The organism is Streptomyces wedmorensis (assembly GCF_000716445.1).
GTDB classification, from domain to species: Bacteria; Actinomycetota; Actinomycetes; order Streptomycetales; family Streptomycetaceae; genus Streptomyces; species Streptomyces wedmorensis.
The window spans coordinates 1-53,943 of sequence record NZ_JNWK01000044.1 but is presented as its reverse complement, the minus strand read 5'-3'; the positions used below and the strand labels follow the sequence as shown (position 1 = coordinate 53,943).

Below are 53,943 nucleotides of genomic sequence, written 5' to 3'. Positions count from 1 at the left end.
CACGTGGCGATCGCCACCGCCGCCCTCGAGGCCGGCATCCCGGTCGTCGTCGACAAGCCGCTCGCCGGCACGGCCGCCGAGGCGCGCGGGCTCGCCGCCCTCGCCGAGGCGCGGGGCCTGCTCCTCTCCGTCTTCCAGAACCGCCGCTGGGACAACGACTTCCTGACCCTCCGCCGCCTCCTCGACGAGGACGCGCTCGGCGAGGTCCAGCGCTTCGAGTCCCGCTTCGAGCGGTGGCGTCCGCAACTCAAGGGCGGCTGGCGCGAGTCCGGCGCCCCCGAGGAGATCGGCGGCCTGCTCTACGACCTGGGCAGCCACCTCGTCGACCAGGCGCTCGTCCTGTTCGGCCCGGTGGTCTCGGTGTACGCCGAGTCGGACGTGCGCCGGCCGGGCGCCGAGGCCGACGACGACACCTTCCTCGCCCTCACCCACGCGAACGGGGTCCGCTCCCACCTGTACGTGAGCGCCACCACCGCCCAGCTCGGCCCCCGGTTCCGGGTCCTCGGGCAGCGCGCCGGCTTCGTGAAGTACGGCCTCGACCCCCAGGAGGCCGCCCTGCGCGACGGCCTCCGCCCGGTCCCCGGCACGGTCTGGGGCGTGGAGCCGCCGGAGCTGTGGGGCCGGCTCGGCGCCGGCGAGTCCCCGCTCACCGGCGGCGGCACCCCGGTCGAGTCCCTGCCCGGCGACTACCCGGCGTACTACGCGGCCGTCGCCGCCGCCCTGCGCGGCACCGGCCCCGTCCCGGTCACCGCCCACGAGGCGGCCGCCGCCCTCGACGTCCTGGAGGCGGCCGGGCGTTCGGCCCGCGACGGCGTCACGGTGGCCCTGTGAGCAGCCCGGAGGTCCTGGAGATCGAGGCCCAGGAGGCCCGCCTGACCCTCCCCCGGTTCACGCACGAGGACGCCTGGACGCTCGGCACCCTCCTCGTCGGCATGGCGCGGGAGCGCCGGGCGCCCGTCGCGATCGACATCCGGCGGGGCGCGCAGCAGCTGTTCCACTGCGCACTGCCGGGGTCCAGCGCGGACAACGACGCCTGGATCGACCGGAAGCGGCGGGTCGTCGAACGGTACGGCGTCAGCTCGTTCCTGGTCGGAGCCCGTTTCCGCGCCAAGGGGACGACGTTCGAGGCGTCCTCGCGCCTCGACCCCGACCGGTACGCCGCGCACGGCGGTTCGTTCCCGGTCGCGGTCGAGGGCGCGGGCGTGATCGGCTCGGTCACCGTCTCGGGGCTGCCGCAGGCCGAGGACCACGCCATGGTCGTCGAAGCGCTGGAACGCCTGCTCGGCTCGTACGCCGACGGCGGCGGCTGACGAACACCAGGGCGCCGCCGCCGAGGGCGAGGCCGACCGCGGTGGCGCCCATGACGATCTTCCCGGCGCCGGCTCCGGTGCCGGGCAGGCGCCGGTGCCAGGCAGGCGCCAGTGCCGACGCCGACGCCGGTGCCGGGCAGGCGCCAGTGCCGACGCCGGTGTCGGGCAGGCGGCCGTCCGGTCCGTGGTGGCCGCCGGCGCCCCCGTAACCGTCGGTGTCGCCGTAGTCGGCGGCGCGACCTGCGCCGCCGCCTCGGGCGCGTCAGGCGCGTCAGGCGCGTCAGGCGCTCTTGAGCTCCTGGCGCTGCCTGCCGAGGCCGTCGACCTCCAGCTCCACGACGTCGCCGGGGCGCAGGTACGGCTTGGGCTCCGGCTGCCCCATGGCGACACCGCCGGGCGTGCCGGTGTTGATGATGTCGCCGGGGTAGAGGGTCATGAACCGGCTGACGTACCGGACGACCTCCGCGACCGGGAAGATCTGGTCGGAGGTGTGGCCGTCCTGCTTGAGCTCGCCGTTGACCCAGAGCCGCAGACCCAGCGCCTGCGGGTCCGGCACCTCGTCGGCGGTGACGAGCCAGGGCCCGAGCGGGTTGAAGGTCTCGCAGTTCTTGCCCTTGTCCCAGGTGCCGCCGCGCTCGATCTGGAACTCGCGCTCGGAGACGTCGTGGGCGACCGCGTAGCCGGCGACGTGCGCGAGGGCCTCCTCGTCGGTCTCCAGGTAGCGGGCGGTGCGGCCGATGACGATGGCGAGCTCCACCTCCCAGTCGGTCTTCACGGAGCCGCGCGGTACGAGCACGGTGTCGTCCGGGCCGACGACCGTGTCGGCGGCTTTGAGGAAGACGACGGGCTCGGCGGGGGTGGCCTGGCCGGTCTCGGCCGCGTGACCGTGGTAGTTCAGCCCGATGCACACGACCTTGCCGATGCGGCCGACCGGCGGGCCGACGCGCAGCCCGGTGGCGTCCAGCGCGGGCAGCACGCCGGCGCCGGCCGCCGCCCGGACGCGGTCGAGGGCGGAGGCGTCGGCGAGCAGACTGCCGTCGATGTCGTCGACGAGGGCGGACAGGTCGCGGAGGGTTCCGTCCTGGTCGAGCAGGGCGGGACGCTCGGCTCCCGGCGGCCCGACACGCAGCAGCTTCATGGTCTTCTCCCTGTGGTCGAGGTGGGCCCTGGACGGGCCCGCGGTGCCCCGGCCGATGGAGTGCGGCCATCGGAGGATTGGTCGATCCTCCAAGAGAACGGGTCACTCTGCAAGACCCCGTTCACACACTGGACCCTTACGCGCGAGTAGCAACCGCCTCGGGAGCCCCCTCCGGGCCCTCCGTGCGGAACAGCAGGGCCCGCTCGACGGCGGTCCACGTCGTGCTCGTGACGACGTAGAGGGCGGCGGCGAGCGGCACCACGGCAACCGTGATCAGCGTGGCGAAGGCAAGCAGCGGCATCACCTTCGCGATCGCACCCGCCCCCGGCGTGGGCTGCCCCAGGTCGAGGGGCTGGGCGGCGAGCTGCGCCTTCGTACGCCGGTACGTGAACGTGGCCACGGCGGCGACGAGCGCGAAGAGGACGAGGTAGACCCGGCCGGCCTGCCCGAAGACCCCGCCGTCCGCGAGGGCGTCGGCCCAGTGGTCCCCGAGCGGCGCGGCGAACAGGCTGTGCCCGGCCATCCGGTCGCCCGAGAACAGGTGGTACATCAGCAGGAACGCGGGCGCCTGGAGCAGGCTCGGCAGGATCCCCGCGAACGGCGACACCTTCTCCCGCGCGTGCAGTTCCGTGACCGCCTTCCTGAGGCGCTCCGGATTCTTCGCGTGCTTCTTCCGGAGCGCCGCGAGCTCCGGCGCGAGCCGGGTACGGGCCTTCTGACCGCGCGCCGACGCCCGGGACAGCGGGTGGATCGCGAGCCGTACCGCCATCGTGAAGAGCACGATCGCGGCGGCCATCGCAGTGGTGGCGAAGATCGGCTGGAGCAGGTCGGCGAGCCGCTCGACCAGGGAAGCGAAGACGGACATGGGGAGCCCTCCGTGGGGTCTCGTCGTGCCGGTGAGATGTCGTTCCTCGGCATGACGGATCCGCGTGCGGGCCTGTCCGGTGTGATGTGCGGTGGCTCCCTACGCGGCCGTCGGAAGGCGACGGCCAGGAGCCCGCGGTCTTCTCCGCCCGGCGGCGTCCGGGTCCCGCTGCGGCAGGAAGGCGGTGCGCCGCTCCCGGTCGCGGATCGCGGTACGGACCGCGGTGGGCGGCACGGCCGGGGCCGTACGGGCCCCGATCAGGGCACACACGACGGTGGTCGCGGCCAGGGCCACGGCCGCGGAGACGCTCGCCCCGTCGGAGAGGAGCAGGTCGGCGAGCGCGAGCAGGAAGAACAGCGGCGCGAGGACACGCAGGACCAGGCCCTTGGCCGTCATCACCACCACCCCCTTCTCGCCGAGCTCGTCGCGATCGGCGCGCCACCGCGCCGCGTCTCACCGTGAGGACGCGCGGCGACCCTCGGGAGTTCCCACCCTCGCCGAGACGGGCCCCGACACGGCCCTCCTCGCCCCGGCGACCCCCGCCCTCACGGGCGCGACCCACCTCCGGTCACCCGGCCGACACCAGCTTCGCCCACACCACCAACCGGTAGGCGCTGCTGAACTCCGGCGTGCACGTCGTCAACGTGAGGTACGCGCCCGGCGCCCCGTACCCGTACGACGGCTTCACGATCGACCGCGGCACGGGCCGGATGACCCCGACGTCACGCGGCGAGGTCGACCGCAGAACCTGATCGACCCGGTAGACGTACGTACGCGCCCGCGTACGCACGGATATCTCGTCGCCGACCGCGAGCCGATTGATGTACCGGAACGGCTCCCCGTGCGTGTTCCGGTGCCCCGCGAGCGCGAAGTTCCCCACCGCCCCCGGCCCCGCGGTCCCCCGGTACTGCCCGACGTACCCCTTGTCGAGCACGGACCGCTTCGACACGCCGTACGCCACGGGTGCGGTCAGACCGATCCGGGGGATACGCAGCACGGCGAAGGCCTCGGAGGCCCCGCGCCCGGAACCGCCGCCCCCAAGGGCCTCACCGGGCTCGAAGGACCGCCCCGTCTCCCCGGACTCGACGGGATCCGGGGGAACAACGGGATCGACAGGGCCGGCGGGGTCCACGGATTCGGCAGGCCACCCACCGGAGTCGCCACGAGGAGACATCTCCCACTCCCGCTCCAGCGCACTCACCTGCCCACGGGCCTCGGCACGGGCCTCCTGATTCGTCCACCACAACTGGTGGACGACGAGAAGCAGGACGACGACCCCGCAGGTGACGACCGCCTCGGCGCACACCCACAACACGCGCGCGCCCGTACGACGACGCCCCCGCCCCTGGACGACGACCGGCACCCGCTCCCGCACCCTGGCCCGCACGCGGGGCACGATAAGCGCTGAGGCGCCAACTCTCCAGGCACGTACAGCAGTACGGTGGAGAACATGCGCCCCGACACTCCTGCCGCCCACACCACCGAAGCCGAGCGCCTGCTGCGCACGGCCGCGCAGTACCCGGGAGACCGGGAACCCCTGTACCTCCAGGCCGCGGCCCACCTGGAACTGGCGGACGACCGCCCGGGTGCGACCGCCCTCTACGACGCCCTGCTGACCGGGGAGCCGGCGAACCCGCACCTGATCAGGGCTTTGAAGGCGGCGAACCTGTGGGAGTACGGCCACGAGGCCGAGGCCCGCGCGATCATCGAGGGCGTGCGCCGCGCGAAGCCCGCGGACGCGGCGGCATGGGAGACCACGGCGGAGACGCTGGAGGCGCACGACGAACTGGAAGCGGCGGAGTCGACCCTCACGGAGGCGGCGGCCCTGCTCGTCAGCTCCCCGGAAGACCTCCCGCACGCGACCCGGTCACTCCTCACCACCCGCCACCGCATCCGCCGCATGCTGGCCCTCCCCCACGACACCTGGGACGACCTCGCGGACCGCCTCCACACGGCGGCCGTCCCCCTGGACGAACTCCACGACCCCAAGCGCCTCTGGTCCCTCGGCTCCTCCGACCCCGCGGAACTCCAGGCCGAGATCACCCGCCTCCGCTCGGAACTCGGCACCTACCGCACCGCCCTCTCCCGCCCCTTCCCGGTCGCCGTCCTCCACTGGCCGGAACGAGAACTCGACGAACTCCTCGCGGCGTACCCCGAGCTGGAAGCCGAGTACCCCACCTACCGCGCCCACCTCACCGACCTCGAAGCCTCCCTCCGCGAACTCGCCCAGGCCGGCACCCCCAACCTCGGCATCGTCCGCGCCACCGTCCCCTCCTACGAAGCCTTCGCCGCCTCCGAATCCACCCACCCCTCAAACCCGGACCTCCTCCCCCAATACGCGACGACCCTGGCGGCGAGGGGCCGCGCCACGGGGTGGCCACCGGCACGCTCGTCTTCCTGCTGGTGCGGCTCGGGGCGGACGTATGGGGAGTGCCACGCGGCGCAGTAACCAGCTCACCGGGATAGCGCATCGTCGAGACTCTGTCAGCTGCACCTGATACCAATGGGGCGGTTGATCAGGGAGGGGAAAACGATGAGCGAGCTGTCGGACTCCAGCGGGCCGGTTTCCGGCCTTTACGAGCAGCTGATGACCCTGCGGCTCGAAGCTCAGCTCAAGGCGCTTGCGGATCGTGGTTGGCATGCGATCGACGATGTTGTCGGCCCTGAGTCTTCCCCCCGCGTACTCGCGAAGCACGTAGCTGACACGGTGCGTCGCACGCTGGAGGGGCTGCCCGCAGAAGAGCATGTGCATGCGGCCAACCACATCCTCGAATCGATGAACACCATCGAGGGCGCCCGAGAGTGGGTGGAGCTCGTTGCCGATGGTCCCCGGCAGCTCCTTGCGATCGCGGAGCAGGAAGCCCAGGGCGTGTACCGGATCCGCCCTGCGACCCCACTGGCGGAGGCTGCCCTCCTCACCAATGCACCGGAAGACCCCAGCCTGGGCTTCGAGCTGCGGGCAGAACTAGCCACAGCTGACCGTGTTGACCTTCTCTGCGCGTTCGTAAAATGGCACGGTCTACGGGTCATAGAACAGTCACTGGAAGCAGCACATGCGCGGGGTGTCCCCATCCGCGTCATCACCACGACGTACATCGGAGCCACGGAGCGGCAAGCGCTCGACCGTCTCGTCCAGCGATTCAACGCCCAGGTCAAGGTCAACTACGAGCTCCGCTCCACCCGCCTGCACGCCAAGGCCTGGCTCTTCAGGCGACACAGCGGGTACGACACCGCGTATGTCGGTAGCTCCAACCTGTCGAAGGCAGCTCTCCTCGACGGCCTGGAATGGAACGTCCGCCTATCGTCCGTGGCGACCCCGGACGTCATCCGCAAGTTCGAGGCAACCTTCGACGCCTATTGGAATGACCCTTCCTTCGAGGCGTACGACCCCGATAGCGATGGTGTGCGACTCAGCGAAGCGCTTCAGGTGGCAGGCCGGGGCAAGGGCTCATCAGACCAGCGGATCACTCTCTCCGGTCTGGAGGTGCGGCCGTACCCCCACCAGCGGGACATGCTGGAGCGCCTCCAGGTGGAACGCGAAGTGCACGACCGGCACCGCAACCTCCTCGTAGCCGCGACCGGTACGGGAAAAACCGTCATGGCCGCGCTGGACTACAAGCGCCTTCGGCAGGAGCACGGCCGCGACCTGCGCTTGCTCTTCGTGGCTCACCGGCAGGAAATTCTGCGTCAGTCGCTCCGCACGTACCAAGACGTGCTCGTGGACGCCAACTTCGGAGAGGAGCTACACAGTGGGCTCTCACCCGAAGGGTGGCAGCACGTCTTCGCAAGCGTTCAGTCTCTGAAGACGCAGAGGCTGGAGGAATTGGACCCCGAGCACTTCGACGTCATCGTCATCGACGAGTTCCACCACGGGGTCTCCTCGACGTACCGGAAGATCATCGAGCACTTCCGCCCTCTGGAGTTCCTGGGGCTCACGGCGACTCCCGAGCGTATGGACGGCCGGAACGTCCAGGATGAGTTCTTCGACGGTCGCATCGCGGCGGAGATGCGGCTGTGGGAGGCGCTGGAGAACGATCTCCTCAGCCCGTTCCACTACTTCGGGATCAGCGACAACACCGACATGAGCGCCGTCGCGTGGAAGCGAGGGTCCTACGATTCGTCAGCGCTCAGCAAGCTGTTCACCGGTCATGAGGCTAGGGCGAGGCTCGTCGTTCAGGCGGTCCAAGACAAGGTGGCTAACCCGGGAGCCATGCGTGCTCTCGGCTTCTGCGTCTCCGTTGCTCATGCCAGTTTCATGGCCGAGTTCTTCCGCCGCGCAGGCCTCAAGGCGGTGGCCCTGTCCGGTGAGACTCCCCAGGAAGATCGTAAGGCCGCGCTGGCTGCCCTTCGCGCCGGCGAGATCCAGGTGATCTTCTCCGTTGACCTGTTCAACGAAGGCTTGGACATCCCGGATGTCGACACCCTCCTCCTGCTGCGCCCAACCTCCAGTTCCACGGTGTTCCTTCAGCAATTGGGCCGCGGACTCCGCCGTACGGATGGCAAAGCGGTTCTCACCGTGCTGGACTTCATCGGTCAGCACCGCAAGGAGTTCCGCTTCGAGGAACAGTTCCGCGCCTTGACCAACCTCACACGCAATCGCCTTCTCGACTCCATCGAGCACGACTTCCCACAGCTGCCGTCCGGCTGCCAGATCATCCTTGAGTCGAAGGCCAAGGAACTGATCATCGACAACATCCGCAGCCAGATCAGCGTCAACGTCACCCAGCTTGCGCGCGAGGTAGCCCGGTACGGCGAGTCCCGACTCTCCGAGTACCTCGTCGAGAGCGGACGCGAGCTCAAGGAAATTTATCGCGGCGGAAACTCCTGGACCGGTCTGCTCCGCCGTTCAGGCTTGCTCGCAACCGTCGTCCCCGAAGGCGAAGCAGCTCTTCTGAAGCGCGTGTCCGCGTTCCTTCATGTCGACGACCCTCGACGGGTCGCGGTGTACACGAAGCTCCTTGCGGACGACGCCCCTTCCTACAACGAGCTCAACGAGATCGAGCAGGCCTACGCCCGCATGCTCTACTTCTCGCTGTGGCCTCTGGGAGGCGGCTTCACTCAGTACCAGGAGGCGCTGGGCTCGCTACGTTCGCAGCATGCCTTCCGTGACGAACTTCGCCAGGTACTGGCCTACGCCCTTGACCGAACCGATCACGTTCCGGTCCCGCTCCTCGGCGTCCTCGCTGACCTTCCGCTGACGGTCCACGCCTCCTACAGCCGGGAAGAAATCCTCCCTGCGCTGGGAGAGTCGTTCATAGGCGGCTTCATGCCGGGCCATTTCCGCGAAGGGGTCAAGTGGTGCGAGGGCATCCAGACGGACGCGCTGCTCGTCACGCTAGAGAAGGACGAGAAGGACTTCTCTCCGCAGACCCGCTATCGGGACTACGCGGTGAACGACAGCCTCTTCCACTGGGAGTCCCAGAACCAAACGTCGGAGACGTCTCCCACGGGCATCCGCTACCGAACCCACAAGGACATCGGCTCTCACGTGCTCCTCTTCGTCCGCCGATACAAGAAGACGGACATCGGCGGGCCACAGCCTTGGATGCTTCTCGGCCCGGCTGACTATGTCGATCACAAGGGCAGCAAGCCCATGGGGATCACCTGGAAGCTGAAGCACGAGATCCCGGCCGAAGTGTGGACTTACTCGGCCATCGCCACCGGATAGTCGACAGATCCACTTCCCTCACCAGCAACTCGCTGCTCTTCGCCCAGCAGACCAAGGGCGGGAAGGAGCGGGGCCATCCGTCCTTCACGCGTCCTCTTCGTGCAGCTCGGCCCAGACTTGTTTGCCCCACCGGTACAGCTCCGTGCCCCAGCTGTTCGTGAGTGTGTCGACCAGGGTGAGGCCTCGGCCTCGGAGTTGGTCGGCTTCGGGGTCCGTTCGCAAGGTTGGGACGGTTCGGGAGCGGTCGACCACGCCCAGGCGAATTCCGTTCGGGGTCGGGCGGGACACGGTCACTCGGATCGAGGGGAGTCGACTGTGGTCGACCGCGTTGGCGACCAGCTCGGTGATCACGAGCGTCGCGTCCTCAGTCAAGGAATCCAGACCCCATAGCGTCAATGCCGTTCGGACCAACCGGCGAGCAACCGCTGCGCTTCGCGCCTCGCGCGGGAGGGTCTGCGAGTAGGCCGGGTGACCCGTGGGACACGACGTAGCAGCCGCGACCGCGAGAGGTCTGAGGGCCGGGGGTTCCGGCCACTCGCGTACGCGGAGGGCCTTCCCACCACGACGCTCTGCGCCAGCCGGCTCTGGACGCGAAGGGGGCGAGGCCGGTGTCGTCGGTGACGAGATCGCGGGCGCTCGGCCCACCTCATCACCCACGTGGCTGAAACTCACGCGTTGCCCTCCCGCCGCTGTCGGTTGGTGGTTTTGTGTCCTCTCAGCGAACCGTGATTCGCGAGGGGCGGGTATCCCCGCGCGGGCCCCGACGCCGTCAAACCCGTCAAAGATTGTTCTCTTGTGAACAGGGGCGCAGCATGGCGCGCAGAAACGATGAACTCGCCGCGGTAATCGCCGAAACGGGCTGGTCGCAGCCCGTAGTAGCCGCCGCGGTGGTACGCGTCGCAGCTGAGGCCGGCGTCGACGAACTCCTCAGCGTGAAGCGCTCACACATCGCCATGTGGATCGCTGGCACGCGTCCCAGAGGCCGAGCCGCTGACATCTTGCGCGAAACTCTGTCGCGGCGTTTGGGGCGCCCTCTCACACTCGGGGAGATCGGCCTCGCGGGAACCGCCTCGGATACGGTCACCGGGTCCGAGTGGGACACCGACACGCTGACGGCTCTGGTCGACCTGGGGAGAAACAGCATGGACCGCGAACGCCGCCGACTTCTCACCGGCGCCGCCGTCTACTCCCTCGGCGGACTCGTCCTGCCCCGAGATCCCTGGTGGGACGAAGCTCCGCAGCGGGCCCGCTCACGCGCGACCGGTCCGAACCGGCGAGTCGGGGAGACCGAAGTGCGGGCCGTTCGCGAGATGACCGAGTTCTTCGCCCGGCGCGATCAACGGCACGGTGGCGTCGACGGTCGCACTGCCCTCTACCAGTACATCGTCGACGACGTCGCCCGGTACGTCAGCGGAGTCTTCAGCAGTGAAAACTCCCGTCGGGCGCTCTATTCGGCAGCGGCCGAAGCGGTGTACGTGGCCGGCTGGATGAGTTTTGACGCCTCCCAGCACGAGCCCGCACGCCGCTACTTCACCCTCGCGCTCAAGCTCGCAGCCGAAGCCGACGACGCTCCCCTCGCCGGACACATCCTGCGTGCCATGGCCCATCAGGCCATAGACCTGGGACACGCCAGGGCGGCCTTGGATCTCGCTTCCGCCTCCGTCGAGCGCAACAGGTATGCCCACGCCAGCCCTCGCGAGCGCGCCTTGATCGGCATCGTCCACGCGAGAGCGTTGGCCGGGGACGGCCAGCGGCGCAACGCCATCGCCGCGATCCACCGCGCCGAAACCGACCTCAACCAGGCCACCGCAGGCGACGACGAACCTCAGCGCATCTGGTTCTTCCAGGACGCGTCGCTCGCTCATGAAACCGCCCGCACGCTGTGGGCCCTGGGCGACCTCGACGGTTCCTTGCGTCACTTCCGAGCCAGTGTTCGACACCGCAAAACGGATTCCTTCAGCCGAACCCACGCCGTCACGCTCGGCTATATGGGCACCGTCCAGGCTGGGCAAGGCAACATCGATGCAGCGTGCCAAACCTGGTCCCGGGCCTTGGACGCCATGGACGGTGTCCAGTCCGGCAGGGCACGGGAAGCCGTCGTCACCATGCGGACGGTCCTGTCCCCGCTCCGCTACCGCGGAATCCCCTCTGCCGCCGATGTGGACGAGCGAGCCCGGCTCGCACTGCGCCGAGTAACCTGACGGCGCCGAGGCCGCCAGGCCTCTCAAGTGGCTTGGCAGAGAAGGAAGAAGGGCGTCCCGTGGCTGCGCAGATCATTGAGGTGCCGGTCATTGCCGATGTAGTCGGGGGGCATGTCGGGCGACTCGACGATTTCAAGGGGGGCGTGGAGTCGATCATCCGGCTGCGGCCGGAATTCCCTGTGGAGACCCTGCAGGGCATCGAGGATTTCTCGCACCTCCAGGTGACGTGGTTCTTCAACCTCGGCTCCCCGGACGATGTCGCGCTGCATGCGCGTAGTCCCCGCGACAACCCCGCGTGGCCGGCGACCGGCACCTTCGTTCACCACAACCATCGGCGCCCGGCCAGGCTGGCTACGTCCTTCCCGAAACTCGTCAAGGTCGACGGACGCGACCTGCACGTCACTGACCTCGACGCGGATGACGGCACTCAGATCGTCGACCTGGTGGCGGTGTTCCGCGAGATGCTCCCTCAGGGGCCCGTCACTCAGCCGACCTGGCCCGGCGAGATGCTCGCGGACTACTGGCGCGACGCCTCCGAACGCTGAGGTCGGCGAGGACGCCGCCGTACGGGGCGGCTAGCTTCGCCGGAAGGTTCTTCGGGCGGCCGGGTTCGGGGGCCTCTGGTGGGACCACTCTCCGAGTGCGAAAAGGCGGGCTCCGCCGCCGAGTCAAGGGTGGAGCGCAACGGAATCGGCGGAGCCGACGCGACGGAGGAGCACCCTTGAGGCGGTGATGGAGGCCGCCACACTTGGGAAGAGGGCGGCCACGCCAGAAGCCCGCCTGCTCCCCCGCCCGTTGGGCCCGCCCGTCACTCACACGGGCGATCTTCACCTCATGTGGCTATTTGGACGCACGTAGTGACGTACGGTCGCGCAAAACGGCCCCCGTCGACGGTTGCACCCATCGGCGAGGGCCTGAACCACCTGTGGAAGTGGAGTCCACCGTGATCTACCGGCACTTTAACGCGCCCTCCCGTGCCTTCAGCCAGTTCTCGCACGAGATCATTCGGCATCCTCGGCTCAGCTCCGACGCCGTCCGGATTCTGACCTGGCAGCTCTCCCTCCCCCAAGGGGCCCACGAGTCACTTTCCCGAACTGCCGAACGTGCCCGGATCGGGGCATGCGCATTCACCCGAGCCAAGCGGCAGCTCAAGGAGGAAGGCTTCGTCCACGAGCGGCGGGTGCAAGGTCCCGGAGGCCGCTGGATGACCCAACAGCTCGTCTCCAGCTCCCCGTTGACCGCCGACGAGGCCGTCAAGCTCCTCGCCCGCACGCCCCTCCTCACCTGTGCCAACCGGGTATCCCCGCAGGTCGTACCGAGTCCCCGGAAACCGGCCGCCGGTGAGCCGACGACCCCGCCGGCCGACGGTCATCCAAAGAAAGACCCGAAGGGAGACACCTCCTACCTTCCCGCCCGGACGGACACCGCCGAGAGCCCCCACCTCGACGACGCCCGCGCCCTCGTCGGCGCCCTCCCTCTCCTCTCCCCTGCCCTTCGTCACATTCCGCCCGCCATGCGCGACGAACTCATCCGCCTCGCCGTCCGTTGGCTCGACGCCGGACACACCCCCACCGACGTCCACCAACACGTCCTCCGCGGCCTCCCCGGCGCCGGGACGTCCGTCCACCGACCCGGCGGCCTCGTCCGCTACCTGCTCCGCGACGTACCGCCGCTCCAGCCCTCGCCCTCGCCTCGGCCCTTGCTCTCCGCACGGCTCCACGGCACCCGCGAGTGCTCCGGAGAACACATCCAGCCCATGCTCTTCCGGCCCGTCGCCGACGAGACCCTCTGCTCGGCCTGTGTCCCGCCCGTTCCGGCACCCTCGTAGGCTCGGGGGACGACAACCCGTTCGACAGAAAGGCCCCCGCCATGCCCCGTATCCCCTCCCCCGCCGTCGCCGCCGTCGGGCTCGTCGGTGGGTATGCCGTCGCCCGGTGGACCAAGAAGCGGCCCCTCGGTGGGGTCGTGCTCGCCGGGGCCGGGGCCGTCGCCGTGCGGGAGTGGCAGCAGGTGGGCGGGGCGAAGGTGGCCGCCGGGCTCGGTGCCGCCTACGTCGCCGCGTTCGCCGGGTCCCATCCACTCGCCAAGAAGATCGGCGCCTGGCCCGCCGTGTTCTCCGTGGCCGGGACCGTCGCCGCCGCCTCCTGGGCCGTCACCCGCCAGAAGTAGCGAGAAGTCCCCGCCCCCTCAGCCGCCCGCCGCGTGGCTCACCGTGTAGATCAGGAGGCCGGCGAGGGCGCCGACGACGGTGCCGTTGATGCGGATGAACTGGAGGTCGCGGCCGATGTTGGCCTCGATCTTGCGGGAGGTCTGGGTGGCGTCCCAGCCGGCGACGGTGTCGGTGATGAGGGACGTGATCTCGTGGCGGTACGTGGTGACCACGTAGGCCGCCGCGTCCTCCGCCCAGCCCTCGACCTTCTCCTGGAGGCGGGTGTCCGTGGACAGGCGGGCGCCGAGGGAGATGAGGGAGGCGCGGGCGCGGAGGCGGAGCTGGCTGCGGTCGTCCTCAGCCGCCGCGATGATCAGCGCGCGGACCGAGGACCACGCCGAGGCGATGATGTCCTGGATCTCCGGGCGGGCGAGGAGGTCCGACTTGAGCCGTTCCACCCGCGCGCGGGTGTCCGTGTCGGCCTGGAGGTCGGACGCGAAGTCGGCGAGGAAGCGGTCGATGGCGCCGCGCGCGGGGTGGCCCGGCATGTCCCGCATCTCGGTCACGAAGCGGAGGAGCTCCTTGTAGACGCGCTCGCCGATGCGGCGGTCGACGAAGCGGGGTGTCCAGCCGGGTGCTCCGCCCTGCACCGCGTCCATCACCGATTCCCCGTGCGTCACCAGCCAGTCGTGGGCCCGGGTGCACACCAGGTCGACGGCGCGGCGGTGGGCGCCGTCGGTGACGATCTTCTCCAGGGTCTTGCCGAGGCCCGGTCCGATCTCGACCGCCTCGGCCCGCCGGGTGATCGCCTCCCCGACGACCGCCTGGACGTCCGCGTCGCGCAGGACCGTCAGCGCGCCCCGGAGGGCCGTCGCCGCCTCCGCCGTGACGCGGTCGGCGTGCGCCGGGTCCGAGAGCCAGGCGCCGAGGCGGCCGCCGATGCCGAAGGCGTGCAGTCTGCCCCGTACGACGTCGGCGGAGAGGAAGTTCTCGCCGACGAACAAGCCCAGCGAGGCCCCCAGCTGGTCCTTCTTCTTGGGGATGATCGCCGTGTGCGGGATCGGTACGCCCAGCGGGTGCCGGAAGAGGGCGGTGACCGCGAACCAGTCCGCGAGCGCGCCGACCATGCCGGCCTCGGCCGCGGCGGCGACGTAGCCCGTCCAGGCGCCCCAGCCCGCGTTCTCCGCCCAGGTGGCCAGGGCGTAGATCACGGCGACCGCCGCCAGCAGGGCCGTCGCCAGCGTTTTCATCCGCCGGACGCCTCTGCTCTTCTCCTCGTCCGCCGCCGTGTACGAGAAACTCACCAATGCACTCGACCTCCTACATCAGGGACTCCCGGCGCTCCTCCCGAGTTCCCCCGTACATCTTCGCGATCACCGCCTCGATGTCCGGCTCCCGCACCGAGAGGTCGAGCAGGGGATGGCGCGCGGCGACCGCGGCGACCAGTGGGGCCGCCGAGGCGGTGGCCGGGAAGGCGAGCCACTGCCGGGGGCCCTCCGATCGTACGAAGCGGGCGCCGGGGACGTCGGTGATCGGCGGGAGCTCGCGTTCCAGGTCGACGACGAGGAGGCGTTCGCTCTCGCCGACGGCGTGCAGGCCGGCGAGTTCGCCGTCGTACATCAGGCGTCCGTGGTCGATGACCATGACCCGGGAGCAGAGCTGCTCGATGTCGGTGAGGTCGTGGGTGGTGAGGAGGACCGTGGTGCCGTGGGTGGTGTTCAGGTCGCGGAGGAATTCCCTCACCCGCGCCTTGGAGACGACGTCGAGGCCGATGGTCGGCTCGTCGAGGTAGAGCACGTCCGGGTCGTGGAGGAGCGCCGCGGCGATGTCGCCGCGCATCCGCTGGCCGAGGGAGAGCTGGCGGACCGGGACGTCGAGCAGCTCCTCCAGGTCCAGGAGGTCGACGCAGCGGTCGAGGTTCTCGCGGTAGCGGGCGTCGGGGATGCGGTACATGCGGTGCATCAGCCGGTACGAGTCCTTCAGCGGCAGGTCCCACCAGAGGGTGGTGCGCTGGCCGAAGACCACTCCTATCCGCTGGGCGAGCCGGGTGCGCTCGCGCGCCGGGTCGATGCCGGCGACCCGCAGCCGGCCGCCGGTGGGGGTGAGGATGCCGGTCAGCATCTTGATCGTGGTCGACTTGCCCGCGCCGTTCGGGCCGATGTAGCCGACCATCTCTCCCCGGTCGACGCCGAAGGAGATGCCGTCGACCGCCCTGACCTCCCGCTTCTCGCGTCGGATCAGACCGGTCTTGCGGCGGACGGTGAAGATCTTCTCGACCGTGTCCAGTTCGATGAAGGGCACGAGCGTCTCAGCTTCCTGTCGATCGGTACGAGCGGATTCCGGCGCGCCACGCGAGGCCCGCGACCGCGCAGCAGACGGCGGCCACCAGGGGCGACGCGAACGCCGCCGCGTCCGGCATGCCCGCCGGGGCGGGCCTGCCGAGGATGTGGAGGGCGGGCAGCCAGTTCACGAACGCCAGCGGTACGACGTACACGACGCCCCGCACCAGCTCCTGCGCGAAGATCGTCGGCGGGTACTGGAGGAGGGTGTTCCCGCCGTACGTGAACGAGTTCGTCACCTCCGCCGCGTCCTGCATCCAGAACAGCGTCGACGCCCCGAGGACCATCACCGCGGCGAAGATCACCGCCCCGCACACCACGGTCATCGGCAGCAGCAGCACCTTCACCGGGGTCCACGCCACGTCGAGCAGCACCAAGGCCCACACGAGCACCATCAGCCCCTGCGCGACCCGGCCGAACCGCCGCAGCGCGAACTTGTCCGCCGCCACCTGGGCGAGCAGCGGCGCCGGACGCATCAGGAACGTGTCGAGCGAGCCGTCCCTGACCCGCTTGCCCATCCGCTGGAGCGAGCCCATCGTCAGGTCCGCGATCCCGAAGGACGTGCCCGTCAGCCCGTACAGGAGGGCGACCTCCGCGAACGAGAACCCGCCGAGGCCCCTCACCTGACCGAACATCAGCAGGATGACGACGAAGTCGAAGAAGGTGACGCAGAAGCTGGTGAAGACCGTCAGCGCGAAGGACGCCCGGTACGTCATCGTGGAGCGGATCCACATGCCCGCCACCATGCGGTACGTACGGAGGGAGTCGGCCACCGGCCGGTAGGCGTGACCCGGGTCCGCCGTCGGCCGGGCCCCACGACCCGCGTCCGCCGTCGGCCGGGCCCCACGACCCGCGTCCGCCGTCGGCCGGGCCCCACGACCCGCGTCCGTCGCCGGCCGGGCCCCACGACCCGCTTCCGTCGCCGGCCGGGCCCCACGATCGGACTCCGCCGTCGGCCGGGCCCCACGACCCGCGTCCGCCGTCGGCCGGTGACCCGCTGTCGTCCGCGTGTCCTCCGTCGCCGGTCCGTACGCCCGGAGGGAGTCACCGCCGCCCTCAGCCACCCTGCACCACCACCTTCCGTGTCGCCGCCGCCTGGGCCATCCGTCCCGCGCCGAGCAGCACCAGGGCCCAGCAGGCCTGGAAGGCGTACGCCCCCGCCAGCGCCCGGCCCTGGTACCTGCCCAGGTAGACGTCGGCGGGCACCTGGAGGAGGGACGCCCAGGGGAGGAGGCGGGCGACCTCGCCGAGGGTGCCGGGGAAGACGTTGAGGGGGAGCAGCATCCCTGAGAAGAACAGGCCGCCGAGCCAGGCGACCTGGACGACGCCCTGGCCGTCGAGCAGCCAGAAGGCGCTCATCGCGACCGCGTACCAGATCGCGAAGCCGACCACCGAGCCGAGCGCCACGGCGACGAGGAACGCCAGCCAGGCGCCGGGGCCCGAGGGCAGGGTGAAGCGGAAGACGAGGGCGCCGATCGCCATGGGGGCGACGCCGCGGCCGAGGAGCTGGTAGGCGGACCGGCCGGCGTTGGCCGAGAACCACCAGGCCTGGAGGTCGGCCGGGCGGTACAGGTCGACGGCGATGTCCCCGGTCCTGATCCGCTCGATCAGCTCGTCCTCGAAGCCGCCGCCCATCAGCCCGCAGACGGTGATCAGGGCCTGCCCGATCCACACGTAGGCGAGGGCGTCGTCCATGGAGTAGCCGCCGAGCATGGGGCGTTCGTCCCACAGGGCGATGTACGTGTACGACAGGATGAAGCCGAACACGCTGTTGGTGAACACCCCCGCCACCGTCGCCACCCGGTAGGTGGCGTGGCGCCGGAAACCGCCCGCGGCCACCGTCGCGTACAGCCGCAGCATGGTGCTCCCCCTCCGTACGACCTATCGGTATGAATCACAGCGAAGCGCACGACCCTAGCGGGGTGCGCCGTGCCGCCGCGAGCGGATTTCCCGTCAGGATCGGGTCGCGTTCGGGAGTTTCGTCCTATTCGGTGCAGTATGTGATGCCATGTCCCCTTCCTCAGGTACGAGCGACACTCCCCGGCCATCCCGCCCGGGCTGGGAACCGAGGGACCCCACCCTCCCCTCCCCGCGACCGGACGAGCGGCCCAGGCGACGGCCGCACCGCGTACGCCGCGCCCTGCGGACCCTCTTCGGGCTCCTGCTGCTGGGCACGCTGCTGCTGGCCGGCGCGTTCGCCGCCGGCTACCTCCTGGTGGAGATCCCGCCCGCCAACGCCGCCGCCCTCGCCCAGTCCAACGTCTACCTCTACCGCGACGGCAGCCCCCTCGCCCGCGACGGCGAGGTCAACCGCGAGAACGTCCGCCTCGACCAGGTGCCGCTCACCGTCCGGCAGGCCGTACTCGCCGCCGAGGACCGCGACTTCCACGCCTCGCGCGCCGTCGACCCCAAGGCCATGGTCCGCGCCGCCTGGAACACCGTCACGGGCAAGGGCCGCCAGTCCGGCTCGACGATCACCCAGCAGTACGTGAAGAACTACTACCTCGGCCAGGAACAGACCCTGACCCGCAAGGCGAAGGAGTTCTTCATCGCGATCAAGCTGGGCCGCGAGAAAAGCAAGGACGAGATCCTGGAGGGCTACCTCAACACCAGCTACTTCGGCCGGAACGCGTACGGCGTCCAGGCCGCCGCCCGCGCCTACTACGGCAAGGACGTCGAACGCCTCGACACCGCCGAAGGCGCCTACCTCGCCTCGCTCCTCAAAGCCCCCAGCGCCTACGACGTCACCACCCACCCCGAGAACCGGGCCAAGGCCGTCGCCCGCTGGAACTACGTCCTGGACGGCATGGTCACCGAAGGCTGGCTCGGCCGCGCCGACCGCGCCGCGGCCCGCTTCCCGGCCCCCCAGACCGCCCGCCCCGCCACCGCCCTCTCGGGTCAGCGCGGCTATCTCGTCCAGGCCGTCGAGGAGTACCTGACCGACCACGGGATCGTCGACGAGAAGACCCTCGCGGGCGGCGGCTTCCGCATCACCACCACCCTGGAGCCCGCCAAGCAGGACGCCCTCGTCCAGGCCGTCGAGGACCAGGTCATCTCCCGGCTCGACCCGGCCCGCGCGCCCGCCGACCGCAACGTCCGCGTCGGGGCCGCCGCCGTCGAACCGGCGACCGGCAGGGTCCTCGCCCTGTACGGCGGCATCGACTACACCCAGCAGTACGTCAACAACGCCACCCGCCGCGACTACCAGGTCGGCTCCACCTTCAAGCCGTTCGTCTTCACCGCGGCCGTGCAGAGCGGCGCCCAGACCCAGCAAGGCCTGCCCATCACCCCGTACACGCTCTACGACGGCACCAACCGGCGCCCGGTGGAAGGATGGAACGGCGCCCTGTACGACCCCGCCAACGAGGACGACGCCAGCTACGGGGAGATCGCCGTCGGCGCCGCCACCGACCTGTCCGTGAACGCCGTGTACGCCCAGATGGCCGTGGACGTCGGCCCCGCGGACGTCCGGCGGACCGCGATCGCCCTCGGCGTGCCGCACTCCACACCCGACCTCACCGCCTCCCCGTCCATCGCCCTCGGCACCGCCACCGCCAGCGTCCTCGACATGACGGCGGCGTACGCGACGCTGGCCGCACACGGCCGGCACGGCACGTACACCCTCGTCTCCTCCGTCACCAAGGGCGGCCGGGAGATCGCCCTGCCCGGCGGCACGGCCCGGCAGGCCGTCAGCCGAGAGGCCGCCGACACCACCACGGCCATCCTGCGCAGCGTCGTCGAGACCGGCACCGGCACGGCCGCACAGGCCGCCGGCCGCCCGGCCGCCGGCAAGACCGGCACCGCCGAGGACGACAAGGCCGCCTGGTTCGCCGGCTACACGCCCGAACTCGCCACCGTCGTCGCTCTCATGGGCCAGGACCCCGAATCGGGCCGCCAGGAACCCCTCTACGGAGCCCTCGGGCTCCCCCGCGTCAACGGAGGCGGACCGCCCGCCGCGATCTGGGGGCAGTTCACCCGGAACGCACTCGCCGGCACCGCCCCCAAGGACTTCGACCTCCGGCTGATGCCCGGAGCCGAGAAGATGCCCGAAACCGAGAAGATGCCCGAGGTACCGCCGGTGCCGGACGGCACGGATGAGGAGGAGAAGGAGGAGGAGTACGTGACGGGCGAGGCGGGACCGGGAGCCGCCTCACGCAGCCCGAGGCCCCGCGCGCCGGCCCCCGTCAGTGACCCGAGGTCGCCTTGAGACCCACCACGGCGACCAGCAGCAGACAGACGAAGAAGATCCGGGCGGCGGTCGCCGGCTCACCGAGCACCACCATGCCGAGCACCGCCGCACCGGCCGCGCCGATACCCACCCACACGCCGTACGCCGTACCGATCGGCAGCGTCTTCGCCGCCTGCGACAGCAGCAGCATGGAGACGACGATCCCCGCACCGGTGAACACACTGGGCCACAGCCGGGTGAAGCCCTCGGTGTACTTCATGCCGATGGACCAGCCGACCTCGAGCAGACCCGCGACGACGAGAAGAACCCAGGCCATGACGACGACACCTCCGCGAGACGGACAACAGGAGTGCGTCGTCTTTTCGTCATCCCGGTACGGCGCGTCTCGTCGGGTGTCTCCAGGCTAGCAAAGAAAACGCAAAAGCCCTGGTGACGGCGGTCACCAGGGCCTTCGGAAAGTCCCTACAGATAGAGCCCGGTCGAATCGGTGGCGCCCTGGAACCGGTCCGCCGCCACCGCGTGCAGGTCCCGCTCCCGCATCAGGACGTACGCCACGCCCCGCACCTCCACCTCGGCGCGGTCCTCGGGGTCGTACAGCACCCGGTCGCCGATCTCGACGGTACGGACGTTCTGGCCGACCGCGACCACCTCGGCCCAGGACAGCCGACGGCCCACAGCGGCCGTCGCCGGAATCAGGATGCCGCCACCGGAACGCCGCTCGCCCTCCGGAGAGTCGGTGCGGACCAGGACCCGGTCGTGCAGCATCCGGATGGGCAGCTTGTCGTGCGTGTTGTCGCTCACGGACCGAACCTACCTGCCCGGGCGCGCCGTCCGTAGCCGGGAGGAGTCATCCCCGGCGCTTCCGCGAGGACGCCACGAGCAGCCCGACGACCGCGACGGCCGCGACCGCCACCGGGACGACCCGCTCCAGACGGGGCGCGCCGTCCTCATGGGTGAAACGTGCCTTCACATCCGACACGACACGGTTGACCGCGACGAAGGCACGGCCGACGGTCTGGTCGACCGTCGAGGCGACCTTGGCCTTCGCGTCCCCGATGATCGTCTGCGGGTGCACCCGAATACCGATCTCGTCGAGAGTGACGGCGAGCTGCTCGCGCCGGCGGACGATGTCCGCCTCGATCTGCGCAGGGGTCCTGACGTCCGACACCGCGCTGCCTCCGTAGTCGTGATCCGGTCGTTTGCGGTCAGTCTGTCAGTTCTACCGCCACCGGGGCGCGCCAGACCCCCATTAGGCTCTGAACGCGTACCGCGAACATTCCGAGGAGAGCAAGCCATGAGCGAGCGACTGCAGCCCGGCGACACCGCCCCCGCCTTCACCCTTCCCGACGCGGACGGCAACGAGGTCTCCCTCGCGGACCACAAGGGCCGGAAGGTCATCGTCTACTTCTACCCCGCCGCCCTCACCCCCGGGTGCACCAAGCAGGCCTGCGACTTCACGGACAACCTCGACGTCCTCGCCGCCGCGGGCTACGACGTCATCGGCGTCTCCCCCGACAAGCCCGAGAAGCTCGCCAAGTTCCGCGAGAAGGAGAACCTCAAGGTCACCCTCGTCGGCGACCCCGACAAGGCCACCCTCGAGGCCTACGGCGCCTTCGGCGAGAAGAAGCTCTACGGCAAGACCGTCACCGGCGTCATCCGCTCCACCGTCGTCGTCGACGAAGACGGCAAGATCGAACACGCCTTCTACAACGTCAAGGCCACCGGCCACGTCGCCAAGATCATCCGCGACCTGGGCATCTGACACCCACCCCTCCACCGAAACGGCCCGCACCCCCGAAAGGGCGGCGCGGGCCGTTCCGCATTCCGGACGCGATAGAGGTACGCGATATGGCGTAACTGTCCGATATTCGACTCGTTAGCCCGTACGAGGCTGCGAACGGGCGGCCGGGGCGGAGGGGGCCCGATGGGGACGAGCACGTACACGAAGGAACGGCTGGAAGCGGCGACGCTGGGAGCGCGGACGCTGACCGAGGCGCTGGAGCGGCTGGGGGTGGATCCGCGAAGCGGGTCCCGGCGCTATCTGCACGACCGCATGCGGAAACTGGGGGTGGATACGTCGCACTTCGAGCGGGAGGGCACGCGGTGGACGAGGGCGGCTTTGGCGGAGGCGGCGGCCGCCTCTACGAACATGTGCGAGGTGCTGCGTCGACTGGGGGTGGATGTCGTCGGCGGGCAGCACACGCACATCAGTCGGCGCATCAAGGCCTACGGGATCGACACCTCTCACTTCCGGCCGCCGTCCCGGCGTGGTGAGACCAGGCGGCCGCGTACGCCCGCCGCGCTGTTGGTCGAGCAGACCGGCCCGCGGACTCGGCGCGTGCCACGCGATCGGATCGCGTGGGCGATGGCGGAATCCGGCGTTCGCCGGCAGTGCGCTCTGTGCGGCAACAAGGCTGTCTGGTTCGGCCGGCCGCTCCCTCTGGAGGTCGACCACATCGACGGGGACTGGCGGAACAACCGGATCGAGAACTTGCGGTTCCTCTGCCCGAACTGCCACTCGACGACGGACGGCTACCGGGGGCGCGGAAAGAGGCGTGCGGGATGACAGCCGGTGTGCGGTACACCCGTGAGCTGCTGGCCGAGGCGGTGGCGCGATCCGCGGACATCAACGAGGTCATCGCGTTTCTGGGCACGCAGCCGTACGGCAATCTGGGTCGCCACCTGCTACGACGCATCGCCCACTACGACATCGACATCTCTCATTTCCCGCACCGACGGCGGGGTGGGCGACCACCTCGCCCAGCAGCGGAAGACCTTCGCCTCGCGGTCGAAGGGGCGACCTCCGTGGCGGGCGCCCTGCGCGCTCTGGGCAAGCCGCCCAGTGGCCGGATGCGCACGCTCTTTCGCCAATGGGTCGCGGAGGACGGGCTCAGCACGTCCCACTTCCTGGGTCAGGCGCACCAGCGGGGAAAACCGGGACCTACTCCGGTCCGGCGGCCCGACGAGATCCTCGTACGGCACTGCGGAAAGCGGCGGACGAGAACCCACCTGCTGCGTCGCGCACTGAACGAGGTGGGCGTACCCGAGGAGTGCGCCGGGTGCGGCGTCGGCCCTGCGTGGCTCGGCAAGCCGATGACGCTGGAGGTCGACCACATCAACGGGGACTGGAGCGACGACCGGCGCGAGAACCTGCGGCTGCTCTGCCCCAACTGCCATGCGACGACCGACACCTGGTGTCGGGGAGGACGCCGGGTAAAGTAAGGGAACGTGTACGCGCCCGTACGCCAAGGGCTGAGCGGCGATCTTTAGGTGGTCGTGTCTGTCGGTTCGAATCCGACCGGGCGTACCGATGACGGCCCAGCGCGCAGATTGCCGCTGGGCCGTTCGCATGCCGGGGCTCAGCCCAGCAGTTCCTTCACCACCGGCACCAGGGCGCGGAAGGCCTTGCCGCGGTGGCTGATCGCGTTCTTCTCGGCCGGGGAGAGCTGGGCGCAGGTGACGTCGTGGCCGTCGGGCTGGAGGATCGGGTCGTAGCCGAAGCCGTTGGTGCCGACGGGAGCGTGGCGGAGGACGCCCCGCATCTGGCCTTCGACGACGCGTTCGGTGCCGTCGGGGAGGGCGAGGGCGGCGGCGCAGGCGAAGTGGGCGCCGCGGTGTTCGTCGGCGATGTCGGAGAGCTGGGCGAGCAGCAGGTCGAGGTTGGCGCGGTCGTCGCCGTGGGTGCCGGCCCAGCGGGCGGAGAAGATGCCGGGGGCGCCGTTGAGGACGTCGACGCAGAGGCCGGAGTCGTCGGCGACGGCCGGGAGGCCGGTGGCGCGGGCGAGGGCGTGGGCCTTGAGGAGGGCGTTCTCGGCGAAGGTGACGCCGGTCTCCTTGACGTCGGGGACGTCGGGGTACGCGTCCGCGCCGACGAGTTCGAGGTCGAGGTCTGCGTCGGCGAGGATCGCGTGGAGTTCCTTGATCTTGCCCGCGTTGCGGGTGGCGAGGATCAGTCGCTGTCGGGTCATGCCCTGATTATCCCGGGGTGCAGACCTTGGCCACTTCGCCGGCGGCGTCGGTGATCGGCGTGATGTCGGGGGTGGTGTCGCCGTTCTTGACGGCGGTGCGGACGGTTTCCACGCCCTTGGTGAGGTCGTCGACGGCCTTGGAGAGGTCGGCGTTGTCGGTGGTGTTCTTGAGGTTGCCGAGCTCGGTGGATATCGAGTTGAGGGACTCCTCGATCTGCGTGACGTCGTTGGAGGCGTTGGAGACGGCCTGCTGGAGGTTCTGCACGGACGTGGCTATCGCGTCGGCGGTCTTGACGCAGTCCATGGCGGTGTCGAGGGCTCCGCAGCCGCTCAGGACGGTGGTGAGTGTGGCGGCCGTGGCCATGGCGAGTGCGAGTCGGCGCTTCAAGTCGGGTCCTCCCCGGAGACGTACGAGTTGGCGTACAAGCGGACGGGCGGGCGCCCGGATCGTACCCGGGTGCCCGCCCGACAGGACGCAGCGAGGTGTCAGAGGGTTCCTTCGAGGGCCTTGCGCTGGATCTCGGCGAGTTCGGCGCAGCCGCCGGAGGCGAGGTCGAGGAGGGCGTTGAGTTCCTTGCGGTCGAAGGGCTCGGCTTCGGCGGTGCCCTGGACCTCGACGAAGCGGCCGTCGCCGGTGCAGACGACGTTCATGTCGGTGTCGGCGCGGACGTCCTCCTCGTAGCAGAGGTCGAGGAGGGGGACGCCGTCGACGATGCCGACGGAGACGGCGGCGACGGTGCCGGTGAGGGGCTTGCGGCCGGCCTTGACGAGCTTCTTGCCCTGGGCCCAGGCGATGGCGTCGGCGAGGGCGACGTAGGCGCCGGTGATGGCGGCGGTGCGGGTGCCGCCGTCGGCCTGGAGGACGTCGCAGTCGAGGACGATCGTGTTCTCGCCGAGGGCCTTGTAGTCGATGACGGCGCGCAGGGAGCGGCCGATGAGGCGGGAGATCTCGTGGGTGCGGCCGCCGATCTTGCCGCGGACGGATTCGCGGTCGCCGCGGGTGTTGGTGGCTCGGGGGAGCATGGAGTACTCGCCGGTGACCCAGCCTTCGCCGCTGCCCTTGCGCCAGCGGGGTACGCCTTCGGTGACGGAGGCGGTGCAGAACACCTTGGTGTCGCCGAAGGAGATGAGGACGGAGCCCTCGGCGTGCTTGCTCCATCCGCGGTCGATGGTGACGGGGCGGAGCTGTTCGGGGGTACGGCCGTCGATGCGAGACATGGGACGAGCGTAGCGGGACATGACGGAGGGCCCGTTCCCCTGCCGGATCGGGCCCTCGTCAGGAAGTGAGCGGACGGCTCACGCTCACATGAGGTCTTCGATCTCCGCGGCGATCGGGTCGGCGTCGGTGCCGATGACGACCTGGATGGCGGTGCCCATCTTCACGACGCCGTGGGCGCCGGCGGCCTTCAGGGCGGCTTCGTCGACGAGGGCGGCGTCGACGACTTCGGTGCGCAGGCGGGTGATGCAGCCTTCGACCTCTTCGATGTTGTCGATGCCGCCGAGCCCGGCGATGATCTTCTCAGCCTTGGTGGCCATGTGTTTCTCCCTGTCCGTTCCGTTCGCGCGTATGCGCGTCTCGGCGCACCGGTGGTCCGCTTTGTCACGGTAACCCACGGTTGGCCCAACTTCGCGAGCGCGTGCCGCCGTTCTGCCGAATGATGACGATCACCGGCGGCCTGTCCTCAGCGGGCTCCCGGAGCCTACCGCAACTGGTCTACACCAGTGTGCAACGAGATGCGGACCCGGGTCGTTCCGGGCAGGGAGGACGCCGATGAGTACCGACAGCGCCGCGGCCGCACCGAAACCGAAGAGGTCCGTGTCCTGGGGCGGCCTCTTCCAGGGGCTCCAGAAGATGGGCCGCAGCCTCCAGCTCCCCATCGCCGTCCTTCCGGCCGCCGGCATCATCAACCGGCTCGGCCAGCCGGACGTGTTCGGCGCGGACGGTCTCGGCTGGGACAAGGTCGCCGCGGTGATGGCCGGCGCGGGCGGCGCCCTCCTCGACGGCAACCTCGGTCTGCCGCTGCTGTTCTGCATCGGTGTCGCCATCGGCATGGCGAAGAAGTCGGACGGCTCGACCGCGCTGGCGGCGGTGGTCGGCTTCCTCGTCTACTACACGGTCCTGCGCCAGTTCCCGAAGGACTGCCCCCCGGGCACGAAGGACATCGGCGGCGCCTGCCTGGCACCCGGGGACGTCTACGCCGCCTACACGTACCAGAACCCCGGCGTCTTCGGCGGCATCGTCATGGGCCTGCTCACCGCGTACCTGTGGCAGCGGTACCACCGCACGAAGCTGGTCGACTGGCTGGGCTTCTTCAACGGCCGGCGCCTCGTCCCGATCATCATGACCTTCGTGGCGATCGCGTTCGCCTCGCTCTGCCTGTGGATCTGGCCTCCGATCGGTGACGCCCTGGAGAACTTCAGCGACTGGCTGGTCGGGCTCGGCGCCTGGGGTTCGGGCATCTTCGGCGTGGCGAACCGGGCGCTGCTCGTCATCGGCCTGCACCAGTTCCTGAACGTGCCGATCTGGTTCCAGTTCGGCACGTACGAGAAGCCGGACGGCTCGGTGGTCCACGGTGACATCCCCATGTTCCTCGCGGGCGACCCGAACGCCGGTCAGTTCCTGACGGGCTTCTTCCCGATCATGATGTTCGCGCTTCCGGCGGCCGCGCTGGCGATCACCCACTGCGCCAAGCCGCACCGGCGCAAGGAGGTCGGCGGCATGATGCTGTCGGTCGCGCTGACCTCGTTCGTCACCGGCATCACCGAGCCGATCGAGTACTCGTTCCTCTTCATCGCCCCGCTGCTCTACGCGGTCCACGCCGTCCTCACGGGTGTGTCGATGGCCGTGACCTGGGCGTTCGGCGTGAAGGACGGCTTCAGCTTCTCGGCCGGTCTGATCGACTACGTGATCAACTGGGGCCTCGCGACGAAGCCGTGGCTGATCATCCCGATCGGTCTCGCGTTCGCGGTCGTCTACTACGCGATCTTCCGCTTCGCGATCACCAGGTTCGACCTCCAGACGCCCGGCCGCGAGCCGGACGAGGTGGGGGACGAGATGGAGCGCGAGAACGTCAAGTGAGCCGGCGCGACAACGTCAGGTAGCGCCGCGATCACCCCGCGAAGTCTGACCGTTTCGGGGCTTTCGCCCCACCCGTAAGCCCCGCGAAAGGCCCTCGGACCTCACCGTCCGGGGGCCTTATGTCGTGCATTTCAGGCTATGGGCGAGCCCGCAAAATTCGCAGGTTCCTTATCTAAGTCTCACGTGCTAAAACTGGTCTACACCACTCATTGGTGTAGACCACGCGGTCCAGACCACCGCGTTCCACGAGACGTCGCCTCCCCCGTGTTCATGTCCCCGGGCGGCGCCTTGCCTTACTGGAGGAAGTTGATGAGTACGGCCACCGCCCAGGCCGCCGCTCCCGCGAAGAAGCGCGGATCCGGCCTGTTCCAGGGCCTGCAGAAGGTCGGTCGCAGCCTGCAGCTGCCGATCGCCGTACTGCCGGCCGCGGGTATCTTGCTCCGTCTCGGCCAGCCCGACGTCTTCGGCGACAAGGGTCTCGGCTGGGACAAGGTCGCCTCCGTCTTCGCCACCGCCGGCGGCGCGGTCTTCGACAACCTGCCCCTGCTCTTCTGCATCGGTGTCGCCATCGGCTTCGCCAAGAAGGCGGACGGCTCCACCGCCCTGGCCGCACTCGTCGGCTTCCTGGTCTACAGCAACGTGCTGAAGGCCTTCCCCATCACCGACGCCGTCGTCAACACGACCGCCAACAAGGGTGTCGACGTCGCCGCGACGTTCAACAACCCGGGCGTCCTCGGCGGCATCCTGATGGGTCTGCTCTCCGCCGTCCTGTGGCAGAAGTTCCACCGCACCAAGCTGGTCGACTGGCTGGGCTTCTTCAACGGCCGCCGTCTCGTCCCGATCATCATGGCCTTCGTCGGCACCGCCGTCGGCGTCGTCTTCGGTCTGGTCTGGGAGCCCATCGGTGAGGGCATCTCCAGCTTCGGCGAGTGGATGACCGGCCTCGGTGCCGGTGGCGCCGGCCTCTTCGGCCTCATCAACCGCGCGCTGATCCCGGTCGGCATGCACCAGTTCGTGAACACCGTCTCCTGGTTCCAGATCGGCGACTTCACCAACGCGGCCGGCGAGGTCGTCCACGGTGACCTGAACCGCTTCTTCGCCGGTGACCCGAGCGCCGGAATCTTCATGTCGGGCTTCTTCCCGATCATGATGTTCGGCCTCCCGGCCGCCGCGATCGCCATCGCCCACGCCGCTCGTCCCGAGCGCCGCAAGGCCGTCATGGGCATGATGGTGTCCCTCGCGCTGACCTCCTTCGTCACGGGCATCACCGAGCCGATCGAGTTCACCTTCATGTTCATCGCGCCGGTCCTGTACGCGATCCACGCGGTCCTGACCGCCGTGTCGATGGCCGTCACCTGGGCCTTCGGCGTCCACGCGGGCTTCACCTTCTCCGCCGGCGGCATCGACTACCTGCTCAACTGGAACCTCGCGACCAAGCCGTGGCTGATCATCCCGATCGGTCTCGTCTTCGCGGCGATCTACTACGTGGTCTTCCGCTTCGCGATCACCAAGTTCAACCTCCCCACCCCGGGCCGCGAGCCCGACGAGGAGATCGAGGACCTCACCAAGGCGTGAGCCTCGCCCGCGCAGCGGAAGGGCCCCGGAACCGTCAGGTTCCGGGGCCCTTCCCGTGGCTCAGACCTCGTACACCGCGCCCGGCCGGGCCAACTCCGACGGGCCCTTGTAGACCGCGCGGGCGTCCGCCAGGTTCTGCTCGCCGTCGGTCCACGGGGGGATGTGGGTGAGGACGAGCCGCCCTACCGACGAGCGGGACGCCTCCGCCCCCGCCTCCCGGCCGTTGAGGTGGAGGGCCGGGATGTCCTCCTTGCCGTGGGTGAAGGAGGCCTCGCAGAGGAAGAGGTCGGTGCCGTCCGCGAGCTTGTGCAGCGACTCGCAGACCCCGGTGTCCCCGGAGTACGTCAGCGAGCGGCCGCCGTGCTCGACCCGGATGCCGTACGCCTCGACCGGGTGGCACACCTTCTCCGTACGGACGGAGAACGGGCCGATCTCGAAGCTGCCCGACTTCAGCGTGCGGAAGTCGAACACCTCGCTCATCGAGGTGGGGGACGGGGTGTCCGCGTACGCCGTGGTCAGCCGCTGCTCGGCACCCTCCGGCGCGTAGACCGGGATCGCGTCGCAGCGTCCGCCCTCGTGCCGGTAGTAGCGGGCGACGAAGTACCCGCACATGTCGATGCAGTGGTCCGCGTGCAGGTGGCTGAGGAAGATCGCGTCGAGGTCGTACAGACCGATGTGTCGTTGCAGCTCGCCCAGGGCGCCGTTGCCCATGTCGAGGAGCAACCGGAAGCCGTCGGCCTCGACGAGGTAGCTCGAACAGGCCGAATCCGCGGACGGGAACGACCCGGAGCAACCGACGACGGTGAGCTTCATGGAGCGTGAACCTCCGTGGACGGGTACGGAAAGCGCGCTGAGGGAGGGGGAGGCTGTGCGATCTGTCGAGCGTAAGGCGCACCCGGGCCTGTCGCTCCTTCGTGGTGGCCCGTTGTGGGCGAACTCACGGGCTCTGTCACCGGTTCGGATGGATGGCGGACCGCCACGGCGAAGCGAACCTCGCGCCGGTACCGTCTTGAGGTATGGACACGTCGTGGTGGCCCGCGCTGGTCGCGGTCGTGGTGATCGCGCTCGCCGTGGCGCTCGCCGACGGACGGAAGCGGTCGTCGCGCCGCCCGCGGCGGGGGCCGTCGGGACGGAGGCCGTCGGGGCGGACCCGTCCCCCGGCCCGGCCGGCACCGCGCGGCCGGCTGCCGGAGCGGCTGCCGCGGGCGGGTGAGATCTGGTGGGCCGACGTGCCGTACGAGGACGGGCCCGGGTCCAAGGACCGTCCGTGTCTGGTCCTCGCGCTGCGGGGCGACCGTGCGCTGGTCGCGAAGATCACCAGCAAGTACCACGACGAACGGCCGGGGGTCATCGCGCTGCCGCCGGGGTCGGTGGGGGACGCGCAGGGGCGGCCCAGTTTCCTGGAGACGGACGAGCTGCGGGATGTGCCGGTGTGGGAGTTCCGGCGGAGGGTGGGGACGGCGGACCCGGTCGTGTGGGACCAGGTCCGCCATCTGGCGCGGTAGCGCGCCCTTGGTTTCAGGGGTGCGGAGCCCGCGGGTGCGGGTTCGGGCTCGTTCGCGTCGGATCAGGCCGGGTCGTTCGGTGCGTGCGATCGGCGTGCGGCCGGGGCGCCCTCGTAGCGGAGCCACTGGGGCGTTTCGGCCGTGCGGCGAGCGTGCGTGCCGGGCGGGCCGGACCTGACGGGAATCGTCAGACAGGCCCTAGGCCCAGAGTTGGCCCTGGACCGTGGCGATGGCTTCTTCCGTGGTGGCGGCGGTGTAGAGGCCGGTGGAGAGGTACTTCCAGCCGCCGTCGGCCACGACGAAGGCGATGTCGGCGGATTCGCCGGCCTTGAGGGCCTTGTTGCCGACGCCGATGGCGGCGTGCAGGGCGGCGCCGGTGGAGACGCCGGCGAAGATTCCCTCCTGCTGGAGGAGTTCGCGGGTGCGGGTGACGGCGTCGGCGGAGCCGACGGAGAACCGGGTGGTGAGGACGGAGGCGTCGTACAGCTCGGGTACGAAGCCCTCGTCGAGGTTGCGGAGGCCGTAGACGAGGTCGTCGTAGCGCGGCTCGGCGGCGACGATCTTGACGTCGGGCTTGTGCTCGCGCAGGTAGCGGCCGACGCCCATCAGCGTTCCCGTCGTGCCGAGGCCGGCGACGAAGTGGGTGATGGACGGGAGGTCCGCGAGGATCTCGGGGCCGGTGGTGGCGTAGTGGGCGCCCGCGTTGTCCGGGTTGCCGTACTGGTACAGCATCACCCAGGACGGGTTCTCCGCGGAGAGCTCCTTGGCGACGCGTACCGCCGTGTTGGATCCGCCCGCCGCGGGGGACGAGATGATCTCCGCGCCCCACATGGCGAGCAGCTGACGCCGCTCCTCGCTGGTGTTCTCGGGCATGACGCAGACGATGCGGTAGCCCTTGAGCTTGGCGGCCATGGCGAGGGAGATGCCGGTGTTGCCGCTGGTCGGCTCCAGGATGGTGCAGCCGGGGGTGAGCCGGCCGTCCTTCTCCGCCTGCTCGATCATGTGGAGCGCGGGGCGGTCCTTGACCGAACCGGTGGGGTTGCGGTCCTCCAGCTTCGCCCAGATGCGGACGTCGTCCGAGGGCGAGAGCCGGGGGAGGCGGACCAGCGGCGTGTTGCCGACCGCGGCCAGCGAGGAGTCGTAGCGCATGTGGATCAGACCATGCCGCCGGCGACGGCCGGCAGGATCGTGACGTTGTCGCCGTCGGAGAGCTTGGTGTCGATGCCGTCGAGGAAGCGGACGTCCTCGTCGTTCAGGTAGACGTTGACGAAGCGGCGGAGCTTGCCGCCGTCGACGATGCGGGCCTCGATCCCGTTGTGCCGGGACTCCAGGTCGGCGAAGAGCTCGGCGAGGGTGTCACCGCTGCCCTCGACCGCCTTCTGGCCGTCGGTGTAGGTGCGGAGGATGGTCGGGATGCGGACCTCGATGGCCATGGCGTGGGCTCCTGTCGGAAGTGGCGTGGTGGGCGCGTGGCTGGGGCCCCCGCGCGGAAGGGGGGTCGTGCGGTGAGGTGCGCTCGGCCGGTCGTTCTCGCCGGTCGCTCAGAACGCAGCGCGGGTCGTACACATCGCGCTGGCGAGGCGGCACAGGTCGACGTGCAGGCGACCGACGAGCATGACTGTGCCCGGAGTCTCTTCGCTCACGTCGTGGGAAACCATGGGCTCATCGTATCGATTCCCGGTCCGGGTTCCGGAATGTGATCTCACATGATGGATGGTTCCTGACCGCCTGGCGGACCGTGCAGGTAGACGACGGTCGGGCTGCCGGTCCTCGGATGGGGGATGACCTCGGCCTCGACCCCGTAGACGGCGTCGAGGAGGGCGGGCGTGAGGACCTCGGCGGGGGTGCCGCCGGTGACGATCCTGCCGCGTTCGAGGACGTAGAGGCGGTCGCAGTACGCCCCGGCGAGGTTGAGGTCGTGGAGGGCGAGCAGGTTGGTGGTGCCCAGGGTGCGGACGAGGGCCAGGACGTCGAGCTGGTGACGGATGTCCAGGTGGTTGGTGGGTTCGTCGAGGACCAGGAGGGCCGGGGCCTGGACGAGGGCGCGGGCGACGAGGGCGCGTTGGCGTTCGCCGCCGGAGAGGGTGGGGTACGGGCGGTCGGCGAGTTCCGTGAGGCCGACGCGGGCCAGGGCGGCCGCCGCCCGCTCCCGGTCGGCGTCCGTGTCGCCCTCCCAGAACCGTTTGTGCGGGGAGCGGCCGAGGGCGACGAGCTCGTGGACGGTGAGTTCGAACTCGGTGGCGCTGTCCTGGGGGACGGTGGCGACGCGGCGTGCGCGGGCCTTGGCGCCGAGGGCGTGGAGGTCGTCGCCGTCGAGCGTGGCGCGGCCGGCGGTGGGGGCGAGGGTGCCGTAGACGCAGCGCAGGAGGGTGGTCTTGCCGCTGCCGTTGGGGCCGATGAGGCCGACGGTCTCGCCGGGGCGGACGGTGAGGTCGACGGAGCGGAGGCGGTCCTCGTACGAGAGTCCGTGCAGGCGGAGCTCGGTCACCGGGGTGCTCCTTCGGGGTGTCGGCGCATCAGCCAGAGGAAGAGCGGGCCGCCGGTGAGGGCGGTGAGGACTCCGACGGGGATGTCCTGGGGCGCGGCCACGGTCCGGGCGCCGAGGTCGGCGAGGACGAGGGCGAGCGCGCCGCCGAGCGCGGCGACCGGCAGGAGGCGGCGGTGCGGGGCGCCGACGGCGAGGCGGGCGGCGTGCGGGGCCATCAGGCCGATGAAGCCGACGGCTCCGCTGGCCGCGACCATGACGGCGGTGACGAGGGAGGCGAGGACGAAGACGGCGGCGCGGAAGCGGGCGGTGTCGAGGCCGAGGACGGTGGCGCCCTCCTCGCCGGTGAGGAGCAGGTCGAGGGGGCGGGCGAGGGCGAGGAGGACGCCGACGCCGACGGCGAGGACGGCGGCGGGCAGGGCGAGGGTGTCCCAGCGGGCGCTGCCGAGGCCGCCGAGGGACCAGTACATCGCCTCCTGGAACTGCTCGGGCCGGCCGGCGACGACGAGGAGCAGGGTGGCGAGGGCGGAGAGGATGTAGGAGACGGCGACTCCGGCGAGGACGAGTCGCGAGCCGGTCATGGTCCCGCCGCGGCGCGCGAGCCCGTAGACGAGGACGAGTGCGAGGAGTGCGCCGGCGAAGGCGCCGGCGGGCAGCGCGAGGGTGGTGGTCACCCCTCCCCCGACGCCGATGACCAGCACCAGGACGGCTCCGGCGGAGGCTCCGGAGGAGATCCCGAGGAGGAAGGGGTCGGCGAGCCGGTTGCGGACGAGGGCCTGGAGGACGGCGCCGACGACGGCGAGTCCGGCCCCGACGACGACGCCGAGGAGGACCCGGGGCAGTCGTACGTCGAGCACGATCGTCCGGTACGGGGAGGGGCCCGCGCGCCCGGTCAGGGCGTCGAGGACCTGGCCGGGCGGTACGCGGACGGAGCCGAGCGCGAGGGAGGCGACCGCGGCGGCGGCGAGGGCCAGGAGGAGTCCGGTGACCACCAGGGCGTACCGGGCGGGGCGCGGGGGTGCCGCGGCCCGGACGGGGGTCCGGGCCGGGCGGAGGGTCGTGGTCATCGGGCGGCGGGGTGGAGCTGGGCGGCCAGCTTGTCGACGGCGGCGGGGACGCGGACGCCGAGGACGGTGTCGGAGAGTGGCATCACGGCGAACCGGTGGTTCCTGATGGCGGGCACGTCCTTGAGCGCCGGGTCGTCGAGGAGCCGCTTCTTCTTCTGTTCGACGGTGGTGGAGCCGTAGTCGTAGATCACGATGACGTCCGGGCGGCGGTCGACGACCTGTTCCCAGGTGGCGTCGCCGAAGGCCTTGTCGAGGTCGGCGAAGACGTTCCGGCCGCCGGCGCGGGTGATGAGCTCGTTGCCGATGCCCTTGCCGCCGGCGGTGAAGGCGGTCTTGTCGCCGCTGTCGTACACGAAGACGGAGACGGGCCGGGTGGCCTTCAGTCGCTTCTCGGTCGCGGCGACGGTGGTGCGGGCCTGCCGGATCCACGCCTCGGCCCGGTCGGGCACGCCGAACGTCCTTCCGGTCTCGCGGACTTCGCGGTAGAGGTCGTCGACGGAGGGCGAACCGGTCGGGCAGTACTCGGTGTTGAGGCGGGTCGCGATGCCGGAGCGGCCGAGGTCGTCGCGGCTCCGGCCGTCCTTGGCGGAGAACGCCGAGGAGTAGCCGCCGTACACGAAGTCGGGGTTCGCGGCGAGGAGCGCCTCCTTCGACGGGTACTCCTTCGCCAGGACGGGCACGCTGTCGTACGCCTTCTCGTACGCGGGCAGGATCGCGTCGTCCAGGTAGGCGGTGCCGACGAGCGATTTCTCCAGGCCGAGGGCGAGCATGATCTCGGTGACGTGCTGGTTCATGGTGACCGCGCGCCGGGGCGGTGCCTGGTAGGTGTGCTGCACACCGCAGTTGGTGACGGTGTACGGGAATCCGGCGGCGGGTTTCGCGGGCGGTGCGGCGGCCTCGGGGGCGGCCGAGCAGGCGGCGAGCAGCGGGATCAGGACGGCTGCGGACAGCAGCGGGCGGCGCCAGGACATGCCGGAACAGGCCTCCTCCGGGGATTTCCACGTCCCCGATCGGTGGTGAGGGGCGGCAGGTCAGTTCCTGGCTTCCGCCTCCTCGGGGAGGCGGTCACAGTGGCGGGACCGCGCCGGGATCGCACCGGCTTCCTGGGTCCTGCCGCCCATGGGTCCCGGCCAGTGTCTCACTCGGGCCAGGACGAGTCGCGGATGGTGGCCACGAAGTCGCCGGGGACGAAGCCGGGGACGTAGTGGTGCAGGACGTCGGCCTTGACGTTGCCGAAGGCGGTGTCCGGCTTGGGGGCGATGCCTTCGGCGAAGGCCTCCAGGATCCGGCGCTTGAAGTCGGGTCGGGGGTGGGCGGCGACGATCGCGGCCCGGTCCTCGGAGGTGACGACGGCGGGGTCGTCGTAGCCGATGCCGAGCACGTCGTACTCGACGCCCGCCGTCACGAGCGCGACCTCCGGTTCCATGAACTCCGGGACGCCGGGGGTGGTGTGGAGGGCGATCGCGGTCCAGACGCGGCGGACGGCGTCCTCGTCGGCGCCCTGCGCGCGAAGGAACGCGGCGGCCTCCTCCGCGCCGTCGACCTCGAAGCGGCGCCCGCTGCCCCGGTGCTCCTCGCCGAGGCCGAGGTCGTGGAACATCGCGCCGACGTAGAGGAGTTCGGGGTCGAAGGCGAGACCTCGGGCCCGGCCCTGGAGGGCGCCGAAGAGGTAGACGCGGCGGGAGTGGTCGTAGACGAGGTCGCTCGTGGTGTCGCGGACGAGTTCGGTGACGGCGGTGGCGAGCTTGCTGTCGGGGATGAGCGTCGTCGGGTTCATGGGGACAAGCCTCGCCGTCGGAACCCCACCCCCGCCATGTCCGTACGGACATGCATGCCACAGAATCGGACACTTGACTGCCCCCTCTTGGAGGAGGGGATTCCTGGCTGCCGTTGCGGGACGCAGGCACCATCGCGAAGCCACTCGTTCCCGGCACGCGCCTCGGCCGGCCGCTCCCGCTTCCCTGCCCTGCTCCGCTGGGAAGGCCGCGCCGACGCCCCGAACTTCAAGAATCGATTCCGTACGGCGATGTCTGTGGACATTCCGCAGGGACGTGACCTGAACATCGTCCGGGTGCACCGCCGCTGGGGCATGGTCAGCGTTCCCAAGGTGGGCCGGGTTCGCTTCCGGTGGACCAAGGACCTGCCCGTCGGCAAGCGCGCGAGCGCGGAGAACCGGATCACCGGGGCCCGGCTGGTCAAGGATGCGCTCGGCTGGCACATCGCCTTTCGCGCCCAGACCCTTCAGAGCAAGCCCGACCCCCACCAGGGACCGGACGTCGGCATCGACGTGGGCATCACCGTGCCCATTGCCCTCTCGAATGGCGAAACGTACGAACACGGCGAATGGCTGACCGGCAAGGAGAAGGCCAAGCTCCTGCACCTGGAGCAGCGCGCCGCGCGGCGCAAGCGGCACCGCAAGCCTGGCGCGCGCACCAGCCGCCGCCCGCATCACACGTACGACCGGATCGCAGGACTCCGCGCGAAAGCCAAGCGCAGGGCCCTGGACTGGCAGCACAAGACGACCACCCATATCGCCCGCACCTACGGCACCGTCGTGGTCGAAGCACTCACCATCACGAACATGGTCAAGTCCGCCAAGGGGACCGCCGAAGAACCGGGGAGGCGCGTCACCCAGAAGGCCGGCCTGAACCGCTCCATCAGCCAGGAGGCATGGGGGCGCACGGTCACCATGCCGGCGTACAAAACCGCCCAGCGCGGTGGCGTCCTGGCCAAGGTCCCGGCTCCCGGCACCTCCCGGCGCTGCTCGGCGTGCGGCTTCACCACGCCCGGGAGCCGGGAGTCGCAGGCCGTGTTCGTGTGCAAGAACCCGGACTGCGGCTGGTCGGGCAACGCCGACCACAACGGGGCCCGGAACGTCTTGCATCTGTACCGGATGGGCCTCGCGCTCATCCCGGCTGCCGGAAGGGCAGTCGTCAGGCGCGCTGAGCGCGTCAAGCCCGCTACCGCGAGGTAGGCGGGAATCTCCCGGCTTCAGCCGGGAGAGCACTTCAAGCGTAGGCCTCGACGATCCGGACCTCTTCCTCGGTCACGACGCCTTCGACGATGGTGAAGGAGCGGAACTGGAAGGGCCCGGCGTCGTCGGTGTCGGCGGTGGAGACGAGGACGTAGTGGGCGTGGGGCTCGTTGGCGTACGAGATGTCCGTGCGCGACGGGTACGCCTCGGTGGCGGTGTGCGAGTGGTAGACGATGACGGGCTCCTCGTCCCGGTCGTCCATGTCGCGGTAGAGCTTGAGCAGGTCCGCGGAGTCGAACTCGTAGAAGGTGGGCGAGCGGGCGGCGTTCAGCATCGGAATGAACCGCTCGGGGCGGCCGCTGCCGACCGGGCCCGCGACCACGCCGCAGGCCTCGTCGGGGTGGTCGGCGCGGGAGTGTTCGACGATCCGGTCGTACAGGGCCCGGGTGATGGTCAGCATGCCGACAGGATAAGCAGACGGGCCGCCCCGTACCGAGGAGTGGTACGGGGCGGCCCGGATGTTGGACGGATGTCCGTCAGGGGCGCTTGGCGAAGGCCGCGCCCTCGGGGTTGCGGGCCTTGAGCACCAGGTAGGAGACGCCGAGGATCAGGCCCCACACCGGCGCGCCGTACAGCGCGACCCGGTTGCCGGCGTCCATGGCCATGGTCACGACGACCATGCCGATGAAGGCGAGCGAGAAGACGCTGAACCAGATGCCGCCGGGCGCCTTGAACGGCGACTGGGGCAGCTCGCCGCGGTCGGCCTTGAGCCGGTAGCGGATCTGGCAGATCAGGATGACGATCCAGGCCCACATGCCGGAGATGGTGGCGAAGGAGACGACGTAGTTGAACGCCTCGCCGGGCCACTGGTAGTTGATCCAGACGCCGACCATCATCAGCGCGGCCGAGAAGGTGGTGCCGACCAGCGGGGTCCCGGACCTGGTCAGGCGGGTGAAGACCTTCGGGCCCTGGCCGTTGAGCGCGAGGTCGCGCAGCATGCGGCCGGTGGAGTACATGCCCGAGTTGCAGGACGACAGGGCCGCCGTCAGGACGACGAAGTTGACGATCGCGGCGCCGACGCCGAGGCCCATCTTCTCGAAGGCCGCGACGAACGGGCTGACGCCCGGCTTGAACTCGGTCCACGGGACGACCGACAGGATCATGATCAGCGCGCCGACGTAGAAGACGGCGATGCGCCACGGGACGGTGTTGATCGCCTTCGGCAGGACCGTCTTCGGGTCCTTGGACTCGCCCGCGGTGACGCCGACGAGCTCGACGGCGAGGAAGGCGAACATGACCATCTGGAGGGTCATCAGGGTCGAGAAGATGCCGTCCTCTCCGGCGAAGAAGCCGCCGAGGTCCCACAGGTGGGTGACGGAGGCGGTGTCGCCGGCGTCGGAGAAGCCGAGGGTGAGGATGCCGGCGCAGATCAGGATCATGCCGACGATCGCGGTGACCTTGACCATGGAGAACCAGAACTCCAGCTCACCGAAGAGCTTCACGGAGATCAGGTTGGCACCGTAGAGGATCACGGTGAAGACGAGGGCGGAGAGCCACTGGGGGATGTCCCACCAGTACGTCATGTAGGTCGCGGCGGCGGTGACCTCGGTGATGCCGGTGACGACCCAGAAGAGCCAGTACGTCCAGCCGGTCGCGAAGCCCGCGAAGGGACCGATGAACTCCCGGGCGTACTCCGAGAAGGAGCCCGACACCGGGCGGTACATGAGGAGCTCGCCGAGCGCCCGCATGATGAAGAAGATGACGAGGCCCGCGGCGGCGTACGCGAGGATCAGACTCGGTCCCGCGATGGAGATGCCCTTGCCGGCGCCGAGGAACAGGCCGGTGCCGATGGCGCCGCCGATCGCGATCATCTGGATCTGGCGGGCCCCGAGTGCCCGGTGGTAACCCTCGCCCGAGGCGGAGTCCTCTGCCTCATTGCCGTCGTGCTGCTTGTCGACCTGCACTGAGGTCATGGTGGTGCGCCTTTCTCCATTCTGATCCGCGCGACTGCGAGTGCGTCTGCTGCGGATCAGATCCTGATCCCCCCGGATGTGGATGGAGTGCCACCGGCGGTCAGCCGGTCCAAGCGCCCTCGGGAACAGGGGTGGCGTCCCCGAGCGGTCGTGAAGATTTATCACGACGTGGGAGGTGATCGAGGGAGTTCGGCGTGACCTGCGCCACAAAAAAATACGGACAAAAGGAACTCAAGATGACGCGGCGGACGCTCTGATAACGCATTCGTTATCCGGATTTGAGCGTCCGCTGAGCGAACACGCGCCGTCGGGGAGACCCCGCTACGGCATCAGGGTGGCGACGAGGGACTCCTGGAGCGCCCCCAGCCAGAGGTATGCCATCACCATCGGCTTGCGCGGGTCGGAGTCCGGCAGCCGGTACAGCCGCTCGCTCTCCTCGTCGTCCGTGACCTCCAGGCGCGTCCCGATGGTCAGCCGGAGGTCGTTGAGGGCACCGAGCCAGGCCCGGGACTCGTCGGGGGTCAGCTTCAGGACCGCGCCGCCCTCGCCCGCCGCGTCGGCGGAGAGCCCGTCCAGGGTGCGGACCACCAGGAGGGCGTCGTCGCGCTTGCGGGCCCGCAGGTCGTTCTCGGTGTAGCGGCGGAAGTCGGACGCGGCCGCCCGCAGCTCCTCGCTGTCGTCGCCGTACGCGTCGGGGAAGAGGCGCCGGAGTGCGGGGTCGGACGGCGGCTCGCTCGGCCCCTCGGAGAAGAGCGCGGCCAGCGGGTCGGCGTCCACCGACGGCTCGTCGCCCGGCCCGATCAGCTCCACGAGCTGGACGGCGAGGGAGCGGAGGATGGAGATCTCGACCTCGTCGAGCGCGACGGCCGCGCCGCCGCCGGGCAGGGCCTCGAACTGGCCGGCCATCAGAAGCGGTCCTGGGTGAGGGTCGCCCAGAGGCCGTAGCCGTGCATCGCCTGCACGTCGCGTTCCATCTCCTCGCGGGTGCCGCTGGAGACCACCGCGCGGCCCTTGTTGTGCACGTCGAGCATCAGCCTGTGCGCCTTGTCCTTGGAGTAGCCGAAGTACGACTGGAACACGTACTCCACGTAGCTCATCAGGTTGACCGGATCGTTGTGCACGAGGGTCACCCACGGCACGTCGGGTTCGGCGACCGCGGAGACCTCCTCGGCGGATTCCGTACGTTCGATCTCAATAGGCGCGACGCTCACTCACCCCATGTTGTCACCCCTGGGGGCCCGTCGCACAAACGGGGCGCGCGCACGGGCGCGCACGGCACGCGTACGGCGCGTCACGGATGTGGCACACCCGTGACGATAGAAATCGTCACTCTGACGATTTCTGCGCTAGCATCGCTGACATGAACGCTGCGGACCTTGGGCTGCCGGTGGACGTGCCGTCGACCGCGCTCTTCACCGATCAGTACGAGCTGACCATGCTCCAGGCGGCCCTGCGGGCCGGCACCGCCGACCGGCGCTCCGTCTTCGAGGTCTTCACCCGGCGACTGCCCGAGGGGCGTCGCTACGGAGTCCTCGCGGGCGTCGGACGGGTCCTGGACGCCGTCGAGAACTTCCGCTTCGACCCGGCCGTCCTCGGCTTCCTGCGCGAGCGCGGGATCGTCGACGAGCCGACCCTGGAGTGGCTGGCCCGCTACCGCTTCTCCGGCGACATCTGGGGCTACCCCGAGGGCGAGGTGTACTTCCCCGGCTCGCCCGTGCTGCGCGTCGAGGGTTCCTTCGCCGAGTGCGTGCTCCTGGAGACGGTGATCCTCTCGATCCTCAACCACGACTCGGCCATCGCCGCGGCCGCCTCCCGCATGTCGGCCGCGGCCGGCGGGCGGCGCCTGATCGAGATGGGCGCCCGGCGCACCCACGAGCTGGCGGCCGTCGCCGCCTCCCGCGCCGCGTACGTCGGCGGCTTCGACTCCACCTCGGACCTCGCGGCCGGCTTCCGCTACGGCATCCCGACCGTCGGCACCTCCGCCCACGCCTTCACCCTGCTCCACGACAGCGAGCGGGACGCCTTCCGGGCCCAGGTCGAGACCCTGGGACGCGGTACGACCCTGCTCGTCGACACCTACGACGTGGCCGAGGCCGTCCGGACCGCCGTCGAGATCGCCGGGCCCGAGCTGGGGGCCGTACGGATCGACTCCGGCGACCTGCTGCTCGTCGCCCACCGGGTGCGGGCGCAGCTCGACGAGCTGGGCGCGCGCGGCACGCGGATCGTGGTCACCTCGGACCTCGACGAGTACGCCATCGCCTCGCTCGCGGCGGCTCCGGTCGACGCGTACGGGGTGGGGACGCAGCTGGTGACCGGCAGCGGCCACCCGACCTGCTCCATGGTCTACAAGCTGGTGGCGCGGGCCGCGTCGGCCGACCTCAAGGCGCCCCTGGTGCCGGTCGCGAAGAAGTCCGTGGGCGGCAAGGCGTCCGTCGGCGGCCGCAAGTGGGCGGCCCGCAGGCCGGACGCGGACGGGGTCGCCGAGGCGGAGGTCGTGGGCACCGGCCCGGTCCCGCCGGAGCTCGCCGACCACCAGCTCCTGGTCGAGCTGGTCAAGGGCGGCGACGTGGTGGCCCGGGAGCCGCTGGAGGCGGCCAGGTCGCGGCACATCGCGGCCCTCGGCGCGCTGCCGATGTCGGCGATCCAGCTCTCCCGGGGCGAGCCGGTGCTGCCGACCGAGTACCTGTAGCACCGCCGGGTGCTCCCGCGGGAGCACCCGGCGGAGTCCTCGGGGACGCCCCCTCCCGCCGGGAGGGGGAAGTCTCTAGGCTCGAACCCGTCCCCGAGGCCCCACCCCCATCCGACGCGCTAAGGACACCCGCCATGCACCGCGCATTGATCGTTGTGGACGTTCAGAACGACTTCTGCGAGGGCGGCAGCCTCGCGGTGACGGGCGGCGCGGACGTCGCCGCCGCCATCACCGACCTGGTCGGCCAGACGGCGGGCACCTCCTACCGGCACGTGGTCGCCACCCGGGACCACCACGTCGACCCGGGCGCGCACTTCGCGCCGGCCGGCGAGGACCCGGACTACGTGTCGTCCTGGCCGGTGCACTGCGTGGCCGGCACGGAGGGCGTCGGCTTCCACCCGAACTTCGCGCCGGCCGTCGCCAGCGGGGCGATCGACGCCGTCTTCGACAAGGGTGCGTACTCCGCCGCGTACAGCGGCTTCGAGGGGTTCGACGAGAACGGCGTGACGCTCGCGGAGTGGCTGCGCGCCCGCGAGGTCACCGAGGTCGACGTCGTCGGGATCGCCACCGACCACTGTGTGCGGGCGACGGCCCTGGACGCCGCCCGCGAGGGCTTCCGGACGCTGGTGCTGCTCGACCTCACGGCGGGCGTCGCGAAGGAGACCACCGACCGGGCCCTCGAGGAGCTCCGGACGGCGGGCGTGGAGCTGACCGGCAGGCCGGTCGTCGCCTGAGTCCCTCCGGCGGGACCCCAGGGGGTGTCTTGCCGACCATGCCGGACAGGCCCTAGGCGGCCGACACGAGTTCGGCGCGGCCGAACAGCAGGGCGTAGCCGGTGGGGAGCCGGTTCAGGATGCGGGTGACGAGGTCGGGACCGGCGTGGGCGGCGACGGCGGCGAAGACGGATCCGGTGTCCCAGCGGGTGGCGGCCGGGGAGGCGCCGCTGCGGGCCGCGAGGTCCTTGACGAAGGCCCAGCCCGTCAGGGGCTCGAGGTCGGGGACCTGCGCGGTGAGGGCGCGGGCGGCCTCCAGGGGCAGGCAGGCGGCGAGGTCGACGCGCTCGTCGCCGGTCAGCTGGCGCCCCAGCCCCCCGAGGACCATGCGGACGGCCTCGTCGGCCCGCTCGCGGGTGGGGTAGGCGCCTTCGTAACGGACCTTCTCCAGCATCTGCTCGTACGCCGTCCCGTACGGCTGCCGGTGCTCATGCGATACGCGCGCGTCGGAGATCACTGCGGTGCATGCCTTTCGTGGAGCAGGGGGTGGTCGGGGTGGTGTGGTGCCGGAGGGTGCGGCACCACCCGTCTCGTTCAGATGGGCTGGGGGTGACCGAAGAGGAGGTCGTAGCCGACGGGCAGCTGGAACAGGATCTGCCCCAGCAGGTCATCGCCCGCGACGTCGGCGACGGTGGACAGCACGGCACTGACGTCCCATGCCGCGGTCCGCTCGGTGGCGCCCTCGATCCAGGCGGCGGTCGCCCGGACGAACCGCTCCGGGGAGAGCGGTTCGACGCTCTGCAGCGGGTTGAGCAGGATCAGGGCGAAGCCCTCGGGCAGGCGCGCCGCGAGATGGACGCGGACGTCGCCGACGAGGTGTGCGCCGAGCAGGGCGAGCACGACACGGGTCGCGCGCTCGGCTTCCTCGGTGGTGTCGTATGCGCCGCGTTCCCTCACGTCGTCGAGGAACGCCGCGCCTCGCGGACTCATCTCTGCCGCCCCCTTCTCCTCTTCGGACTGCCCAAGGGGTGCGGAGGGCGGGCGAGGGGAGATCGGGTGCCCGTCCTCCGCGCGTGTCCGGCCGGTGTCAGCCGGAGATCTCCTTGCGGTCGGAACCGACGCCGATGGAGATCTTGCGGGGCTTGGCGCGCTCGGCGATCGGGATGCGAAGGGTGAGCACGCCCGCCTCGTAGTCGGCCTCGATGCGCTCGGTGTCGAGGGTGTCGGCGAGCACGATCTGGCGGGAGAAGGCTCCCAGCGGCCGCTCGGACAGCTCCATCTGCACGTCGCCGGCCTTCGCCGTCGGCCGGCGCTCGGCCTTGACGGTGAGCATGTTCCGCTCGACGTCGATGTCGATCGCGTCGGCGCTGACACCGGGAAGGTCGAAGGCCACAACGTACTCGTCGCCCTCGCGGTAGGCGTCCATCGGCATCGCCGACGGGCGGGACCAGGTGCCCGGTCCCATCATCTGCTGTGCCAGCCGGTCCAGCTCGCGGAAGGGGTCAGTGCGCATCAACATCGTGAAAACACCTCCAGCAGGTTCAGGCAGTAACTGCCAATGCGCCTCACTGACACCGTTGTAACATGTCATCCAATGGATGACAAACAAGATGTCGTCGACATGATGACAACCTGCGGGAGGTGCCCGTGACCGCAGCCGAACCGCCACCGGAGCCCGGCGCGTACGCATACGGCCCGGCGTCGTTCCTCGCCGCCGCGGCAGCCCTCACGGCCATAGGCGACGTCCTGCGCGACGCCCAGCGGGACTCCCCGGACGCTCCCGGGGACGGCGGCCCCGGCGCGGAGCAGGCCCTGGCCTCCCTGACGCTGCTGCGGCACGTGCGCGAGGAACTCGCGGGATGGGAGACGGGCCTGATCGAAACCGCCCGCGATGCGGGCGCGAGCTGGGCGGACCTCGCCCAGCCCCTCGGCGTCGCCAGCCGCCAGGCGGCCGAGCGGCGCTATCTGCGCGGCCGCCCCGGCCCCGCCGGGAGCACCGGCGAGCAGCGCGTGACGGCCACCCGCCAGGCTCGGGCCGCCGAGCGCACCACGGCCACCTGGGCCCGCGGCAACGCCGCCGACCTGCGCCGCCTCGCCGGCCAGATCACCGCCCTCGACGACCTCGCCCCCGCCGCCCGCCGCCCGCTCGGCGAGCTCCACGCGGCTCTCGCCCACGACGACGCGGCCGACCTCCTCACCCCCCTGACCGCCGCCCGACCCCACCTGGTCGCCGCCCACCCGGACCTCGCGGCCAGGATCGACGCCCTCACGCTTCCCGGAGGGGCGTGAGGGGGCTCGGGGCCGGTGGCCCGTCGGCTACGCCGCGGGCTCCCTCGGGAGGGAGCGGACGGGGTGCCAGAGCTCCTGGGCGGTGCCCGGGGTGGATTTCCACAGCAGGCCGTCGGGGTGGTGCAGGACGGCGGTGATCTCGTCCGGGGTGGGCGGCTCGGAGTTGCCTCGGAGGTAGACCGCCCGGAGGCCGAGGTTCCGCAGCCTGGTCAGGGCGCGGGCCCGGTTCGCGGCGTGCACCAGGAAGCGGACCGTGGCCCCGTCGCGGGCCGGGCTCGGGAGCCCTATCGCGACGACCACGCTGCCGCCCGGCAGCTTGCAGAACCCTCCGTTGGGCATGCGGAACCACTCCCCCGTGGATCAGATGTCAATAAGAAAAGCGTCAGAGGCACCTAAACACGATCGGCCGCCGCCCGCTAGAGGGCGACGGCCGATCATGCTTTGACCTGCGGTTTTACGAATTACTTGGTCGAGGGACCGACCTGAACCGTGATCGTCTGGCCATCCTTCGGCTCCTTGACGACCTGGATCTTGGTGTTGGTGTCAGTTACCTGGACACCGGCACGCGGGGTCTCGGCGAACCAGTAGACGCCCTTGCGGTCGTCGAAGGTCGGGTTGCCGGCCTGGGACGGGACCCAGGTCGAGACGCCGGCCTTGTGGAGCGCGAAGCCGTCCGTGCGGGACAGGCTGAACGGCGCGTCGTACGACTGCACGCGGTTGCGCATCAGCGTGCCGTCGGACCACTTCAGCGGGCTCGGGTGCGCGTCGATCGGGAGGACCAGACCGGCGCCCGGGTGCTGGGAGGTGTTGTTGTCCTTCTGGGACAGGTCCCACTTCCAGATCAGCAGGCCGTTCTGGTACGGGTAGTGCTCGACCCAGCCGGACTTGTCACCCGTGAAACCGAAGTTGTACGGGCCGACCTTGAGGGTCGCGTCGTACGAGACGTACTGGCGGTTCTCCGCGATGTAGTACTGCTCGTACTCCTTGGTGAAGCCCTTCGCGATGCGCGAGAAGCCCTTCGACACCCAGCCGTTGTCACCGTTCTCGGCGTTGTCCGAGAAGACGGCGGCACCGTCGGCGGTCAGCGTGATGGCGTCGGCGGTGAAGCCCTTGCCGCCCGCGCCGCCGTCCGTCTGGTAGCGGAAGCGGAGGTCGAACTTCTTGCCCGCGTAGGCGCCCAGGTCGTAGACGAGCTTCTTGTGCGCGCCGGAGACGTCGGTCAGCGCCGGGGCGCCGGAGGCGTCCTTCGGGATGGCCACGCCGTCGGCGGTGCCGTCCAGGGCGGTCCAGTTGGCGCCACCGTCGGTCGACACCTCGGTGTAGAGGTAGTCGTAGTCGAGCTCGATGTCGTACCAGCCCTGGAGCTCCAGGGAGGCGGACGTCTTGCCCGTGAGGTCGAAGGAGCGGGTCAGGGTGTTCTTGAGGTCGTCACCCATGTTGCTCCACCACTGCGTGGCACCCTCGGCGGGCGCGACGACATCGGTGGTGACCTGCTTCTTCGGCAGCTCGACGAGGAGCGCCTGCGGGTTCTTGGTGTTGTACTCCGCGACGCCCAGCTTGTGGGTCGTCTTGGTGGAGCGCTGCCAGTCGTTGACCTTGGCGTAGTTCAGCCAGCCGAGCTGGAGCTTGTCCCAGGCGGTCATGTCGCCGGGCAGGTCACCGATGGAGTCCTTGCCCTGGCCGAGCCAGGAACCCGAGGACATGAGGGTCCAGAACCCGGTGGAGTTCTCGCCGCCCGCGGTGTCGTAGTGGTCCGGCAGGCCGAGGTCGTGGCCGTACTCGTGCGCGAAGACGCCGAGGCCGCCGTTCTCCGGCTGCATCGTGTAGTCGCCGACCCAGATGCCGGTGTCACCGATCGGGGTGCCGCCGGCCTTGTTGTTCTCGGGGCCGGTCTTGCCCGCGTTGGTGCCGTAGGCGTACCAGCGGTGGGCCCACAGGGCGTTCGTGCCCTCGGCGCCGCCGCCGGCCGACTCGTCCTCGCCCGCGTGCACGAGCTGGAAGTGGTCGATGTAGCCGTCGGCCTCGTTGAAGTTGCCGTCGCCGTCGAAGTCGTAGCGGTCCCACTGGTCGTACGTCGCCAGCTGGGCCTTGATCTGGGCGTCGGTCTGGCCCTTGGCCTTCTGGTCGGCGACCCAGGCGTTGAGACCGTCGCGGACGGTGTCCCAGACGTTGGCGCAGTTGCTCTGGCCGCAGTAGTTCGAGCCGTAACGGGCCTCGTTGTACGGGACCTTGACCCAGTCGGAGACCGTGCCGTCGACCGAGTAACGGCCGGACGAGGTCTTCTCGTAGTAGGTCTTCAGCGACTGCTTGGGCTGTCCCTTGGCGTCCTTGCCGGTGCCGAAGTACAGGTCCTGGAAGTGCTTCTGGTTGTAGTCCGCCTGCCAGGCCGTGGAGTTGTCGTTCGCACGGTCGGGCTTGGCTATCGCGTTGTGCAGCGGGCCGGGCGTGCCGCCGAACTTCGGCTTCAGCTCCGGCGTGTCGTCGTCCTTGCGGTCGACCAGGGTGGTGTTGTCCACCTGGTCGCCGAACTCGACGAGGATGGTGAAGATCTTGTCGGTCTTCTCGCGGCCCAGCTCGACGTACTTCTTGCTGCCGAGCTTGACGACCTGAGAACCGCCCCGCTTCTCGACCTTGGCCTCGCCGTTGAGCACCTGCTCCAGGGCGGCCTTGCGCTGCTGGGCCTGCTGCTCGCTGAACGGACCCGCGAGGTCGTGGTCGACCGTCGTCTTGTCGACGGTCTGGATGCCGGCCGGCTGCACGCTTCCGTGGTTGTCGGCCCAGGCGGTGGTGAAGGTCGAGGCGGTGGCGGCGGTGGCCGCGAGCGCCACGACGACTGCGGACGCTCTGATCGCCCGTCGTCTGTTGGTCACTTGGTGTGTTCCTCCCCGGCGCCCGCCGCCCTCGGACCGAATGGTGGGGTGTCCGTCCGGCGGGGTCGCGCGTCACAAGTGACGACATTCGACCGGAGTGAGACAAGAAAAGACAGATCTTGACTTGCACATACCAAGTGCACTATGCGGGAGCCGGATTCCGATATCCGGACGCTCAGCAGGCGCATCACGGCCGAGAATTGGGCAAGTCGTGACCCCGTGCGCCCCCCGTGCAACCACACCGTGGGTAAGGTCACGCTTACTTCCGACCCAGCTCGGGCATCCACCGTCATAGAGTCGAGCCGATGTCCCGAGAGGGCGGTACCCGTCATGCAGCGTCCGAACGCCGCGCAGCTCGCCTATGGTTCGACCACCGTCGTCTTGGCGACCGTCGCCCTGCTGCTGCTCTCCCGTGTGACGACGACCCTCGGCATCGCGGTGATCTGCGCCGCCGGTCTCCTGCTCGGCATCCTCGTGGCGGCGACGATGCCCGCACGGACGAGGCCCGTCAAGAGCACCGCCACGGTTCCTCCGGCATCCGGGAACGAAACGATCCGGGTACCGGCCGCGCGCGTGGGCGCGGGGGCCGATACCCGGATCGGTTCGTGACGTTTCGTCCGTTCTACTGCGGTACCGAGACCACCACCGTCTTCGCCGCCTTGTCGTGCAGACCCTGCTTGTACGGCTTGTCGACCAGGATCAGGATCAGCAGGAGCAGCGGCCACAGGCAGGCGCAGCAGATCAGCGCGGGCAGCCAGAGGACGACGGCCCGCAGCAGCGACTGGCTCATCGGGGGCGTCGAGCCGTCGTTGAGCATCGCGACCCGCAGCTTCATCAGCTTCTTGCCGATGGTCCGGCCGTCCTTGGCCCCCATGACCGTGTCGTACGCCACGTACGCCACGATCGTGATGAGCTGGAAGACCAGCTGGCTCCCGCCGTTGAAGCTGTTGACCGTGTCGCCGAAGTCGCTGCCGTCCCGGGTTGCCCGCTCGTAGACGTCGAACGGGATGCCGATGATCGCGAGCGGGATCGCGATGATCAGCCAGTCGATGAGCCGCGCGAGGATGCGGCGCCCGGAGTCGGCGAGCGGCGGCATCCCCGAGAGCGGATCCGTCCCGCCGTAACCACCGCCGTAGCCGCTCCCGTACGGAGGCGGGGGCGGGGGCATGTTGTCGTACGGGGAGCCGTACGGGCTCCCCGGCGGCGGCCCGCTCGGGGGGCCGTCGGGTGGCGGCCCATCGGGCGGTGGCTGGCCGGCCGAGGGGGGCGGGGGCTCCTGCGGCTTCTTGAGGAACGGGTCGTCGTCGGGCGGCTGTCCGGGCGGCGGCTGGTCGGTGCTCATGGGGGCAGTGCATCCCGGGGGCGACGACCCCGCAAAAGATCGTCGCCCGTTCGGGGGACGGCCCGCTGTGGGGTGTTACCGGGCCACGAAGGTGCGGGCCGCCTTGTCGTGCCAGCACTGGCGCCACGGGCGGTCGAAGAGGCACCACAGGACGTTGAGGACGCCGACCACGAGGAGTCCGAGGACGCTGTAGAGGAGCCAGCGGACGAGGGCCTTCCTGAACGTCGGCGGCTGGTGCGCCTCGATGTCCCGCACCTCGAGGCCGCACAGCTTCTTGCCCAGGGTGCGGCCCCACTTGGCGGTCGGCAGCGCCTCGTACAGGACGCCGATCACGAACAACGCGGCCAGCGCGATGCCGAACTGGACCGAGGTCGTCGAGTCCAGCAGCCAGACCTGGACGGTGACGCCGGACTGCCGGGCCGCCTCGATCTTGCCGTCGATGTGGTCGAGGGCGGCCGTCACGAACGGGAAGGCGGCGGCGCCGGCCAGCGCGCCGAGGACGACGGTGTCGATCAACCGCGCCAGCAGACGCCTGCCGAGCCCCGCGGGCCGGGCGGCCGCCTGCTCGCGGGCCGCCTGCTGGAACACGTCCTCGACCGGCGGCTTCCAGGGGACGACCGGCTGCTGCTCCTGGGGCTGGGCGTGCTGCTGCTGTGCCCAGGAGGGTGCCGCGGGCGCGGGGTCGGACACGGGAGCGGGGGCCGGGGCGGGAGCGGGGGCCGGGTGGGTCACGGGAGCCGCGGCCGCCGGGGAGGGCTGGGGAGCCGGCCGGGGCTGGGGGGAGCGCCGGGGTTCCGGCTGGGGCTGCCGGGGCGTCGGGGAGGGCGTGGGGACCGGCGTGACCGGCATCCCGCCCAGGCGGGCGGCGCCGCCGGTCGCCCGGGGGTCGGGCACCCGCGCGGACGCGGCGTCCCGCGCCTCGGGCTCGCTCCCGCCCGCGACCGGCCACTCCGCCGGGGTCCGCGGGTCGGCGGCCCGGGGCGCGCCCCAGGAGACCTTCCGGTCGAGGTCGCCGCCGAAGCCGGTCTGGCGGGAGCTGTCCGCCTGCCAGGCCGAGGCGGGTTCCGGAGCGGCGGGCTCCTCGTCGAAGAAGACGGGTCCGGTCTCCTCCACCGTGGGAACCGGCGCCGGGGCGGCGGCCCTCGGCTGCGGCCGGGCCGCGGCGGGCGCGTGCTGGGCCGGCACGGAAGCGGCGGGCGGCACGGGGGCCGGGGCCCGTACGGGATCGGGCGCCGTCGGAGGGGTCGGCGTCGCGGGATGCGCGGCCACGGGGTTCGGTGTCGCCGGGTTCGGTGTCGCCGGGTTCGGCGTCGGCACCGGGTTCGGTGTCACGGGGGCCTGGGTGCGTACGGGCTCCGCCTGTCGTACCGGCTCCGGAGTCACCGGGGGCCGGACGGCTTCGGGTACGGAGGCGGGGACGGGAGCGGCGACCGGTGTCGGCGTCGGTCCGGAGGCCAGGATGGGGCCGGCCGGGATGGCCGAGGCGGGCGGGTGGGGCGGGACCTCGCCCCCCTGGGGCGCGGGCCGGCTCGTACCGGGCACCCAGGCGCCGCCGTTCCAGTACCGGATGTAGCCGGGAATCGACGGGTCCGGGTAGTACCCCGCCTGCGGTACCTCTTCGCCGCCTCCGGGAGGAGTAGCCACTGCCCCGACTCCGTTCAGTCACAACGCCTTTGATCCGCACGGCCGCGCGCCGGGCGTGCCGCGCCCTAGGAGGACAGTAACGAAGAACGTCCCCGAGGGAACAAAGAGACCGCGAGAAAGACCGCCTTCGGGGGACTCGTAACGGAATCGATCACTCCCGGTGATGTTCGGGCCGATGCATCCTGCCCGGTGGGCCGCCCGGAAAAACTTCCCGGAAAAAACTTCCCGAAGGCGCGTAATGAACCGCGGGCACCCCGCTCTCTCCCTGTGAAGGCCCGCCCGGGACCGTCCGAGACAGGGAGCACGACCATGCAGAACACCGACAACACCACCGTCGAGCGCGAGCTGGAACTGAAGCTGGTGCTCTCCCCCGAGCGCGCCATCCCCGTGCCCGCCCGGCTCGCCTACCGCACCGACGACCCGTACGCCGTCCACATCACCTTCCACGTCGGCACGGAGCACCCCGTCAACTGGACCTTCGCGCGCGAACTGCTCGTCGAGGGCGTCTTCCGGGCGTGCGGCCACGGCGACGTCCGCATCTGGCCGACGAAGGTCGACGGCCGCAGCGTCATCCTGATGGCGCTCTCCTCGCCCGACGGCGACGCCCTGCTCGAAGCCCCCTCCGCTCAGGTGTCGGCCTGGCTGGAGCGCACCCTGCGGGCCGTCCCGCCGGGCACCGAGTCCGAGCGGCTCGGCATGGACGAAGGGCTGGCCGAGCTCCTGGCGACCACCGTGGTCACCGACGAGCTGTGGCTGCGCGACCCGTGGCCGTCGGACGAGTCGCAGGACGGCGAGCTGTGACCTCCGTACAGCGCCCTGAACGGGCCTCAGAACAGCTTTCCGGGGTTGAGCAGCCCCAGCGGGTCGAAGGTCGCCTTGATGCCGCGCTGGAGCTCCAGACCGACCGGCCCCAGCTCCCGTGCCAGCCACTCCTTCTTGAGGACGCCCACGCCGTGCTCGCCGGTGATCGTGCCGCCGAGGGCGAGCCCGAGCGCCATGATCTCGTCGAAGGACTCCCGCGCCCGCCGGGACTCGTCCTCGTCGGTGTGGTCGAAGCACACGACGGGATGGGTGTTGCCGTCGCCCGCGTGCGCGCAGACGCCGATGGTCAGGCCGTACTTCTCCGCGACCGCCGCCGTGCCGTCGAGCATCTCGGCCAGCCGCGTCCGCGGCACGCACACGTCGTCGATCATCGTCGCGGACTTGATCGTCTCCAGGGCCGTGAGGGACAGCCGGCGCGCCTGGAGGAGGAGCTCGGACTCGGCGACGTCCGCGGCCGGTACGACCTCGGTGGCGCCCGCGGCCGCGCACAGCTCCCCGACGGCGGCCAGATCGGCAGCCGGGTCCGGGGTGTCGAAGGCACACAGGAGCAGCGCCTCGGTGGTGTCGGGCAGACCCATGCGCGCCAGCTTGTTGACCGCCTGGACGGTGGTGCGGTCCATGAGTTCGAGCAGCGACGGGGTGTGGCCCCGCTCCATGATCGCGCAGACGGCCGCGCAGGCGGCCGCCGCGGACGGGAACTCGGCGGCGAGCGCGAGCTGGGCGGGCGGCTGCGGCTTGAGCGCGAGGACGGCCCGCACGACGATCCCGAGGCTGCCCTCGGACCCCACGAAGAGCCTGGTCAGGTCATATCCGGCGACTCCCTTGGCGGTGCGCCGGCCGGTGGACAGGAGCCGGCCGTCGGCGAGGACGACGTCGAGGCCGAGGACGTATTCGGCGGTCACCCCGTACTTGACGCAGCACAGGCCGCCGGAGGCGGTGCCGATGTTCCCGCCGATGGTGCACGTCTCCCAGCTTGAGGGGTCCGGCGGGTAGTACAGGCCGTGCTCGGCGACAGCCCGGGACAGCACGGCGTTGACGACGCCCGGTTCGACGACGGCGATCCGGTCGACCGGGCTGATCTCCAGGACGCGGTCCATCTTCACCAGGGACAGCACGATGCAGCCGTCGGAGGCGTTGGCGCCGCCGGAGAGGCCGGTACGGGCACCCTGGGGCACGACGGGGACGCGGAGTTCGGTCGCGGTCCGCATCACGTGCTGGACCTCCTCGACGGTCCGCGGGAGCACCACGACGGCGGGATCGCCGGCCGCGCAGAAGCTCGCCATGTCACGGGCGTACGAGGCCGTCACGTCCGGGTCGGTGAGCAGCGCCTCGGCGGGAAGACCGGCGCGCAGCCGCGTCAGAAGATCGTCCATGTGTCCCAGCCTGGCACCCGGGGCCATCGGTGTGAACCCGCCGGGGCGGCCGCTTCGTGTGCTCTTCGTACAGGCGTGTGCGGGCGCACAGTGAGCGCCATGAAACCCCAGAACGTGTCGCGGACGGTGCTCGGGGCCGGGGTGGCCGCCGTGCTCGCGGCGACGGCGCTGCTGTACGTCCCCGAACTGGCCGGCCAGGGCCCGCCGCCCCCGCCGGGTCCGGCGGAGCGGGCGACGATCGCGGCCCACGCGGGCGCGCAGGCCGCCCTGCCGGACCTGGCCGCGCTGATCGCCGACCGCGAGAAGTGGCTGCGCGCCCACCCGGACGACGAGATGTCCTGGGCGGAGCTCGGCGCCGCGTACACCGAGCGGGGGACACGCGTCGGCGACGTACGGGACTACCCCCGTGCCGAGCGGGCGCTGCGCCGCTCCCTCGCGGAGCGGCCCGCCGCGCGCGGCAACCTGGACGCGCAGCTGGGACTGGGGGCGCTCGCGGGGGCGCGCGGCGACTGGAAGACCGCCAAGGAATGGGGCGAGCGGGTCCGGAAGGCGGACCCGCGGCGCTGGCCCGCGTACCCGGTGCTGATCGACGCGTACAACGGCCTCGGGGACTACAAGGCGGCCCGCAAGGCGCTGGAAACCCTGGAAGGGCTCCACGCGGGCGCGTCCGTACGGACCCGGGCCGCGCAGTCGTACCGCGACCGGGGCTGGCGCGAGGACGCCGACGCCGCGGCCCTCGACGCGGCGGCCCTCGCCGAGACCGAAGCGGAGAAGGCGGCGTCGCTGTCCCGGCTCGGCGACCTCGCGTGGGAGCGGGGCGAGCCGGACGAGGCACTGGAGCGCTACGGGGCCGCCCTACGGCTCGTACGGGACCACGGGCCCTCCCTCGCGGGCCGGGCACGGGCGCTCGCGGCCAAGGACCGCACGGACGAGGCCCTGCGCGCCTGGCGGACCGCCCTCGCCCGGCTGCCGCGCCCCGAGTACCTCCTGGAGGCGGCCGAGTTGTACGAGTCCCTCGGCCGGGACGCCGACGCGCGGGCCCTGTACGCGAAACTGCGGACCGGCACCTGGACGGGCGCCGAGGTGACCCTCGGCCTGCTCGACGCGGACCACGGCGACCCGGCGGCCGCGGCCGTGCGCATGCGGGCCGAATGGGCCCGCGGCCACCGCTCGGTCCACACCGCCGACGCGCTCGGCTGGGCGCTGCACCGGTCGGGCGCGACCCGGGAAGCCCTCGGCTACGCGAAGCTCGCCACCGAGGAAGGGCTGCGCAGCGCGCTCTTCACCTACCACCGCGCCGAGATCGAACGCGCCCTCGACCAGACGGCGCCGGCCCGGCGGCACCTCGCCGAGGCCCTCCGCATCAACCCCCGCTTCTCGCCCCTCCACGCCCCCCGGGCCTCCGCCGCCCTCGCGGCCCTCGGCCCCCTCCCCGACGTCCTCCCCCCAGAACTCCGCCGCCCCCCGGCCCCAAAGCCCTGACCCCCGCGAAGCCCCGGCCCGCCCCCGTACGGGCCGGGACCCCACGGGCCCCCTTGTGCGGGCCTTCGCCCACCACTCCCCCGTGCGGGCCTTCGCCCACCACGCCCCCGTGCGGGCCTACGCCCGCCACCCACCCACCGTGTGGGCAATCGTCCCGCAGGGCGGGACGGGTGGGAACACGGGACGGCGCCCTCGGCGGCGCCCCCGCCCCTGAGCCCTGACCCGCACCGATAC

General features: G+C 70.7%; 57 protein-coding genes, 1 tRNA gene, 2 pseudogenes and 2 riboswitches (1 of these 62 only partly in view). Of the genes and pseudogenes, 23 read left to right on the top strand and 37 right to left on the bottom strand.

Features of this window, described 5'->3' with window-relative positions; genetic code table 11:
• Together OO54_RS29330 and OO54_RS29325 are read left to right on the top strand one after the other, a co-directional pair.
• On the top strand, positions 1-831 hold the 3' portion of the coding sequence (locus tag OO54_RS29330; RefSeq protein ID WP_033208328.1) for a Gfo/Idh/MocA family oxidoreductase. Its footprint begins 258 nt before the window's first position; 831 of the gene's 1,089 nt are visible here — the last part of the coding sequence; its start codon lies beyond the left edge, outside the window; the stop codon is at positions 829-831.
• Positions 828-1,310 (top strand): heme-degrading domain-containing protein, encoded by a 483-nt coding sequence (locus OO54_RS29325; RefSeq protein WP_033208326.1) that lies wholly within the window; start codon positions 828-830, stop codon positions 1,308-1,310. The genes OO54_RS29330 and OO54_RS29325 overlap by 4 nt, the downstream gene beginning before the upstream one ends.
• A gap of 280 nt (positions 1,311-1,590) precedes the next feature.
• Here the strand turns inward: OO54_RS29325 and OO54_RS29320 are convergent, their stop codons facing one another.
• The 4 genes from OO54_RS29320 to OO54_RS29305 all read right to left on the bottom strand — a co-directional run bounded on the left by OO54_RS29320 (position 1,591) and on the right by OO54_RS29305 (position 4,700).
• On the bottom strand, positions 1,591-2,448 hold the full coding sequence (locus OO54_RS29320) for a fumarylacetoacetate hydrolase family protein (protein WP_033208323.1): 858 nt from the start codon (positions 2,446-2,448) through the stop codon (positions 1,591-1,593).
• A gap of 136 nt (positions 2,449-2,584) precedes the next feature.
• On the bottom strand, positions 2,585-3,313 hold the full coding sequence (locus OO54_RS29315) for a YidC/Oxa1 family membrane protein insertase (RefSeq protein WP_033208321.1): 729 nt from the start codon (positions 3,311-3,313) through the stop codon (positions 2,585-2,587).
• A gap of 99 nt (positions 3,314-3,412) precedes the next feature.
• On the bottom strand, positions 3,413-3,709 hold the full coding sequence (locus OO54_RS29310) for a DUF6412 domain-containing protein (RefSeq protein ID WP_033208441.1): 297 nt from the start codon (positions 3,707-3,709) through the stop codon (positions 3,413-3,415).
• A gap of 172 nt (positions 3,710-3,881) precedes the next feature.
• Complete coding sequence (locus tag OO54_RS29305) at positions 3,882-4,700, bottom strand: class E sortase (protein WP_033208319.1); 819 nt, start codon at positions 4,698-4,700, stop codon at positions 3,882-3,884.
• Between the two features lie 63 nt (positions 4,701-4,763).
• Between OO54_RS29305 and OO54_RS29300 the strand changes: the two genes are divergently transcribed.
• Together OO54_RS29300 and OO54_RS29295 are read left to right on the top strand one after the other, a co-directional pair.
• Complete coding sequence (locus OO54_RS29300) at positions 4,764-5,762, top strand: SEC-C metal-binding domain-containing protein (RefSeq protein WP_033208439.1); 999 nt, start codon at positions 4,764-4,766, stop codon at positions 5,760-5,762.
• 84 nt (positions 5,763-5,846) lie between these two features.
• On the top strand, positions 5,847-8,981 hold the full coding sequence (locus OO54_RS29295; RefSeq protein WP_033208437.1) for a DEAD/DEAH box helicase: 3,135 nt from the start codon (positions 5,847-5,849) through the stop codon (positions 8,979-8,981).
• 84 nt (positions 8,982-9,065) lie between these two features.
• On the opposite strand, the gene OO54_RS29290 is transcribed toward OO54_RS29295, so the two are convergent.
• Positions 9,066-9,626: an ATP-binding protein gene (locus tag OO54_RS29290; protein WP_324611702.1), complete on the bottom strand. Its 561-nt coding sequence runs from the start codon at positions 9,624-9,626 to the stop codon at positions 9,066-9,068.
• A gap of 167 nt (positions 9,627-9,793) precedes the next feature.
• On the opposite strand from OO54_RS29290, the gene OO54_RS29285 reads away from it, so the two are divergent.
• The 4 genes from OO54_RS29285 to OO54_RS29270 all read left to right on the top strand — a co-directional run bounded on the left by OO54_RS29285 (position 9,794) and on the right by OO54_RS29270 (position 13,351).
• Positions 9,794-11,182 (top strand): NsdA family TPR-like regulatory protein, encoded by a 1,389-nt coding sequence (locus tag OO54_RS29285; protein WP_033208313.1) that lies wholly within the window; start codon positions 9,794-9,796, stop codon positions 11,180-11,182.
• A gap of 59 nt (positions 11,183-11,241) precedes the next feature.
• A complete protein-coding gene (locus OO54_RS29280; protein ID WP_078905395.1) occupies positions 11,242-11,727 on the top strand; it encodes a TrmO family methyltransferase domain-containing protein in 486 nt (161 codons plus the stop codon).
• Between the two features lie 968 nt (positions 11,728-12,695).
• Entirely contained in the window at positions 12,696-13,010 is a 315-nt protein-coding gene (locus tag OO54_RS47630; RefSeq protein ID WP_234439571.1) for a hypothetical protein, read from the top strand.
• Between the two features lie 41 nt (positions 13,011-13,051).
• Positions 13,052-13,351 (top strand): hypothetical protein, encoded by a 300-nt coding sequence (locus OO54_RS29270; RefSeq protein ID WP_033208307.1) that lies wholly within the window; start codon positions 13,052-13,054, stop codon positions 13,349-13,351.
• 18 nt (positions 13,352-13,369) lie between these two features.
• On the opposite strand, the gene OO54_RS29265 is transcribed toward OO54_RS29270, so the two are convergent.
• The 4 genes from OO54_RS29265 to OO54_RS29250 form a co-directional block, all read right to left on the bottom strand.
• Positions 13,370-14,581: a DUF445 domain-containing protein gene (locus OO54_RS29265; protein WP_234439573.1), complete on the bottom strand. Its 1,212-nt coding sequence runs from the start codon at positions 14,579-14,581 to the stop codon at positions 13,370-13,372.
• A 70-nt stretch (positions 14,582-14,651) separates the two neighbouring features.
• Entirely contained in the window at positions 14,652-15,632 is a 981-nt protein-coding gene (locus OO54_RS29260) for an ABC transporter ATP-binding protein (protein WP_033208302.1), read from the bottom strand.
• A 7-nt stretch (positions 15,633-15,639) separates the two neighbouring features.
• Complete coding sequence (locus OO54_RS29255; RefSeq protein WP_418953287.1) at positions 15,640-16,443, bottom strand: ABC transporter permease; 804 nt, start codon at positions 16,441-16,443, stop codon at positions 15,640-15,642.
• Positions 16,444-16,726: 283 nt separating this feature from the next.
• Entirely contained in the window at positions 16,727-17,527 is an 801-nt protein-coding gene (locus OO54_RS29250) for an ABC transporter permease (protein WP_033208430.1), read from the bottom strand.
• 151 nt (positions 17,528-17,678) lie between these two features.
• Here OO54_RS29250 and OO54_RS29245 point away from each other — a divergent pair, with 151 nt between their 5' ends.
• Entirely contained in the window at positions 17,679-19,877 is a 2,199-nt protein-coding gene (locus tag OO54_RS29245; protein ID WP_033208300.1) for a transglycosylase domain-containing protein, read from the top strand.
• Here OO54_RS29245 and OO54_RS29240 read toward each other — a convergent pair.
• The 3 genes from OO54_RS29240 to OO54_RS29230 all read right to left on the bottom strand — a co-directional run bounded on the left by OO54_RS29240 (position 19,855) and on the right by OO54_RS29230 (position 21,027).
• Positions 19,855-20,175, bottom strand: a complete 321-nt coding sequence (locus OO54_RS29240) for a DMT family transporter (protein ID WP_033208298.1) — start codon at positions 20,173-20,175, stop codon at positions 19,855-19,857. The genes OO54_RS29245 and OO54_RS29240 overlap by 23 nt on opposite strands.
• A 32-nt stretch (positions 20,176-20,207) precedes the next feature.
• Positions 20,208-20,277, bottom strand: a riboswitch (guanidine-III (ykkC-III) riboswitch).
• A 44-nt stretch (positions 20,278-20,321) separates the two neighbouring features.
• Positions 20,322-20,660 carry a GroES family chaperonin gene (locus OO54_RS29235; protein ID WP_033208296.1) on the bottom strand — a complete coding sequence of 113 codons (339 nt, stop codon included), beginning with the start codon at positions 20,658-20,660 and terminating at the stop codon, positions 20,322-20,324.
• Positions 20,661-20,706: 46 nt separating this feature from the next.
• The gene (locus OO54_RS29230) at positions 20,707-21,027 is read right to left on the bottom strand and encodes a DUF3618 domain-containing protein (RefSeq protein ID WP_033208294.1); all 321 of its coding nucleotides are present in this window, start codon (positions 21,025-21,027) and stop codon (positions 20,707-20,709) included.
• 126 nt (positions 21,028-21,153) lie between these two features.
• Here OO54_RS29230 and bcp point away from each other — a divergent pair, with 126 nt between their 5' ends.
• From bcp to OO54_RS46010, 4 genes are all read left to right on the top strand, one after another.
• Complete coding sequence (bcp, locus tag OO54_RS29225; protein ID WP_033208292.1) at positions 21,154-21,621, top strand: thioredoxin-dependent thiol peroxidase; 468 nt, start codon at positions 21,154-21,156, stop codon at positions 21,619-21,621.
• A 162-nt stretch (positions 21,622-21,783) separates the two neighbouring features.
• A complete protein-coding gene (locus tag OO54_RS29220) occupies positions 21,784-22,425 on the top strand; it encodes an HNH endonuclease signature motif containing protein (protein WP_033208291.1) in 642 nt (213 codons plus the stop codon).
• On the top strand, positions 22,422-23,081 hold the full coding sequence (locus tag OO54_RS29215; protein WP_033208289.1) for an HNH endonuclease signature motif containing protein: 660 nt from the start codon (positions 22,422-22,424) through the stop codon (positions 23,079-23,081). The genes OO54_RS29220 and OO54_RS29215 overlap by 4 nt, the downstream gene beginning before the upstream one ends.
• A gap of 12 nt (positions 23,082-23,093) precedes the next feature.
• A tRNA-Leu gene (locus OO54_RS46010) sits at positions 23,094-23,166 on the top strand.
• A gap of 52 nt (positions 23,167-23,218) precedes the next feature.
• On the opposite strand, the gene rdgB is transcribed toward OO54_RS46010, so the two are convergent.
• From rdgB to OO54_RS29195, 4 genes are all read right to left on the bottom strand, one after another.
• Positions 23,219-23,827 carry an RdgB/HAM1 family non-canonical purine NTP pyrophosphatase gene (gene rdgB / locus OO54_RS29210; protein ID WP_033208288.1) on the bottom strand — a complete coding sequence of 203 codons (609 nt, stop codon included), beginning with the start codon at positions 23,825-23,827 and terminating at the stop codon, positions 23,219-23,221.
• 7 nt (positions 23,828-23,834) lie between these two features.
• Positions 23,835-24,191 carry a hypothetical protein gene (locus OO54_RS29205; RefSeq protein ID WP_051787264.1) on the bottom strand — a complete coding sequence of 119 codons (357 nt, stop codon included), beginning with the start codon at positions 24,189-24,191 and terminating at the stop codon, positions 23,835-23,837.
• Positions 24,192-24,313: 122 nt separating this feature from the next.
• Complete coding sequence (rph, locus tag OO54_RS29200; RefSeq protein ID WP_017237086.1) at positions 24,314-25,045, bottom strand: ribonuclease PH; 732 nt, start codon at positions 25,043-25,045, stop codon at positions 24,314-24,316.
• 84 nt (positions 25,046-25,129) lie between these two features.
• Complete coding sequence (locus OO54_RS29195) at positions 25,130-25,396, bottom strand: PTS sugar transporter subunit IIB (RefSeq protein WP_078905398.1); 267 nt, start codon at positions 25,394-25,396, stop codon at positions 25,130-25,132.
• A 202-nt stretch (positions 25,397-25,598) separates the two neighbouring features.
• Between OO54_RS29195 and OO54_RS29190 the strand changes: the two genes are divergently transcribed.
• Complete coding sequence (locus tag OO54_RS29190) at positions 25,599-26,906, top strand: PTS transporter subunit EIIC (protein ID WP_033208283.1); 1,308 nt, start codon at positions 25,599-25,601, stop codon at positions 26,904-26,906.
• Positions 26,907-27,215: 309 nt separating this feature from the next.
• Complete coding sequence (locus OO54_RS29185; protein WP_033208281.1) at positions 27,216-28,481, top strand: PTS transporter subunit EIIC; 1,266 nt, start codon at positions 27,216-27,218, stop codon at positions 28,479-28,481.
• 60 nt (positions 28,482-28,541) lie between these two features.
• Here the strand turns inward: OO54_RS29185 and OO54_RS29180 are convergent, their stop codons facing one another.
• Entirely contained in the window at positions 28,542-29,294 is a 753-nt protein-coding gene (locus tag OO54_RS29180; RefSeq protein WP_017237083.1) for an MBL fold metallo-hydrolase, read from the bottom strand.
• A gap of 203 nt (positions 29,295-29,497) precedes the next feature.
• On the opposite strand from OO54_RS29180, the gene OO54_RS29175 reads away from it, so the two are divergent.
• Positions 29,498-29,986 carry a type II toxin-antitoxin system PemK/MazF family toxin gene (locus tag OO54_RS29175; RefSeq protein WP_033208279.1) on the top strand — a complete coding sequence of 163 codons (489 nt, stop codon included), beginning with the start codon at positions 29,498-29,500 and terminating at the stop codon, positions 29,984-29,986.
• Between the two features lie 198 nt (positions 29,987-30,184).
• Here OO54_RS29175 and OO54_RS29170 read toward each other — a convergent pair whose 3' ends face one another.
• From OO54_RS29170 to OO54_RS29145, 7 genes are all read right to left on the bottom strand, one after another.
• Complete coding sequence (locus OO54_RS29170) at positions 30,185-31,135, bottom strand: PLP-dependent cysteine synthase family protein (RefSeq protein ID WP_017237081.1); 951 nt, start codon at positions 31,133-31,135, stop codon at positions 30,185-30,187.
• A 5-nt stretch (positions 31,136-31,140) separates the two neighbouring features.
• On the bottom strand, positions 31,141-31,419 hold the full coding sequence (locus OO54_RS29165; protein WP_017237080.1) for a MoaD/ThiS family protein: 279 nt from the start codon (positions 31,417-31,419) through the stop codon (positions 31,141-31,143).
• Positions 31,420-31,527: 108 nt separating this feature from the next.
• Positions 31,528-31,644 (bottom strand): putative leader peptide, encoded by a 117-nt coding sequence (locus OO54_RS48590; RefSeq protein ID WP_017237079.1) that lies wholly within the window; start codon positions 31,642-31,644, stop codon positions 31,528-31,530.
• Positions 31,645-31,688: 44 nt separating this feature from the next.
• Positions 31,689-32,474 (bottom strand): ABC transporter ATP-binding protein, encoded by a 786-nt coding sequence (locus OO54_RS29160; RefSeq protein WP_033208277.1) that lies wholly within the window; start codon positions 32,472-32,474, stop codon positions 31,689-31,691.
• The gene (locus OO54_RS29155) at positions 32,471-33,538 is read right to left on the bottom strand and encodes a FecCD family ABC transporter permease (protein WP_033208276.1); all 1,068 of its coding nucleotides are present in this window, start codon (positions 33,536-33,538) and stop codon (positions 32,471-32,473) included. The genes OO54_RS29160 and OO54_RS29155 overlap by 4 nt, the downstream gene beginning before the upstream one ends.
• Entirely contained in the window at positions 33,535-34,509 is a 975-nt protein-coding gene (locus OO54_RS29150; protein ID WP_033208274.1) for an ABC transporter substrate-binding protein, read from the bottom strand. The genes OO54_RS29155 and OO54_RS29150 overlap by 4 nt, the downstream gene beginning before the upstream one ends.
• Positions 34,510-34,550: 41 nt before the next feature.
• Positions 34,551-34,667: riboswitch (cobalamin riboswitch) on the bottom strand.
• Between the two features lie 9 nt (positions 34,668-34,676).
• The gene (locus OO54_RS29145) at positions 34,677-35,315 is read right to left on the bottom strand and encodes an HD domain-containing protein (RefSeq protein WP_033208272.1); all 639 of its coding nucleotides are present in this window, start codon (positions 35,313-35,315) and stop codon (positions 34,677-34,679) included.
• A 198-nt stretch (positions 35,316-35,513) separates the two neighbouring features.
• Between OO54_RS29145 and OO54_RS29140 the strand changes: the two are divergent.
• A pseudogene (locus OO54_RS29140) lies at positions 35,514-36,512 on the top strand (RNA-guided endonuclease InsQ/TnpB family protein); the annotation flags it as partial.
• A gap of 34 nt (positions 36,513-36,546) precedes the next feature.
• Here the strand turns inward: OO54_RS29140 and OO54_RS29135 are convergent.
• The 4 genes from OO54_RS29135 to clpS form a co-directional block, all read right to left on the bottom strand.
• Positions 36,547-36,972, bottom strand: coding sequence for a M67 family metallopeptidase (locus tag OO54_RS29135; protein ID WP_033208270.1), 426 nt, complete (start codon positions 36,970-36,972; stop codon positions 36,547-36,549).
• A gap of 76 nt (positions 36,973-37,048) precedes the next feature.
• Entirely contained in the window at positions 37,049-38,485 is a 1,437-nt protein-coding gene (locus OO54_RS29130) for an amino acid permease (RefSeq protein WP_033208268.1), read from the bottom strand.
• Positions 38,486-38,806: 321 nt separating this feature from the next.
• Positions 38,807-39,391 (bottom strand): DUF2017 domain-containing protein, encoded by a 585-nt coding sequence (locus OO54_RS29125; protein ID WP_033208265.1) that lies wholly within the window; start codon positions 39,389-39,391, stop codon positions 38,807-38,809.
• Positions 39,391-39,696 carry an ATP-dependent Clp protease adapter ClpS gene (gene clpS / locus OO54_RS29120; RefSeq protein ID WP_033208262.1) on the bottom strand — a complete coding sequence of 102 codons (306 nt, stop codon included), beginning with the start codon at positions 39,694-39,696 and terminating at the stop codon, positions 39,391-39,393. Before clpS ends, OO54_RS29125 begins: the two co-directional genes overlap by 1 nt.
• 149 nt (positions 39,697-39,845) lie before the next feature.
• Between clpS and OO54_RS29115 the strand changes: the two genes are divergently transcribed.
• Positions 39,846-41,174, top strand: a complete 1,329-nt coding sequence (locus OO54_RS29115; protein WP_033208259.1) for a nicotinate phosphoribosyltransferase — start codon at positions 39,846-39,848, stop codon at positions 41,172-41,174.
• 134 nt (positions 41,175-41,308) lie between these two features.
• Entirely contained in the window at positions 41,309-41,908 is a 600-nt protein-coding gene (locus OO54_RS29110) for a nicotinamidase (RefSeq protein WP_033208256.1), read from the top strand.
• Between the two features lie 52 nt (positions 41,909-41,960).
• Here the strand turns inward: OO54_RS29110 and OO54_RS29105 are convergent, their stop codons facing one another.
• From OO54_RS29105 to OO54_RS29095, 3 genes are all read right to left on the bottom strand, one after another.
• The gene (locus OO54_RS29105) at positions 41,961-42,404 is read right to left on the bottom strand and encodes a DUF2267 domain-containing protein (RefSeq protein ID WP_033208253.1); all 444 of its coding nucleotides are present in this window, start codon (positions 42,402-42,404) and stop codon (positions 41,961-41,963) included.
• A gap of 77 nt (positions 42,405-42,481) precedes the next feature.
• Positions 42,482-42,877: a DUF2267 domain-containing protein gene (locus OO54_RS29100; protein WP_033208250.1), complete on the bottom strand. Its 396-nt coding sequence runs from the start codon at positions 42,875-42,877 to the stop codon at positions 42,482-42,484.
• Positions 42,878-42,974: 97 nt separating this feature from the next.
• A complete protein-coding gene (locus OO54_RS29095) occupies positions 42,975-43,406 on the bottom strand; it encodes an Hsp20/alpha crystallin family protein (protein WP_033208247.1) in 432 nt (143 codons plus the stop codon).
• A 128-nt stretch (positions 43,407-43,534) separates the two neighbouring features.
• Here OO54_RS29095 and OO54_RS29090 point away from each other — a divergent pair, with 128 nt between their 5' ends.
• Positions 43,535-44,176 carry a hypothetical protein gene (locus OO54_RS29090; protein WP_033208246.1) on the top strand — a complete coding sequence of 214 codons (642 nt, stop codon included), beginning with the start codon at positions 43,535-43,537 and terminating at the stop codon, positions 44,174-44,176.
• 27 nt (positions 44,177-44,203) lie between these two features.
• Here the strand turns inward: OO54_RS29090 and OO54_RS29085 are convergent, their stop codons facing one another.
• Complete coding sequence (locus tag OO54_RS29085) at positions 44,204-44,515, bottom strand: hypothetical protein (RefSeq protein WP_033208243.1); 312 nt, start codon at positions 44,513-44,515, stop codon at positions 44,204-44,206.
• A gap of 122 nt (positions 44,516-44,637) precedes the next feature.
• Positions 44,638-47,046 carry an immune inhibitor A domain-containing protein gene (locus OO54_RS29080; protein ID WP_033208242.1) on the bottom strand — a complete coding sequence of 803 codons (2,409 nt, stop codon included), beginning with the start codon at positions 47,044-47,046 and terminating at the stop codon, positions 44,638-44,640.
• Positions 47,047-47,376: 330 nt separating this feature from the next.
• On the opposite strand from OO54_RS29080, the gene OO54_RS29075 reads away from it, so the two are divergent.
• Positions 47,377-47,655: a hypothetical protein gene (locus tag OO54_RS29075; RefSeq protein ID WP_033208239.1), complete on the top strand. Its 279-nt coding sequence runs from the start codon at positions 47,377-47,379 to the stop codon at positions 47,653-47,655.
• A 13-nt stretch (positions 47,656-47,668) separates the two neighbouring features.
• Here OO54_RS29075 and OO54_RS29070 read toward each other — a convergent pair whose 3' ends face one another.
• The 3 genes and pseudogenes from OO54_RS29070 to OO54_RS48855 form a co-directional block, all read right to left on the bottom strand.
• Positions 47,669-48,388, bottom strand: coding sequence for an RDD family protein (locus tag OO54_RS29070; RefSeq protein ID WP_078905393.1), 720 nt, complete (start codon positions 48,386-48,388; stop codon positions 47,669-47,671).
• Positions 48,389-48,463: 75 nt separating this feature from the next.
• A complete protein-coding gene (locus OO54_RS29065; protein ID WP_051787269.1) occupies positions 48,464-49,573 on the bottom strand; it encodes an RDD family protein in 1,110 nt (369 codons plus the stop codon).
• 339 nt (positions 49,574-49,912) lie between these two features.
• Positions 49,913-50,032 (bottom strand): annotated as a pseudogene (locus tag OO54_RS48855) (DUF2510 domain-containing protein); the annotation flags it as partial.
• Positions 50,033-50,341: 309 nt separating this feature from the next.
• Here OO54_RS48855 and OO54_RS29055 point away from each other — a divergent pair.
• Positions 50,342-50,833, top strand: a complete 492-nt coding sequence (locus OO54_RS29055; RefSeq protein ID WP_033208229.1) for an SsgA family sporulation/cell division regulator — start codon at positions 50,342-50,344, stop codon at positions 50,831-50,833.
• 26 nt (positions 50,834-50,859) lie between these two features.
• On the opposite strand, the gene OO54_RS29050 is transcribed toward OO54_RS29055, so the two are convergent.
• Positions 50,860-52,227: an FAD-binding oxidoreductase gene (locus OO54_RS29050; RefSeq protein ID WP_033208226.1), complete on the bottom strand. Its 1,368-nt coding sequence runs from the start codon at positions 52,225-52,227 to the stop codon at positions 50,860-50,862.
• A 99-nt stretch (positions 52,228-52,326) separates the two neighbouring features.
• Between OO54_RS29050 and OO54_RS46835 the strand changes: the two genes are divergently transcribed.
• Positions 52,327-53,709, top strand: coding sequence for a tetratricopeptide repeat protein (locus tag OO54_RS46835; RefSeq protein WP_234439570.1), 1,383 nt, complete (start codon positions 52,327-52,329; stop codon positions 53,707-53,709).
• Positions 53,710-53,943: the final 234 nt, after the last annotated feature.

Excerpts from the sequence above, each read along its gene's own strand:
- OO54_RS29320 (WP_033208323.1), bottom strand. The coding sequence starts at position 2,448 with ATGAAGCTGCTGCGTGTCGGGCCGCCGGGAGCCGAGCGTCCCGCCCTG.
- OO54_RS29315 (WP_033208321.1), bottom strand. The coding sequence starts at position 3,313 with ATGTCCGTCTTCGCTTCCCTGGTCGAGCGGCTCGCCGACCTGCTCCAG.
- OO54_RS29310 (WP_033208441.1), bottom strand. The coding sequence starts at position 3,709 with ATGACGGCCAAGGGCCTGGTCCTGCGTGTCCTCGCGCCGCTGTTCTTC.
- OO54_RS29300 (WP_033208439.1), top strand. The coding sequence starts at position 4,764 with ATGCGCCCCGACACTCCTGCCGCCCACACCACCGAAGCCGAGCGCCTG.
- OO54_RS29295 (WP_033208437.1), top strand. The coding sequence starts at position 5,847 with ATGAGCGAGCTGTCGGACTCCAGCGGGCCGGTTTCCGGCCTTTACGAG.
- OO54_RS29285 (WP_033208313.1), top strand. The coding sequence starts at position 9,794 with ATGGCGCGCAGAAACGATGAACTCGCCGCGGTAATCGCCGAAACGGGC.
- OO54_RS47630 (WP_234439571.1), top strand. The coding sequence starts at position 12,696 with ATGCGCGACGAACTCATCCGCCTCGCCGTCCGTTGGCTCGACGCCGGA.
- OO54_RS29270 (WP_033208307.1), top strand. The coding sequence starts at position 13,052 with ATGCCCCGTATCCCCTCCCCCGCCGTCGCCGCCGTCGGGCTCGTCGGT.
- OO54_RS29265 (WP_234439573.1), bottom strand. The coding sequence starts at position 14,581 with ATGAAAACGCTGGCGACGGCCCTGCTGGCGGCGGTCGCCGTGATCTAC.
- OO54_RS29245 (WP_033208300.1), top strand. The coding sequence starts at position 17,679 with ATGTCCCCTTCCTCAGGTACGAGCGACACTCCCCGGCCATCCCGCCCG.
- OO54_RS29240 (WP_033208298.1), bottom strand. The coding sequence starts at position 20,175 with ATGGCCTGGGTTCTTCTCGTCGTCGCGGGTCTGCTCGAGGTCGGCTGG.
- bcp (WP_033208292.1), top strand. The coding sequence starts at position 21,154 with ATGAGCGAGCGACTGCAGCCCGGCGACACCGCCCCCGCCTTCACCCTT.
- OO54_RS29220 (WP_033208291.1), top strand. The coding sequence starts at position 21,784 with ATGGGGACGAGCACGTACACGAAGGAACGGCTGGAAGCGGCGACGCTG.
- OO54_RS29215 (WP_033208289.1), top strand. The coding sequence starts at position 22,422 with ATGACAGCCGGTGTGCGGTACACCCGTGAGCTGCTGGCCGAGGCGGTG.
- rdgB (WP_033208288.1), bottom strand. The coding sequence starts at position 23,827 with ATGACCCGACAGCGACTGATCCTCGCCACCCGCAACGCGGGCAAGATC.
- OO54_RS29205 (WP_051787264.1), bottom strand. The coding sequence starts at position 24,191 with ATGGCCACGGCCGCCACACTCACCACCGTCCTGAGCGGCTGCGGAGCC.
- rph (WP_017237086.1), bottom strand. The coding sequence starts at position 25,045 with ATGTCTCGCATCGACGGCCGTACCCCCGAACAGCTCCGCCCCGTCACC.
- OO54_RS29190 (WP_033208283.1), top strand. The coding sequence starts at position 25,599 with ATGAGTACCGACAGCGCCGCGGCCGCACCGAAACCGAAGAGGTCCGTG.
- OO54_RS29185 (WP_033208281.1), top strand. The coding sequence starts at position 27,216 with ATGAGTACGGCCACCGCCCAGGCCGCCGCTCCCGCGAAGAAGCGCGGA.
- OO54_RS29180 (WP_017237083.1), bottom strand. The coding sequence starts at position 29,294 with ATGAAGCTCACCGTCGTCGGTTGCTCCGGGTCGTTCCCGTCCGCGGAT.
- OO54_RS29175 (WP_033208279.1), top strand. The coding sequence starts at position 29,498 with ATGGACACGTCGTGGTGGCCCGCGCTGGTCGCGGTCGTGGTGATCGCG.
- OO54_RS29170 (WP_017237081.1), bottom strand. The coding sequence starts at position 31,135 with ATGCGCTACGACTCCTCGCTGGCCGCGGTCGGCAACACGCCGCTGGTC.
- OO54_RS29165 (WP_017237080.1), bottom strand. The coding sequence starts at position 31,419 with ATGGCCATCGAGGTCCGCATCCCGACCATCCTCCGCACCTACACCGAC.
- OO54_RS48590 (WP_017237079.1), bottom strand. The coding sequence starts at position 31,644 with ATGGTTTCCCACGACGTGAGCGAAGAGACTCCGGGCACAGTCATGCTC.
- OO54_RS29155 (WP_033208276.1), bottom strand. The coding sequence starts at position 33,538 with ATGACCACGACCCTCCGCCCGGCCCGGACCCCCGTCCGGGCCGCGGCA.
- OO54_RS29150 (WP_033208274.1), bottom strand. The coding sequence starts at position 34,509 with ATGTCCTGGCGCCGCCCGCTGCTGTCCGCAGCCGTCCTGATCCCGCTG.
- OO54_RS29145 (WP_033208272.1), bottom strand. The coding sequence starts at position 35,315 with ATGAACCCGACGACGCTCATCCCCGACAGCAAGCTCGCCACCGCCGTC.
- OO54_RS29135 (WP_033208270.1), bottom strand. The coding sequence starts at position 36,972 with ATGCTGACCATCACCCGGGCCCTGTACGACCGGATCGTCGAACACTCC.
- OO54_RS29130 (WP_033208268.1), bottom strand. The coding sequence starts at position 38,485 with ATGACCTCAGTGCAGGTCGACAAGCAGCACGACGGCAATGAGGCAGAG.
- OO54_RS29125 (WP_033208265.1), bottom strand. The coding sequence starts at position 39,391 with ATGGCCGGCCAGTTCGAGGCCCTGCCCGGCGGCGGCGCGGCCGTCGCG.
- OO54_RS29115 (WP_033208259.1), top strand. The coding sequence starts at position 39,846 with ATGAACGCTGCGGACCTTGGGCTGCCGGTGGACGTGCCGTCGACCGCG.
- OO54_RS29110 (WP_033208256.1), top strand. The coding sequence starts at position 41,309 with ATGCACCGCGCATTGATCGTTGTGGACGTTCAGAACGACTTCTGCGAG.
- OO54_RS29100 (WP_033208250.1), bottom strand. The coding sequence starts at position 42,877 with ATGAGTCCGCGAGGCGCGGCGTTCCTCGACGACGTGAGGGAACGCGGC.
- OO54_RS29095 (WP_033208247.1), bottom strand. The coding sequence starts at position 43,406 with ATGTTGATGCGCACTGACCCCTTCCGCGAGCTGGACCGGCTGGCACAG.
- OO54_RS29085 (WP_033208243.1), bottom strand. The coding sequence starts at position 44,515 with ATGCCCAACGGAGGGTTCTGCAAGCTGCCGGGCGGCAGCGTGGTCGTC.
- OO54_RS29075 (WP_033208239.1), top strand. The coding sequence starts at position 47,377 with ATGCAGCGTCCGAACGCCGCGCAGCTCGCCTATGGTTCGACCACCGTC.
- OO54_RS29070 (WP_078905393.1), bottom strand. The coding sequence starts at position 48,388 with ATGAGCACCGACCAGCCGCCGCCCGGACAGCCGCCCGACGACGACCCG.
- OO54_RS29055 (WP_033208229.1), top strand. The coding sequence starts at position 50,342 with ATGCAGAACACCGACAACACCACCGTCGAGCGCGAGCTGGAACTGAAG.
- OO54_RS29050 (WP_033208226.1), bottom strand. The coding sequence starts at position 52,227 with ATGGACGATCTTCTGACGCGGCTGCGCGCCGGTCTTCCCGCCGAGGCG.
- OO54_RS46835 (WP_234439570.1), top strand. The coding sequence starts at position 52,327 with ATGAAACCCCAGAACGTGTCGCGGACGGTGCTCGGGGCCGGGGTGGCC.